Origin of the sequence: Aeromonas sp. 603079 (assembly GCF_049172135.1) — a bacterium.
GTDB classification, from domain to species: Bacteria; Pseudomonadota; Gammaproteobacteria; order Enterobacterales; family Aeromonadaceae; genus Aeromonas; species Aeromonas veronii.
In genome coordinates this window covers 1-57,252 of the sequence record NZ_JAAKPX010000027.1, presented here as the reverse complement: position 1 = coordinate 57,252, position 57,252 = coordinate 1, and the positions used below count along the sequence as shown (strand labels likewise).

General features: G+C 59.3%; 49 protein-coding genes and 1 riboswitch (1 of these 50 only partly in view). Of the genes, 20 read left to right on the top strand and 29 right to left on the bottom strand.

Annotated elements, in window-relative coordinates; genetic code table 11:
- Positions 1 to 1,915, bottom strand: the 5' portion of a protein-coding gene (locus G5287_RS18315) for an immunoglobulin-like domain-containing protein (protein WP_421231683.1). It extends 275 nt beyond the left edge of the window; only the first 1,915 of its 2,190 coding nucleotides appear in the window; its start codon is at positions 1,913 to 1,915; the stop codon falls past the left edge of the window.
- Between the two features lie 50 nt (positions 1,916 to 1,965).
- A riboswitch (cyclic di-GMP riboswitch) is annotated at positions 1,966 to 2,051 on the bottom strand.
- Between the two features lie 438 nt (positions 2,052 to 2,489).
- On the opposite strand from G5287_RS18315, the gene prlC reads away from it, so the two are divergent.
- Both prlC and G5287_RS18305 read left to right on the top strand, forming a co-directional pair.
- Positions 2,490 to 4,532, top strand: a complete 2,043-nt coding sequence (prlC, locus tag G5287_RS18310; protein WP_236348675.1) for an oligopeptidase A — start codon at positions 2,490 to 2,492, stop codon at positions 4,530 to 4,532.
- A 204-nt stretch (positions 4,533 to 4,736) separates the two neighbouring features.
- Entirely contained in the window at positions 4,737 to 7,283 is a 2,547-nt protein-coding gene (locus tag G5287_RS18305) for a putative bifunctional diguanylate cyclase/phosphodiesterase (RefSeq protein WP_421231682.1), read from the top strand.
- Positions 7,284 to 7,289: 6 nt separating this feature from the next.
- Here the strand turns inward: G5287_RS18305 and G5287_RS18300 are convergent, their stop codons facing one another.
- Complete coding sequence (locus G5287_RS18300; protein ID WP_005342407.1) at positions 7,290 to 8,030, bottom strand: substrate-binding periplasmic protein; 741 nt, start codon at positions 8,028 to 8,030, stop codon at positions 7,290 to 7,292.
- 69 nt (positions 8,031 to 8,099) lie between these two features.
- Between G5287_RS18300 and G5287_RS18295 the strand changes: the two genes are divergently transcribed.
- Positions 8,100 to 8,846, top strand: a complete 747-nt coding sequence (locus G5287_RS18295; RefSeq protein WP_421231681.1) for a class I SAM-dependent methyltransferase — start codon at positions 8,100 to 8,102, stop codon at positions 8,844 to 8,846.
- Between the two features lie 59 nt (positions 8,847 to 8,905).
- Here G5287_RS18295 and G5287_RS18290 read toward each other — a convergent pair whose 3' ends face one another.
- The 4 genes from G5287_RS18290 to rhlB form a co-directional block, all read right to left on the bottom strand.
- Positions 8,906 to 9,175: a Rho-binding antiterminator gene (locus G5287_RS18290; RefSeq protein ID WP_323913210.1), complete on the bottom strand. Its 270-nt coding sequence runs from the start codon at positions 9,173 to 9,175 to the stop codon at positions 8,906 to 8,908.
- 25 nt (positions 9,176 to 9,200) lie between these two features.
- Positions 9,201 to 10,178 carry a DUF4382 domain-containing protein gene (locus G5287_RS18285; RefSeq protein WP_266135501.1) on the bottom strand — a complete coding sequence of 326 codons (978 nt, stop codon included), beginning with the start codon at positions 10,176 to 10,178 and terminating at the stop codon, positions 9,201 to 9,203.
- Positions 10,179 to 10,373: 195 nt separating this feature from the next.
- Positions 10,374 to 11,864 (bottom strand): guanosine-5'-triphosphate,3'-diphosphate diphosphatase, encoded by a 1,491-nt coding sequence (gene gppA, locus G5287_RS18280; protein WP_227341662.1) that lies wholly within the window; start codon positions 11,862 to 11,864, stop codon positions 10,374 to 10,376.
- Between the two features lie 11 nt (positions 11,865 to 11,875).
- Positions 11,876 to 13,165 carry an ATP-dependent RNA helicase RhlB gene (gene rhlB / locus G5287_RS18275; RefSeq protein WP_005339414.1) on the bottom strand — a complete coding sequence of 430 codons (1,290 nt, stop codon included), beginning with the start codon at positions 13,163 to 13,165 and terminating at the stop codon, positions 11,876 to 11,878.
- 113 nt (positions 13,166 to 13,278) lie between these two features.
- Here rhlB and trxA point away from each other — a divergent pair, with 113 nt between their 5' ends.
- The 6 genes from trxA to G5287_RS18245 all read left to right on the top strand — a co-directional run bounded on the left by trxA (position 13,279) and on the right by G5287_RS18245 (position 19,756).
- The gene (gene trxA, locus G5287_RS18270) at positions 13,279 to 13,605 is read left to right on the top strand and encodes a thioredoxin TrxA (protein WP_005339416.1); all 327 of its coding nucleotides are present in this window, start codon (positions 13,279 to 13,281) and stop codon (positions 13,603 to 13,605) included.
- A 204-nt stretch (positions 13,606 to 13,809) separates the two neighbouring features.
- Positions 13,810 to 15,075: a transcription termination factor Rho gene (rho, locus tag G5287_RS18265; protein ID WP_005339417.1), complete on the top strand. Its 1,266-nt coding sequence runs from the start codon at positions 13,810 to 13,812 to the stop codon at positions 15,073 to 15,075.
- A 108-nt stretch (positions 15,076 to 15,183) separates the two neighbouring features.
- Positions 15,184 to 16,176 carry a hypothetical protein gene (locus tag G5287_RS18260; RefSeq protein WP_421207186.1) on the top strand — a complete coding sequence of 331 codons (993 nt, stop codon included), beginning with the start codon at positions 15,184 to 15,186 and terminating at the stop codon, positions 16,174 to 16,176.
- A gap of 33 nt (positions 16,177 to 16,209) precedes the next feature.
- Entirely contained in the window at positions 16,210 to 17,679 is a 1,470-nt protein-coding gene (ubiD, locus tag G5287_RS18255) for a 4-hydroxy-3-polyprenylbenzoate decarboxylase (protein ID WP_421231680.1), read from the top strand.
- Between the two features lie 146 nt (positions 17,680 to 17,825).
- Positions 17,826 to 18,524: an NAD(P)H-flavin reductase gene (gene fre, locus G5287_RS18250; protein ID WP_042054686.1), complete on the top strand. Its 699-nt coding sequence runs from the start codon at positions 17,826 to 17,828 to the stop codon at positions 18,522 to 18,524.
- 218 nt (positions 18,525 to 18,742) lie between these two features.
- Entirely contained in the window at positions 18,743 to 19,756 is a 1,014-nt protein-coding gene (locus tag G5287_RS18245) for a GGDEF domain-containing protein (protein WP_374996239.1), read from the top strand.
- A gap of 54 nt (positions 19,757 to 19,810) precedes the next feature.
- Here the strand turns inward: G5287_RS18245 and ubiK are convergent, their stop codons facing one another.
- Complete coding sequence (ubiK, locus tag G5287_RS18240; protein WP_005339429.1) at positions 19,811 to 20,068, bottom strand: ubiquinone biosynthesis accessory factor UbiK; 258 nt, start codon at positions 20,066 to 20,068, stop codon at positions 19,811 to 19,813.
- Positions 20,069 to 20,368: 300 nt separating this feature from the next.
- Between ubiK and G5287_RS18235 the strand changes: the two genes are divergently transcribed.
- Entirely contained in the window at positions 20,369 to 22,813 is a 2,445-nt protein-coding gene (locus G5287_RS18235; protein ID WP_421231679.1) for a VolA/Pla-1 family phospholipase, read from the top strand.
- A gap of 66 nt (positions 22,814 to 22,879) precedes the next feature.
- Here the strand turns inward: G5287_RS18235 and glpG are convergent, their stop codons facing one another.
- From glpG to G5287_RS18200, 7 genes are all read right to left on the bottom strand, one after another.
- The gene (gene glpG, locus G5287_RS18230) at positions 22,880 to 23,713 is read right to left on the bottom strand and encodes a rhomboid family intramembrane serine protease GlpG (RefSeq protein ID WP_236297786.1); all 834 of its coding nucleotides are present in this window, start codon (positions 23,711 to 23,713) and stop codon (positions 22,880 to 22,882) included.
- Positions 23,710 to 24,033: a thiosulfate sulfurtransferase GlpE gene (gene glpE, locus G5287_RS18225; RefSeq protein ID WP_005355913.1), complete on the bottom strand. Its 324-nt coding sequence runs from the start codon at positions 24,031 to 24,033 to the stop codon at positions 23,710 to 23,712. Before glpE ends, glpG begins: the two co-directional genes overlap by 4 nt.
- A 122-nt stretch (positions 24,034 to 24,155) precedes the next feature.
- On the bottom strand, positions 24,156 to 24,857 hold the full coding sequence (locus G5287_RS18220) for an ABC transporter ATP-binding protein (protein WP_236297787.1): 702 nt from the start codon (positions 24,855 to 24,857) through the stop codon (positions 24,156 to 24,158).
- Positions 24,858 to 24,867: 10 nt separating this feature from the next.
- Positions 24,868 to 25,641: a high-affinity branched-chain amino acid ABC transporter ATP-binding protein LivG gene (gene livG, locus G5287_RS18215; protein ID WP_110304531.1), complete on the bottom strand. Its 774-nt coding sequence runs from the start codon at positions 25,639 to 25,641 to the stop codon at positions 24,868 to 24,870.
- Positions 25,638 to 26,906 carry a high-affinity branched-chain amino acid ABC transporter permease LivM gene (locus G5287_RS18210; protein ID WP_162515240.1) on the bottom strand — a complete coding sequence of 423 codons (1,269 nt, stop codon included), beginning with the start codon at positions 26,904 to 26,906 and terminating at the stop codon, positions 25,638 to 25,640. Before G5287_RS18210 ends, livG begins: the two co-directional genes overlap by 4 nt.
- The gene (gene livH, locus G5287_RS18205; protein ID WP_005339439.1) at positions 26,906 to 27,832 is read right to left on the bottom strand and encodes a high-affinity branched-chain amino acid ABC transporter permease LivH; all 927 of its coding nucleotides are present in this window, start codon (positions 27,830 to 27,832) and stop codon (positions 26,906 to 26,908) included. Before livH ends, G5287_RS18210 begins: the two co-directional genes overlap by 1 nt.
- A 66-nt stretch (positions 27,833 to 27,898) precedes the next feature.
- Positions 27,899 to 29,020: a branched-chain amino acid ABC transporter substrate-binding protein gene (locus G5287_RS18200; protein ID WP_005342436.1), complete on the bottom strand. Its 1,122-nt coding sequence runs from the start codon at positions 29,018 to 29,020 to the stop codon at positions 27,899 to 27,901.
- Positions 29,021 to 29,454: 434 nt separating this feature from the next.
- On the opposite strand from G5287_RS18200, the gene G5287_RS18195 reads away from it, so the two are divergent.
- Positions 29,455 to 30,459, top strand: coding sequence for a substrate-binding domain-containing protein (locus tag G5287_RS18195; RefSeq protein WP_005355925.1), 1,005 nt, complete (start codon positions 29,455 to 29,457; stop codon positions 30,457 to 30,459).
- Between the two features lie 64 nt (positions 30,460 to 30,523).
- Here G5287_RS18195 and G5287_RS18190 read toward each other — a convergent pair whose 3' ends face one another.
- Both G5287_RS18190 and G5287_RS18185 read right to left on the bottom strand, forming a co-directional pair.
- A complete protein-coding gene (locus tag G5287_RS18190; protein WP_206692012.1) occupies positions 30,524 to 31,849 on the bottom strand; it encodes a 6-phospho-alpha-glucosidase in 1,326 nt (441 codons plus the stop codon).
- A complete protein-coding gene (locus tag G5287_RS18185; RefSeq protein ID WP_421231688.1) occupies positions 31,846 to 33,435 on the bottom strand; it encodes an alpha-glucoside-specific PTS transporter subunit IIBC in 1,590 nt (529 codons plus the stop codon). Before G5287_RS18185 ends, G5287_RS18190 begins: the two co-directional genes overlap by 4 nt.
- Positions 33,436 to 33,717: 282 nt before the next feature.
- Here G5287_RS18185 and G5287_RS18180 point away from each other — a divergent pair, with 282 nt between their 5' ends.
- Together G5287_RS18180 and G5287_RS18175 are read left to right on the top strand one after the other, a co-directional pair.
- Positions 33,718 to 34,425 (top strand): GntR family transcriptional regulator, encoded by a 708-nt coding sequence (locus G5287_RS18180; RefSeq protein WP_421231678.1) that lies wholly within the window; start codon positions 33,718 to 33,720, stop codon positions 34,423 to 34,425.
- Positions 34,426 to 34,581: 156 nt separating this feature from the next.
- Entirely contained in the window at positions 34,582 to 35,799 is a 1,218-nt protein-coding gene (locus G5287_RS18175) for a 4Fe-4S binding protein (protein ID WP_421231677.1), read from the top strand.
- Positions 35,800 to 35,923: 124 nt separating this feature from the next.
- On the opposite strand, the gene G5287_RS18170 is transcribed toward G5287_RS18175, so the two are convergent.
- The 4 genes from G5287_RS18170 to glyQ form a co-directional block, all read right to left on the bottom strand.
- Positions 35,924 to 36,688: an EAL domain-containing protein gene (locus G5287_RS18170; RefSeq protein ID WP_421231676.1), complete on the bottom strand. Its 765-nt coding sequence runs from the start codon at positions 36,686 to 36,688 to the stop codon at positions 35,924 to 35,926.
- Between the two features lie 373 nt (positions 36,689 to 37,061).
- Positions 37,062 to 37,559, bottom strand: coding sequence for a hypothetical protein (locus G5287_RS18165; protein ID WP_129504976.1), 498 nt, complete (start codon positions 37,557 to 37,559; stop codon positions 37,062 to 37,064).
- 130 nt (positions 37,560 to 37,689) lie between these two features.
- The gene (gene glyS / locus G5287_RS18160) at positions 37,690 to 39,759 is read right to left on the bottom strand and encodes a glycine--tRNA ligase subunit beta (RefSeq protein ID WP_005342445.1); all 2,070 of its coding nucleotides are present in this window, start codon (positions 39,757 to 39,759) and stop codon (positions 37,690 to 37,692) included.
- Positions 39,760 to 39,768: 9 nt separating this feature from the next.
- Positions 39,769 to 40,692 carry a glycine--tRNA ligase subunit alpha gene (glyQ, locus tag G5287_RS18155; protein WP_005339464.1) on the bottom strand — a complete coding sequence of 308 codons (924 nt, stop codon included), beginning with the start codon at positions 40,690 to 40,692 and terminating at the stop codon, positions 39,769 to 39,771.
- A 222-nt stretch (positions 40,693 to 40,914) separates the two neighbouring features.
- Between glyQ and G5287_RS18150 the strand changes: the two genes are divergently transcribed.
- Both G5287_RS18150 and G5287_RS18145 read left to right on the top strand, forming a co-directional pair.
- On the top strand, positions 40,915 to 41,487 hold the full coding sequence (locus G5287_RS18150) for a DNA-3-methyladenine glycosylase I (protein ID WP_047434822.1): 573 nt from the start codon (positions 40,915 to 40,917) through the stop codon (positions 41,485 to 41,487).
- Between the two features lie 129 nt (positions 41,488 to 41,616).
- Entirely contained in the window at positions 41,617 to 42,273 is a 657-nt protein-coding gene (locus G5287_RS18145; RefSeq protein WP_042054666.1) for an OmpA family lipoprotein, read from the top strand.
- 144 nt (positions 42,274 to 42,417) lie between these two features.
- Here the strand turns inward: G5287_RS18145 and G5287_RS18140 are convergent, their stop codons facing one another.
- The 3 genes from G5287_RS18140 to tusA are packed head-to-tail and all read right to left on the bottom strand — an operon-like array spanning position 42,418 to position 43,150.
- Positions 42,418 to 42,525, bottom strand: coding sequence for an endoribonuclease L-PSP (locus G5287_RS18140; RefSeq protein WP_010672406.1), 108 nt, complete (start codon positions 42,523 to 42,525; stop codon positions 42,418 to 42,420).
- 10 nt (positions 42,526 to 42,535) lie between these two features.
- The gene (locus tag G5287_RS18135) at positions 42,536 to 42,883 is read right to left on the bottom strand and encodes a RidA family protein (RefSeq protein ID WP_421231675.1); all 348 of its coding nucleotides are present in this window, start codon (positions 42,881 to 42,883) and stop codon (positions 42,536 to 42,538) included.
- A gap of 21 nt (positions 42,884 to 42,904) precedes the next feature.
- Positions 42,905 to 43,150 (bottom strand): sulfurtransferase TusA, encoded by a 246-nt coding sequence (gene tusA / locus G5287_RS18130; protein ID WP_005339470.1) that lies wholly within the window; start codon positions 43,148 to 43,150, stop codon positions 42,905 to 42,907.
- Between the two features lie 169 nt (positions 43,151 to 43,319).
- On the opposite strand from tusA, the gene G5287_RS18125 reads away from it, so the two are divergent.
- The gene (locus G5287_RS18125) at positions 43,320 to 43,511 is read left to right on the top strand and encodes a hypothetical protein (RefSeq protein ID WP_005339471.1); all 192 of its coding nucleotides are present in this window, start codon (positions 43,320 to 43,322) and stop codon (positions 43,509 to 43,511) included.
- Positions 43,512 to 43,586: 75 nt separating this feature from the next.
- Here G5287_RS18125 and G5287_RS18120 read toward each other — a convergent pair whose 3' ends face one another.
- The 6 genes from G5287_RS18120 to G5287_RS18095 all read right to left on the bottom strand — a co-directional run bounded on the left by G5287_RS18120 (position 43,587) and on the right by G5287_RS18095 (position 52,747).
- Positions 43,587 to 44,825 (bottom strand): ABC transporter substrate-binding protein, encoded by a 1,239-nt coding sequence (locus tag G5287_RS18120; protein ID WP_421231674.1) that lies wholly within the window; start codon positions 44,823 to 44,825, stop codon positions 43,587 to 43,589.
- A gap of 7 nt (positions 44,826 to 44,832) precedes the next feature.
- On the bottom strand, positions 44,833 to 46,275 hold the full coding sequence (locus G5287_RS18115; protein ID WP_421231673.1) for an ATP-binding protein: 1,443 nt from the start codon (positions 46,273 to 46,275) through the stop codon (positions 44,833 to 44,835).
- Entirely contained in the window at positions 46,272 to 46,994 is a 723-nt protein-coding gene (locus G5287_RS18110) for a response regulator (protein WP_005339475.1), read from the bottom strand. The genes G5287_RS18115 and G5287_RS18110 overlap by 4 nt, the downstream gene beginning before the upstream one ends.
- A gap of 278 nt (positions 46,995 to 47,272) precedes the next feature.
- Positions 47,273 to 48,436, bottom strand: coding sequence for an acetyl-CoA C-acyltransferase FadA (gene fadA, locus G5287_RS18105; protein ID WP_265328647.1), 1,164 nt, complete (start codon positions 48,434 to 48,436; stop codon positions 47,273 to 47,275).
- Positions 48,437 to 48,457: 21 nt separating this feature from the next.
- Complete coding sequence (gene fadB / locus G5287_RS18100; RefSeq protein WP_421231672.1) at positions 48,458 to 50,605, bottom strand: fatty acid oxidation complex subunit alpha FadB; 2,148 nt, start codon at positions 50,603 to 50,605, stop codon at positions 48,458 to 48,460.
- A gap of 204 nt (positions 50,606 to 50,809) precedes the next feature.
- Positions 50,810 to 52,747 carry an acetoacetate--CoA ligase gene (locus tag G5287_RS18095; protein WP_421231671.1) on the bottom strand — a complete coding sequence of 646 codons (1,938 nt, stop codon included), beginning with the start codon at positions 52,745 to 52,747 and terminating at the stop codon, positions 50,810 to 50,812.
- Positions 52,748 to 52,938: 191 nt separating this feature from the next.
- Here G5287_RS18095 and pepQ point away from each other — a divergent pair, with 191 nt between their 5' ends.
- The 4 genes from pepQ to hemG are packed head-to-tail and all read left to right on the top strand — an operon-like array spanning position 52,939 to position 56,904.
- On the top strand, positions 52,939 to 54,261 hold the full coding sequence (gene pepQ, locus G5287_RS18090) for a Xaa-Pro dipeptidase (protein WP_421231670.1): 1,323 nt from the start codon (positions 52,939 to 52,941) through the stop codon (positions 54,259 to 54,261).
- Positions 54,261 to 54,878: a YigZ family protein gene (locus G5287_RS18085; RefSeq protein ID WP_043825947.1), complete on the top strand. Its 618-nt coding sequence runs from the start codon at positions 54,261 to 54,263 to the stop codon at positions 54,876 to 54,878. The genes pepQ and G5287_RS18085 overlap by 1 nt, the downstream gene beginning before the upstream one ends.
- A 36-nt stretch (positions 54,879 to 54,914) precedes the next feature.
- Complete coding sequence (locus tag G5287_RS18080; protein WP_005339482.1) at positions 54,915 to 56,372, top strand: TrkH family potassium uptake protein; 1,458 nt, start codon at positions 54,915 to 54,917, stop codon at positions 56,370 to 56,372.
- Positions 56,373 to 56,379: 7 nt separating this feature from the next.
- Complete coding sequence (hemG, locus tag G5287_RS18075; protein ID WP_005339483.1) at positions 56,380 to 56,904, top strand: menaquinone-dependent protoporphyrinogen IX dehydrogenase; 525 nt, start codon at positions 56,380 to 56,382, stop codon at positions 56,902 to 56,904.
- Positions 56,905 to 57,252 lie beyond the last annotated feature (348 nt).

Sequence of the window (57,252 nt, the reverse complement as noted above, 5' to 3'; positions counted from 1 at the left end):
TGCCATCGGTCACATTGCTGCCCTGCAGTACCAAGGTGCTGGTGCCGTTCACCTGGCTGCTGGTGGTACCGTGGCTGTGGCTGCTCTGCTCCAGAGTCGCGGTGATCTGTACCGGGTTGGCGGTGGTCAGGTTGAAGCGGATGCTGACCTGACCGTTGACTATGGTGTACTCGCTCGCCATGGCGCTGACGGTGAAGTCGCTGCTGCCTTCGACGGGTGGCGTTGTGCCGCCGCAGTCGCTGTCGCCCTGTACGCGCCAGACGCCCCAGTCACCCGTGGTACCCGGCTCTTCGTTCTGGGTCCACCAGCCAGCCAGCCAGTTCTTGCCGTTGTGGCTGACGATGTCGCCGCCCACATAGACCTTCTTGGCATCCCAGCTGTTTTCACAGACGGCGCCCTGCTCCCTGACGGTCACGTTGCGCTGCTGGGTTACCTGCTGACCGGCGCTGTCGCTCACCTGATAGGTGAGGGTGTAGCGGCCGACCTTGCTGCTGTCGACGTTGCCGCTGACCTTGATTTGGGCGGTCAGGTCGCCATCTTCTTCATCATGGGCGCTGACGCCTGTCATCGGATCGAAAGCGGTACCCAGTTCCAGCGTGGTGTCGGTGACACCGCTGAACACCGGCTTCATGCTGTAGACCTCGATGGTACGTACCTGCTCGGTGACGTTGTTGTCGCGATCGCTCACCTTGTAGGTGAGGGGGTAGAGGCCGATGCGCTGGCTGTCTACCGAGCCTTCCACCTGGATCTGGCCAGTCAGGTCGCCATCTTCCTTGTCGTTGGCGCTGACACCTGCCAGCGGATCAAAGGCGGTACCCTGCTTGATGCGGGTATCGCTCAGGCCGCTGAACACCGGCTTGCCGTTGTCGACCGGGGGCGTGATCTCCTGATCGTGGATGAAGGGGCCGTAGCTCTTGATGAAGGATTCGTTGTAGGACTGACCGGCGGCGTTGCGGCCCATGTCCCAGTTGATGGACCAGGTCATCACGCCACGCAGCGGTTGCCCCTCGCTCTTCAGGCGGTTGAAGGCGTTGTAGAGCTTCTGCGGATCCTGCACATAGCCGGTGGCGGCGGCGTCAATGTTGGTCGGAATACCGAACACCAGCTTGTCATGGGGGATCTTGTAGAAGCCGCGGGTACCGTTGCTCAGCGAATCCGCCATGTAGTAGATGAACTCTTCTTTCAGGGCATCGTTGTTCTGGGCAATCCAGCCGATCCCATCGATGTAGATACCGTCGCCACCCTGGTTGTAGAACTGAGGGTTGATCCAGTCGTAGAACCCTTCCAGATTGCGGATATAGGGGATGTAGGCGCCAGTCTGGGTCAGATAGGGGAACTCCGGCGCCATGGTGATGAGGAAGTTTTTCCCCTGGGCGCGGTAGTGATCCTTGACCAGCCGCAGGGCCGCCGGGATCACGGTCTGGTTGTCGGCGGCAGTGATGGCGGCCTGTTCCAGGTCGATATCCAGTCCGTCGAAGCCATAGGTCTCCACCAGACGGATGATCTCGTCGGCAAAGGCCTGCTCCTGACCCTTGCGCAGCTCGATGTGTGCATCGGCACCGCCCAGCGCCAGCAGCACGGCACGGCCCTGACGGTTCAGCTCGGCAATCTGCTCGATAAACTGGCTTTCGCTCATGCCGATGGCCGGGTCGAGCTTGAAGGTGGGGATGGGATCGCTGCCATAGACCTTCATGAAGGAGACATCGACCACGTTGTATTGCGGGTTGACCTGATCGAGCTTGACGCAGGGGGCGATACCGCCCTTGTAGCCCGAGCCGTCACACCAGTTGTGCCAATAGCCGACTACTACGCCGGACTGGGGGTTGACCATCGCCTGACCGGCACTGGCGGCATATGCCATGGGGGCGCCCATGCCGAGCAGGCAGCCAAGCAGGGATAATTTGAGTTTGTTCATCGTCTCTCCGTACGGTGCAAATGGGGCGTCGATTGTGATCGGACGTCCCCGGGGGCAGCCCCGCTGTCATAGGTGTTTTCCCTTAGACCGGTGGCTTTGCGTCGCGCCCTTTCGGGTCACTTTGCCTTTTTCACCCGATTTCTGTGCAGCACAGAGAATCAAGTGACCTGCATGGCAGGTTGCCTATGATAGATGCTTGAAAATAAATTAATCAATAGTTGGTTTTGATTCTAATTAACTGAAAAATATTGATAATTTGTTACACGCCCCCACATTTTATCCGTTTCCATGATTGAGCATGACGGTACTTGGCTGGCAGCTGTGGCGCCGGTAAATGGCGGCTTTTTGCCCCTTGAAAGTAGCGATAAGAGCCAAAAAAGGCCCACAGATTCATCCTGTTACTGGCTGTTGATGGCAAAACTGCAGCAACGGCAGAGATCCGGGTCGCAATGGCTGGAAAAGTACAGGGTTGCGGCGGATTCCCGCTTGATTATTGCGTGGCTTGGCCACATGTTAGAAAGCCATACAGAGCTGCTAAAGCGGTCTGTTCAAGACCAAACAAGAGGTAACCGGGATGAATAACCCTTTGCTGACAATGGATTCGCTGCCCCCTTTCAGCCAGATCAAGCCGGAGCAGGTGCAGCCTGCCGTGATTCAGGCGATTGCTGATTGCAAGCAGAAGATCAGCGATGTGCTGGCCCAGCGTGATCCCCATACCTGGGATAGCCTGATTGCCCCGCTGGAAGAGGTAAATGACCGCCTGTCACGGATCTGGTCACCGGTCAGCCACCTCAACTCCGTACTCAACAGCGAAGCGCTGCGCGAGGCCCATGACGCCTGCCTGCCGTTGCTCTCCGAATTCCAGACCTATGTCGGTCAGCATGAAGGGCTCTATCAGGCCTATCTGGCCCTCTCCCAGAGCGATGATTTCCCGCTGCTGAGCGGCGCCCAGCGCAAGGAGATCCAGAATACCCTGCGTGACTTCCGCCTCTCCGGCATCGGTCTGCCTGCCGAGGCGCAGCAGCGTTACGGCGAGATTCAGGCCCGCCTCTCCGAGCTGGCCTCCCGTTTCAGCAACAACGTGCTGGATGCCACCCAGGGCTGGCACAAGCTGGTGGCCGATGAAGCCGAATTGGCCGGTCTGCCCGACAGCGTGCGCGCCGCTGCCCGTCAGATGGCTGAACTTAAAGGCAAAGAGGGGTGGCTGTTCACCCTGGATATCCCTTCTTACCTGCCGGTGATGATGTATGCCGACAACCGCGAGCTGCGCGCCGAGATGTATGAGGCCTTCACCACCCGCGCCTCCGATCAGGGCCCCAATGCGGGCAAGTGGGACAACTCCGCCATCATGAGCGAGCTGCTCACCCTGCGCCGCGAACTGGCTCAGTTGCTGGGCTTTGCCAACTATGCCGAGCTCTCCCTGGCCACCAAGATGGCGGACAAGACCGAACAGGTGGTGAGCTTTCTCACCGATCTGGCGGCCAAATCCCTGCCGCAAGGCAAGGCTGAGCTGGAGGAGATCCGCACCTTCGCCGCCGAACAGCACGGTCAGAGCGAGCTGGCAGCCTGGGATCTCGCCTACTACGCCGAGAAGCTCAAGCAGCACAAGTTTTCCATCTCCGATGAGCAACTGCGCCCCTATTTCCCCGCCAACAAGGTGGTGAAAGGGTTGTTCGAAGTGGTGAAGCGGGTGTTCGGCATGAAGGTGCGCGAGCGCCTCGGCATCGACACCTGGCACCCGGACGTGCGCTTCTACGACATCTTCGATGCCGACGACGAGCTGCGCGGCAGCTTCTATCTCGACCTCTACGCCCGCGAGCACAAGCAGGGCGGGGCCTGGATGGATGTCTGTCTGGGTCGTCGCTACCGTCAGGATGGCTCGCTGCAAAAGCCGGTGGCCTACCTGACCTGCAACTTCAATGGTCCGGTGGATGGCAAACCGGCGCTGTTCACCCACAACGAAGTGGTCACCCTGTTCCATGAGTTTGGCCACGGCATTCACCACATGCTGACCCGTATCGACGTTGCCGGTGTCGCCGGTATCAACGGCGTGGCCTGGGATGCAGTGGAGCTGCCGAGTCAGTTCCTCGAGAACTGGTGCTGGGAGTCCGAGGCGCTGGCCTTTATCTCCGGCCACTACGAGACCGGCGAGCCGCTGCCTGCCGATCTGCTGGAGAAGATGCTGACCGCCCGCAACTTCCAGGCGGCGATGCAGATGCTGCGTCAGCTGGAGTTCGCCCTGTTCGACTTCCGCCTCCATCAGGAGTTTGACCCGGCTAATTCGGCACAAATCCCGGCGCTGCTGGACGAGGTTCGCAGCCAGGTGGCCGTGATGACGCCGCCAGCGTTTAACCGCTTCCAGCACAGCTTCTCCCACATCTTCGCGGGCGGCTATGCGGCGGGCTACTACAGCTACAAGTGGGCCGAGGTGCTCTCTGCCGATGCCTTCTCCCGCTTCGAGGAGGAGGGGATCTTCAACCCGGCCACCGGCCAATCCTTCCTGAAGAATATTCTGGAGAAGGGGGGCTCGAAGGAGCCGATGGAGCTGTTCCGAGCCTTCCGTGGTCGTGAGCCCAAGGTGGATGCACTGCTGCGACACAGCGGGATTGCCGCATGAGGCTGATGGCCACGACTGCACAGAGCCTCAAGCAGATACATTTTTGAGCCATAGTGAGATCAAGACGTGATTTCTGCGATAAAAAGGGACCTTTTGGTCCCTTTTTTCAAGGCTTTTTAATATCTTGCTGATTGCATATTTGCACAGTCCACTGCTCTTCAGTAGAGTCGTGTTCTAACCTTCAAGGAGAGAAAGCCACTTGCCATGAGGCGAGCACTCGATTCCGTCTGTCAAATCATCTCCAGTCTGGCTCACTCGAGCGGTCAGGGATATTTCGATACCTTTGTGAGTGAAATCGCCGCTGCTGTGATGGCTGATGTCGTCCTGATCGCCAGCAGGGAATCAAATGCTACCCACCTGACGGTTCAGACCGCTTATCCCTCCTCTCTTGACACCGATACCCTGACGCTGCCACTGACTGACTCTCCCGATGCCATTACCTGGCAGGAGGGGGAAGCCTGGTTTAGCGATCGTCTGCTCCAGCTCTTTGCCAACGTTCCCCTTGCGCAGGAATGGCAACCTCAGGCTTATGCCGGGATCGCCCTCAGGAATGCAGATGGCGAGACCATAGGTATCTGCGCTCTGCTTTACCGTCAGCCACAGGCCAATATGGGCAAGGTGATGGGGCTGCTTCGGTTGCTGGCTCCGTTGGCGGGTCGTGAGCTGGCGCTGATGCTGCAACGACAGCTGCCCCCCCCTATGCCTGAACCGTCCCATGCATTGCAGAGCATGCTGTTCCAGGCTCCGGTGGGGATCGGCAAACTGGATCTGGCTGGCCGTATCCTCTGGGCCAACCCGGCCATCGAGCAGATGCTTGGCTATCCCCTCGACGAGTTGCTACAGCGATCCATCTCCGACATCAACCATCCTGAGGATTGGCAGGGCAGCCTCGTCTGCTACGAAGAGATCCGCCGTGGTGAGCGCAGCAGTTTTACCCGGGAGAAGCGCTACTTCTGCAAGGGGGGTCAGATCCTGTGGGGCCGGGTAACCGTCACCCTGATCCGTGACGAGCAGCAGCAACCTGACTACCTGATGGTTTTGCTGGAGAATATCGATCCTCTCAAGCGCCATGCGGAGCAGCTCAAACTCTCTCACCGTGTCTATGACAATCTCTCCGAGGCGATCCTGGTCTGTGATGCCGATAGCCGCATCATCTCGGTCAATCCGGCCTTCGAGCAGATCACCGGCTACAGCAGTGACGAGGTGCGAGGCCAGCGCCCCAGCCTGCTCAAGTCGGGGCTGCACGATCAGACCTTCTATGCCGACATGTACCATGCGCTGGAGCGGGTGGGGGTATGGCGTGGTGAGGTGTGGAACAAGCGCAAGAATGGCAAGCTCTATCCACAGCAGTTGATGATTAGCACCCTGCGGGAAGGGGGCAGGATCAGCCAGTACATCGCTATCTTCAGCGACCTCTCCCAAACCAAACTGGCCGAGCAGAAGATCGCCACACAGGCCAACTATGACAACCTCACCAGCCTGCCCAACCGCTGGCTGTTCAGTCGCTGTCTCAGCCGCTTCTGCGAGCGGGGCGAGCGCTTCGCCCTGATGGTGCTCGACCTCAACAACTTCAAGGCGGTCAACAACAGCATGGATCACCATGCCGGTGACGCCCTGTTGCGGGAGGTGTCGGACCGGCTGGTGAGCCGGGTGCGCACCGAGGACCTGGTGGCCCGCATCGGTGGTGACGAGTTCGCCTTTCTGGTGCCAGGCATCGTCACCCGTCGTCAGGCCGAGGTGTTTGCCAAGCAGGTTATCGGTAGCTTTACCCGTCCCTTTATGCTGGCCAACCAGCATCTCTATGTTACGGCAACCGTGGGGATGACCCTCTGCCCCGTCGATGGTAGCGAGAGTGACGAGCTGCTGCGAAACGCCGAACAAGCGTTGTTTGCCGCCAAGCGGCAGGGGCGGTTGATCGGTACCTACTGCTCCTCAATGCGGGAAGAGGTGCGTCAGCGCCACCAGATGCAACAGGATCTGGCGGAGGCGATCAAGCTGGAGCAGTTAACCATGGCCTACCAGCCGATCTGGGACAACCGCAGCGGTCGGGTCGCCAAGCTTGAGGCGCTGGTGCGCTGGTATCACCCCCAGTGGGGACAGGTATCGCCAGCCGAGTTTATCCCGCTGGCGGAAGAGGCGGGGTTGATTCAGGGGCTGGGTGCGCTGGTGTTGTGGCAATCATGCCGGGATCTGGCGCGGTTGCAGCAGTCCGGCTTCCCTGATCTGCAGATGTCGATTAACCGCTCCACCATGGAGTTCCAGACTATCGACCCTGAGGCGAGCGAGTGGCTCAAGGTGATCCAGCACTTCGGGCTCGATCCTGCCGACATCGTCATCGAAATCACCGAATCTCTGCTGATGGAGAGCAGTGATCAGCACCGGGTACGGATCGATGCCCTGCGCGAGGCGGGTTGCAAGCTGGCTATCGATGATTTCGGTACCGGCTACTCTGCCCTCAACTATCTGCGCTCTTTCCCAGTGGATCTGGTCAAGATCGACCGCTCTTTTGTGCGCCATATCCCCTTCAACGAGCAGGATCGGATGCTGCTGGACGGCATCATCAACATAGTGCACAACCTCGGTATGCAGGTGGTGATTGAGGGGGTAGAGACCCGCGAGCAGCTCAATTTCCTCTGCCAGAAGGGATGTGCCTTCACCCAGGGTTATCTGCTCAGCCGCCCGCTGGCCTATGACGATCTCACCGAATATCTGCAGCTCAATGACAAGGGGATGTTTCTGCAGATCAGTTAGGTGTGCTTACTCCTTCGATGTCATCTGTTCCTGCTTTGCTTGCAGTGTCCGGTAATCCTCGCCGAGATAGCGCAGGTAGATGCGATCCAGGACTCCCTCGTCCAGCATCTGTTGCAATGCCTTGTTGTAGGCAGGCAACAGGTCTGCTTTCTGCTTGCCAAAACAGAGGTAGAGCGGTGTCGAGTCGATAAAGGGGGTGAGGGGGCGGATCTTTACGTCCTGCTCCCTGGAGAGGATGGGGGCCGAGAAGTAGTCGAGGATGATGAGGTCAACCCGGCTCTTCTCTAGCAACAGCAGCAACTGCTTGTCTGAATGGGCCTTGATGGGGTCCCATCCGGTGAAGTTCCTGATCTTGTCGGTATAGTCATAGCCCCTGACCATCCCTACTTTCAGCCCCTTGGCCATCTCCCACGAGAAGGTCTGTAACGGACTGTCGGTACGCACATAGGCGGCCAGCGGGTAGAAGGCTGTGGCAAGGTCAGAGTGGTAGCAGCCGGGCAGGGGGGCATTGTCGAGAATGCCATCCGCCAGCTGGGTGCTGACATACTGTTCGCAGCGTCCCCAGGGCAGTTCGAGCAGGGTGAGGGTCATATCGAGGCGTCTGGTTGCTTCCTGATGGATCTCCACTGATATCCCTTCCATCAGTTTGCCTTGTTCGGCGTAGGAGAAGGGAGGCCAGTCTACACCGCATACCTTGAGACTGGTGCTGCTCTGGGCGGCAAGCAACAGGGCTATCAGCAGCTGCATGGGATTCTCCGGGATATGAGGGGGTTGTGGTACACTCGCTTCACTGAACTTAGAACGCATCCAGAGACCATGCAAATCCTCCTCGAAGACCCCGCCAAGGCCGCGCAGGCAGACGCGCTGGCCAGCCAGCTTGGCCAAATCGACCTTCCCCTGTTTGCTCTGGTGTTTACTCCGGAGCGGCTGGAGTTGCGCAAGCTGGATGAACCCAAGCTGGGTGCCGTCTATGTGGATTTCGTGGCGGGGACGGTGGCGCATCGCCGCAAATTTGGTGGAGGTCGTGGCCAGTCCATCGCCAAGGCAGTGGGGCTCAAGGCCGGTGCCACACCGACCGTGGTGGATGCCACTGCCGGTCTGGGGCGCGATGCCTTCGTGCTCGCGTCCCTCGGTTGCAAGGTGACCCTGATCGAGCGCAGCCCTGTGGTGGCAGCTCTGTTGCAGGACGGGCTGGCACGGGCGGCGCAAGATCCCGAGATTGGCCCCTGGGTGCGCGAGCGGATGCAACTGCTGCACGGGCCTGCCGTGGACAATCTGCTGGCGCTGCCGGAGCGGCCCGAGGTGATCTACCTCGACCCCATGTTCCCTCACAAGCAGAAGTCGGCGTTGGTGAAAAAAGAGATGCGGGTATTCCAGTCGCTGGTGGGACCGGATCTTGATGCCGATGCCCTGCTGCCGGCGGCGCTGAAGATGGCACAAAAGCGGGTAGTGGTGAAGCGACCGGACTATGCTGGCTGGCTCAATGAGCACAAACCCAGCATGGCTATCGAGACCAAGAGCAACCGCTTTGACGTCTATGTGATGGCGGCGCTGGCGGGATAACGCCGCACGCGAGGGGTAAAAGAAGAGGGCCAACCCGATGGGGTTGGCCCTCTTGCCATCTATTGGCCGTCGGCTGGGGCCGGCGGGGTAAAGCGGATCAGTTTTTCCTCCCCCTGCCAGCTGAGCACCATGGTGACCAGCTCCGCCAGACTGAGCCGTTCGCCACTGTGCAGCAGCAGGTACTCGATCCCTTCTCTGGCCTCGATGGTGCGGATCTTGTCCGCCCACTGGCGGCCATCCCGGTCGGTGAGGGTGACTGGCAACTGCCAGCTGGCGGCGATCTCCAGCCAGTCGTAGAGATCGCAACTGATGGGTTGGTAGGTGTTCATGTGCGGGTTGCCCTCTTGTCGCCGGTTACTGGAAATTGATGATGGTGGCGGGCGCCACCACCGCCTGGGCTTTCTGCACCTGTTCCAGTTGCAGCGGGTCGCCAGCCAGCGCCGGATCGTCCTCGTGGCCATTGCAGACCAGCGCCAGATCGTAGCTACCGAGATTAACAAATCCCAACTCGTAACCAAAGCCGCCACCGCTTTGCGGCAACACGGGCGCGCTGGCATAGAAACCGTTGTCGCTGTCCGCCATGTCGGGGTAGTTGTCGTCACTTCTGGGTTGGTAGAAGTAGACGAAAGCCTTGTCGGTCAGCAGGCCGCCACACAAGCCAGCTGCTACCGTGCCCCTGACGATGGTGACCTGGGTGTTATTCACCAGCCGCACCCCTCTGGGCTTGAGCTTGTAGTACTGCTCGTGGCCGGGCAGCACCATGGCCTGGCGCAGGTCGAACTCGGTGGTGAAGGCGCTGAGGCCGTTTGCTGCGATGGTGAAGGCATCCAGCTTGAGCTCGCTGCTTGGCACTTCCAGCGGCTTGATCCCCCCATCATCCCGTTTGACGTAGGAGTAGGGGGTGCCATTCAGAAATTGGTTGCTGACCTCCCGTCCATCCAGTATCCGCAACCTCATCTGGCTGTAGTCACCGGGCATCACGCTCTGACCGGACAGCAGGGGGCGACTGGCGGATCCTTGATAACTCAGCAGGTCGATGTAGGTGAACTGCGGCCGGTCTGCACTGTCGAGCGGTATCGTCTCGCCGCTCGGGGTGCAGCCATCGTCCTGGGCCGAGGTGAGAAAACTGGCGGTGGTCCAGATCTGTTCGTTGCCGGCGACGGGGTGGATGCTGATGTTGGCGACGGCGATGCAGACCTTGCTGACCGCATCCACCGGGGCGTCGGAGAAGGCCAGCGAGAGCTGGGCTGGTTGTGGTTGGCTATTGCTGTCGCCACCACCGCCGCAGGCGGTGAGCAGGGTGGTCAGTCCGATCAGAGTCAAGGATTTCATGGCGTCCATTCCGGTTGGTTATGAAGACACCCCAACTCTAGTCGAACGTTGGTCATGAAGGGGAGGCTGGGCCCAGACGCAAGGGCGGGATCTGCCCGTCAGCCCAATAACATCAAGGTGCAGGCCTGAGTAGCACCAGTGTTGGCAGCGAAAGAGATTTTCGGAACGCCGGGGCACTGATTGGGCGTGGCCCAATCAGGCTTCCAGCAGGCGGGTGGGCCAGCCCATCTTCTGCTGGCGCTCTACCTCGAGGCGCAGCTCGCTGGCGCGCAGGTAGTGCTCGTCCAGCCACCCCTTGGGCAGGGTCAGGGTCAGTGACTCCTCTTCTGCCTGCAGGGTGAAGCTGGGCACTGTGCCCTGGGTACGGCGCATGCAGAGGATCAGCGCGATGCGCAGGATACGGGCCAGCCGGATCGCCTGACGACCGGTGACGGCACCCTGTTTCTCCAGTGGTTCCAGCTTGAATTCGTCCCGCTGGTTGAACAGCAGGGCCGACAACAGCTTCTTTTGCGCGGGAGTAAAGCCCGGCATGTCGATGTTGTCGATGATGTAGGCGGCGTGTTGCGGCGCCTTCTTGTATTCGATACAGAGGCCGATCTCATGCAGCAGGGCGGCATAACGCAAAATCGGGCGACCGTAGCGTTTGGAGAGTCGCCAGGCCGGTTGCAGCTGGTTGAACGCCTCGACGGCGGTATCGCGCACCCGTTCGGCGTGCTCTTTATCCAGCTGATAGCGGCTGATCAGGCTGTCGGCGGTGCGATCCCGGGCATCACAGTCGTGATTGTTGCCAAGCAGACCGTAGATCAGTCCTTCGCGCAGGGCGCCACCCGCCAGCGTCATGCTCTCGATATCGAGGGTTTCGAAGATGGCGATCAGGATGGCAAGGCCGGAGGGGAACACGGTCAGCCGTTCGGCCGCCAGCCCTTCCAGTTGCAGCCGGTCGAGCTTGCCGCAGGCGATGGCCTGACCCATCAGCTCCTGCAACTTCGGCAGGGTGACCCGCTCGCTCTTCCCTTGCGCCAGCATGATCTCTTGCAGCGCCTGTACCGTGCCGGAGGCGCCGACGCAGGTGCGCCAGCCGAGGGCGCGGTAATCTTCCGCCACCTTCTCCAGCACCGTCTTGGCGGCGGCAATCGCCTGCTCGAAACGGGCTTCGGAGAGCTCGCCATCACCGAAGTGATTGTTGAGCCAGGTGACGCAGCCCATGTGCAGGCTGTTGAGCAGTTTTGCTTCGCTATGTTCGCCGATCACCAGTTCGGTACTGGCGCCGCCGATGTCGATCACCAGCCGGTTGCCTTCCCCGGCAGAGGTCCAGGAGACCCCTTCATAGATGGTCTTGGCCTCTTCCTCGCCCGAGATGATCTCGATGCTGTGGTTGAGCACCCGTTCCGCTTCGCTGAGGAACTCGTCGACGTTGGTGGCCAGCCGCAGGGTGGCGGTGCCCACCACCCGGATATTGTCGGCCGGAATGTCCTGCAATTGTTCGGAGAAGAGACGCAAACAGTCCCAGCCCCGCTCCATGGCGGCACGGCTGAGACGAAATTCCGGATCAAGCCCTGCTGCGAGGCGAACCTTGCGCTTTACCTTGGCGACGGTGCGCAGGGCACCGGCGACCTCGCGCACCACCAGCATATGAAAGCTGTTGGAGCCGAGGTCGATGGCGGCATAGAGAGGCGAGTTGTGCAACGGGCCTGTCCTTAGCTCTTGCGCGGCGGACGACGACGGTTGTTGCTGTTGCCACCGCCCTGACGATCCCGCATGTTGCGGTTCACCGGCTGACGGTTGCGGAACACCCGTTTCGGCGGGGTCACGTCATCCAGCAGCGCTTCGCGATCATATTTGCTGACCGGAATTGCGTGGTGGATGTACTCCTCGATGGCCGGCAGGTTGAAGGCATAGTCTTCACAGGCCAGGCTGATTGAGTGACCGCTCTTGCCGGCACGACCGGTACGACCGATGCGGTGTACATAGTCTTCAGCGTCGTCGGGCAGGTCATAGTTGAAGACGTGGGTCACGTCAGGGATGTGCAGACCACGGGCGGCCACGTCGGTGGCGACCAGAATATCGAGCGCACCCTTGGTGAAATCCTCGAGGATCTTCATCCGTTTCTTCTGCGGCACATCACCGGTCAGCAGACCGACGCGGTGGCCGTCATTCTCCAGCCAGGCATGGACGTCTTCACAGACATGCTTGGTGTTGGCGAAGACGATGGCTTTTTCCGGCCACTCCTCTTCCATCAGGGAGAGCAGCAGCAACATCTTGTCTTCATTGGAGGGGTAGAACAGCTCCTCCTTGATCCGCACGCCGGTCATCTGCTCCGGCTCGACCTGCACATGTTCCGGGTGGTTCATGTGTTCGTATGCCAACTCCTGCACACGCAGGGAGAGGGTGGCGGAGAACAGCATGCTCAGACGCTCGGTCGCGGGCGGCATGCGGCGGAACAGGAAGCGGATGTCCTTGATGAAGCCCAGATCGAACATGCGATCTGCTTCGTCCAGTACCACGACCTGAATGTTGCTCAGATCGATGACCTTGGACTTGAAGTAGTCGATGATGCGGCCTGTGGTGCCGATCAGGATGTCGACGCCCTGCTCCAGCACGGCCAGCTGCTTGTCGTAACCTTCGCCGCCGTAGGCGAGGCCGAGTTTCAGGCCGGTAGAAGCGGCGATGCTGTCGGCATCGTTATAGATCTGTACTGCCAGTTCCCGGGTGGGTGCCATGATGATGGCTCTGGGTTGGTTAACCAGACGGGGCTTGGTCAGCGGGTGAGTCAGCAAATAGTTGAATGTCGCGGCCAGGAAGGCAATGGTCTTGCCGGTTCCTGTCTGGGCCTGACCGGCGAGGTCATGGCCCTCTACCAGCAGTGGCAGGGAGAGTGCCTGGATGGGGGTGCAATAGTGAAATCCCTTTGATTCCAGACCAGCCAGAACTTCGGGTTCGAGGCCCATTTGGGCGAATTTGTCGGTCGTTAAGTGTGTTTTGCTCATGGCGGTAGGTTATCAGGTTAGGCTTGCAATAATAAACAGGATCATTTCAAATAGGGCAACTATTGCCTTTGTTGATATGTCAATAAAGCCTTAATTACTGACTGGAGTTGGAGATGAGTGACAAGATTGTTCAGCTGAGCGATGCCAGCTTCGAGGCAGATGTAATCAAAGCCGATGGCGCCGTTCTGGTCGACTTCTGGGCCGAGTGGTGTGGTCCGTGCAAGATGATTGCCCCGATCCTGGAAGAAGTTGCCCAAGAGTACGAAGGTCGCGTGACCGTAGCCAAACTGAACATCGACCATAACTCTGATACTCCGCCGAAGTACGGCATTCGTGGTATCCCGACCCTCTTGCTGTTCAAGAATGGCGAAGTGGCAGCGACCAAGGTCGGTGCACTGTCCAAGACTCAGCTGAAAGAGTTCCTGGACGGCAACCTGTAATAATTAAAGAGGAGCGCATTGCAATAATGCGCTCCTTCTGTTTTATCACCTAGACGCTCATCCCGATTGGTGCTAGTTTATCGCTCGTTTGCTAACCTTTTTGCCTGACTCTTTGCTAACCACAGCCTGGCAATCAAATCCGATCAGCATCAATCCAGCAGACTGTCTCCTCATTTCAATCCTTGCTTACAGACTTTCACCACTATGAATCTGACTGAATTAAAGAACACTCCTGTGTCCGAGCTGGTCAAGCTTGGCGAATCCATGGGGTTGGAAAATCTGGCTCGGGCGCACAAGAAAGACATCATTTTTGCCATCCTCAAGGCGCACGCCAAGGGTGGCGAGGATATCTTTGGCGACGGTGTGCTGGAAATCCTGACCGATGGTTTCGGCTTTCTGCGCAGTGCAGACGGCTCCTATCTGGCAGGCCCTGACGATATCTACGTCTCCCCGAGCCAGATCCGCCGTTTCAACCTGCGTACCGGCGATACCATCTCCGGCAAGATCCGGCCACCGAAAGAGGGCGAACGCTACTTCGCACTGCTCAAGGTCAATGAGGTCAATTACGACCGTCCGGAAAACTCCCGCAACAAGATCCTGTTTGAAAACCTTACCCCCCTGCATGCCAACGAACGTCTGCGTATGGAACGGGGTAATGGCTCTACCGAAGATATCACCGCCCGTGTACTGGACCTGGCTTCCCCCATCGGTAAAGGCCAGCGTGGCCTGATCGTGGCGCCGCCCAAGGCCGGTAAGACCATGCTGCTGCAGAACATCGCCCAGAGCATCGCCTACAACCACCCGGACTGTGAACTGATCGTTCTGCTGATCGACGAGCGTCCGGAAGAGGTGACCGAGATGCAGCGTATGGTGAAAGGTGAAGTGATCGCTTCCACCTTTGACGAACCTGCTTCCCGTCACGTTCAGGTTGCCGAGATGGTGATCGAGAAGGCCAAGCGTCTGGTCGAGCACAAGAAAGATGTGGTGATCCTGCTGGACTCCATCACCCGTCTGGCCCGCGCCTACAACACCGTCATCCCGTCATCCGGCAAGGTACTGACCGGTGGTGTGGATGCCAACGCCCTGCACCGTCCGAAGCGCTTCTTCGGCGCCGCGCGTAATGTGGAAGAGGGCGGCAGCCTGACCATCATCGCCACCGCGCTGATCGATACCGGTTCCAAGATGGACGAGGTTATCTACGAAGAGTTCAAAGGTACCGGCAACATGGAACTGCACCTCTCGCGCAAGATTGCCGAGAAGCGCGTTTACCCGGCCATCGACATCACCCGCTCAGGCACCCGTAAGGAAGAGCTGCTCACCTCAGGTGACGAGCTGCAGAAGATGTGGATCCTGCGCAAGATTGTCCACCCGATGGGCGAGATCGACGGTATCGAATTCCTCATCGACAAGCTGGCGATGACCAAGACCAACGACGAGTTCTTCGACGCCATGCGGCGCCAGCAGAAGTAAGTCCGGTCAGAAAATGACGAAACCGCGGCCCTGGTCGCGGTTTTTGTTTATCTGTTTTCCGGTTGCCCTAGTAGTATGAGATCCCGATGTCGCATGGATGGAGACGTCATGAAGCCTGTTGTCTGGTTATTGCTGGGATTGCTGAGTGCAATGCCAGTCTGTGCGCAGAGTGCTCCGGCTACGGTGACAGCCGAGACGCTGCAGACGCATCGGCACTATCTGGCGAGCCGTCTGCAGCAAGGACAATTTGCCGCCATCGACTCTCTGCTGGCGACCCTGAGCCGCGAGCAGCGGGAGTTCCTGCTGTTGCAGCTGCTGCGGGATATTCCGGTTACCGCTCCTGCGTCCCCCGCGTTGCAACGCTGGGTCGAGGCACAGGCCGACAAGGCTCCAGAGTGGCTGCAGGAGCAGCAGGTAGACGGTTTTCTGGTGCAGCAACCTGTCTACGATTTTGCCGCGCAGGCCCGTCAGTTGCTGGGCGAATGGCAACTGCACTCATTGGTGCAGCGTTATCAGCAGCAACTTGCCCAGGGCAACTTCCAGCTAAAGTCCATCTACTACAGCAGTAACCCCGATATTGCCATGCAGCAGCAAGCTCTGTTGCTGGCCCTCGACGCCTTGCCGCAATCGATCTGGATGCGGGAGGCGCAAGCGCTGGCCAGCCGGAATATCTATCTGCCCGACAATCAGCTGTTGCTCCATCTGCTGCTGCGCACAGGTGAACCGGCGCTCTATGGCATGTTGTGGCGGCGGCCGGCAGATCAGGATGCGCTGCGCGCACTCGCCACCATCAACCGCTTCCATCATGGCAATACGGCCAGCTCCCTGCTGATTGCCGCCAGCGGCAATCCCGGTTTGAGAGAGCCGGCCCTGCGCCAGCTGAGCGCCCTCTCTCCTTTGCCGCCACAAGCCCAGAAATACCTGCTGGCCGAGCTCTCCAACCGCCAATACGGGGCGCTGGTGGCCGGTCTATTGATGGAGGTGGATGAACCCCAGTTGCTCTCCGGCCTTGCCAGACGCCTCGGCCAGCGTGATCTCCCCCCCGCAGCACCGAGTCTGCTGCCTGATTCGGGTACACCCGATGGGCAGCCAGGGTTATAATGCGTGACCTCCTGAACCCGGTTGGGAACTTGCATGAAATACAAGGATTTGCGTGATTTCATCGCGCAGCTGGAACAAAACGGACAACTCAAGCGCATCACCCGCGAGATAGACCCCTATCTGGAGATGACCGAGATCAGCGATCGCACCCTGCGTGCGGGTGGCCCGGCTCTGCTGTTCGAAAATCCCAAAGGCTACACCATGCCGGTGCTGACCAATTTGTTCGGCACCCCGGATCGGGTTGCCATGGGCATGGGGCAGCCCGATGTGGGCGCTCTGCGTCAGGTCGGGGTCTGGCTCTCCTATCTCAAGGAGCCCGAGCCGCCCAAGGGATTCAAGGAGCTGATGGAGAAGCTGCCGATCTTCAAGCAGGTGCTCAACATGCCGACCAAGCGCCTCTCTTCCGCCCCCTGCCAGCAGGTGGTGCAGGAGGGAGATGCGGTCGGTCTCGACCAGATCCCGATCCAGCACTGCTGGCCCGGCGATGTGGCGCCGCTGGTCACCTGGGGCCTCACCATCACCCGCGGCCCCTACAAGAAGCGCCAGAACCTCGGCATCTATCGCCAGCAGAAGATCGCCAAAAACAAGCTGATCATGCGCTGGCTGGATCATCGTGGCGGTGCCATCGATTTTCGCGAGTGGCAGGAGGCCCACCCGGGCGAGCGATTCCCGGTGGTGGTGGCACTCGGTGCCGATCCGGCGACCATTCTCGGCGCGGTGACGCCGGTGCCGGATACTCTCTCCGAATATGCCTTTGCCGGTCTGCTGCGCGGCAGCCGTACCGAGGTGATCAAGGCCATCAGCTGCGATCTGGAGGTGCCCGCCAGCGCCGAGATCGTGCTGGAAGGCTATCTGGAGCCGGGTGAGATGGCGCCGGAAGGGCCCTATGGCGACCACACCGGTTACTACAACGAGGTGGACGAGTTCCCGGTCTTTACCATCACCCACATCACCAAGCGGCGCGATGCCATCTATCACAGCACCTACACCGGCCGTCCGCCCGATGAACCGGCGGTACTGGGTCTGGCGCTGAACGAGGTGTTCGTGCCGCTGCTGCAGAAGCAGTTCCCCGAGATTGTGGACTTCTATCTGCCGCCGGAGGGGTGCTCCTACCGGATGGCGGTGGTGACCATCAAGAAGCGTTACCCGGGCCACGCTAAGAGGGTGATGCTGGGAGTCTGGTCCTTCCTGCGCCAGTTTATGTACACCAAGTTCGTGGTGGTGTGTGACGATGACGTCAACGCCCGCGACTGGAAGGATGTGATCTGGGCCATCACCACCCGGATGGACCCGGCACGGGACACCACCTTGATCGAGCATACGCCGATCGACTATCTGGACTTCGCCTCGCCGGTCTCCGGCCTCGGCTCCAAAATGGGGCTGGATGCCACCAACAAGTGGCCGGGCGAGACCAATCGGGAGTGGGGTCAGCCCATAGTTCAGGATGAGGCGGTGAAGCAGAAGGTCGATGCCATCTGGGATGAGCTCAATATCCTCGGATGAGGCAAACATGACAGCTTTGCTGCAAAAAGTGATGCGATCCGCATTGATTTGAGTATTCTCGACTGACGGGGCCAGGGCTGCTGGTCGTCACTCCATAGTGAAACAATGAGCGAAGCGGGCCGAGCGAGCCCGCCACAAGGACAAGAATGCAACGTATCAAATGCCGCGTAGAGGAACTGCGCGAATATGTCGACACCATCTGGCATGTGGCTCTGACGCCGCAGCAAGCGATCAGCTTCAAGCCGGGCCAGTATCTGCTGGTGGTGATGAGCGATTCGGACAAGCGCCCCTTCTCCATCGCCAACTCGCCGACCCGCCCGGGCGTGCTGGAGCTGCAAATTGGTGCCACTCCCGAGAACGCCTATGCCGGTCAGGTGCTGGCCCGCATGCGCGAGCAGGGGGAGATCGAGGTCGAATTGCCGGCTGGCAAGGCGTTCCTGCGCGATGAGTCTCCCCGTCCGCTGATCCTGATGGCGGGCGGCACCGGCTTCTCTTACGCCCGCTCCATTCTGGAATATCTGATCGACACAGGCAGCAAGCGCCCGGTGTTCTTCTACTGGGGGGTGCGTCAGGCTCACTGGCTCTACGAACTGGAGCAGATGCAGCAGTGGGAGCGTGACTATGCGCCGCTCACCTTTATCCCGGTGGTGCAGGAGCCGGATGCTGACTGGACCGGCAAGAGCGGACTGGTGCACAAGGCGATCATGGATGACTTCGTCAGCCTCCACGACTACGACATCTATGTCGCCGGTCGCTTCGAGATGGCGGGGGCCGCGCGTGAGGAGTTCAAGATCCTCGGCGCCGAGCCGGAGCGCATCTTCGGTGACGCCTACGAATTTATCTGACGGGATCCCCGCTTGGATGACGCAGCCCCCGGTTTTGCCGGGGGCTTTTGTTTTTGTGGCTGCCGCAGTACCTGATCGTACCGAATGGTTGGATTATCGCGGCGTTATCCCATTATTTTTCAATATATTGGCTATGAATGGCTACTAATCTGGCTTGGCTGGTGGCATCTTTGTTTGGATTGACAAGAGTATCCATAGAGCAAGCACAAGGAGGCGCAGTGTTAAGCAAAGAGGCAAGGGGGCAGCCCGGGTATGATCGGGAGGCACCCTGCGCGACTGAGCTGGCCGCCATGCCGGAACCCTCCTCCGGTGGTGATGCGTTTGCCCGTTTGCAGGCTGATATCGCCGCGCTAAAGCATGACAATGGTCTGTTGCAGGAGAAGCTCAATGCCGCCCTCGATGGCACCGGCATTTGCCTCTGGCAGGGCACCATTCCCACCGGTGAGCTGCGGGTCTTCAATCTGCAGAACTTTCAGGCCGGTGACATGGCCCCTCATTTCGATCAGTGGAGCGCCAAGCTCCATCCCGACGATCGCGCCCATGCCATGGGCAGCTACTTTGCCCACCTTGAGAGGAAAACGCCCTTCTACGAAGCTGAATACCGCACCATCAGCCCGGGCGGGGAGATCACCTGGCTGTGGGATCGTGGTCGCGTCGTGGAGTGGGATGATGAGGGCAGGCCATTGCGGATCATGGGCTCCCATATCGATATCACCCAGCGCAAGGCTTATGAGCAGCGGCTGGCAGAGCGTGCCAACTGCGATGCGCTCACCGGCCTGCTCAACCGGCAGGGATTTGGCAAGGCGTTCGCTCTACAGCCGCCACAAGGGACGGGGGCACTGCTCTTTATCGATCTGGATGACTTCAAGGGGATCAATGACCAGTTGGGCCACGCTTGTGGTGATCAGGTACTGCAGCAGATGGCGGAGTGGTTGCGTCTCATTATGCCGGGTTCTGCCCTGTGCGGCCGTTACGGCGGTGACGAGTTTGTGGTTTATCTGCATCGTGATGTATCAAACCATGCTCTGGCTCATCTGGCCGATGCCCTGATCTGCCGGATGCATGGTTACGTGCCCAAACCCGGTTGCCCGCAGCGGGTGGGGCTGAGTATCGGCATCGCCCTGTGGGAGGAGCAACCATTGAGCTTCCGACAGGCATTGGAGGTGGCCGACCGGGCCATGTACGAGGCCAAGGCGCGCGGCAAGCGGGCCTGGTATCTGCTTCAGGTGTGATGCTTTTTACAGGTTCAATACAAAGCAAAAACCCCAGCTGAGCTGGGGTTTTCGTTATTCGCCTTTGGCGCCGAGCTGCTGCTCGAGCTGAGCCAGCTTGCTTTCGAGGGCGGCCAGTTTTTCCCGGGTACGCAGCAGCACCTTGGTCTGCACGTCGAACTCTTCACGGCTGACCAGATCCAGCTTGCCCAGCTGCGCTTGCAGTACCTGACGCATCTTCTTCTCGGCCTCTTCACCCATGCTGCGAATGCCGGGTGGCAGGGAGTTGTGCACCTGCTTGGCGATCTCTTCCAGTTTCTTCGGGTCGATCATGATGTCCTCCTTAAGCGTTGGCGGACATTCTACCGACAATTCCCTCACTTTGCCGAGATCGCGGCGGCTTTTTAGTCGTGATGGTGCCCGCTGGCTGGTCGGGTCTGGTTAATCACTCACTGTTGTTACCCTTGCGCCCCTTTGTTGACGTAAAACCTTGATTCTCTCCACAAACCTGAGCAGAAGATGACCAACATGAGTCTCGTTGGTTGTTGGTTTTATGTTAACGTCTTGCAGTCGCGGTCGTGATGGCCTCGTTGGCTGGTGATGGATAACAACCCTATAAAAAGAGAATAAAAAATGAAGAAGAAGCTAATTTATGCAGCTGTTGTCAGCGCTCTGCTGAGCGGATGTGGTGGAGATGACAACAAGGGAGATACTACCAGCTCCCTGGACTATGCCCTGAGTGGAGCCAATGGACTTCGCCCGAGTGTGCTGGCCCCCCGCGCCAGCGATGGTACCCTGAAGTTTTCGACAGAAACTGCTGATCTGTCGAACCCGGTATCTGCCCTCTCCACCCTTGATGGCTGGTCAACCACCCAACCCGTCCAGCTGGTACCGGCGACCGTGACCGGTGTCTCTGTGCCGGCCCCGGCGGCCAGCGAGTATGTCTCTGCCGTTGCGCCCCTCTACCTGCTGGAGCTGGTACTGGATCCGGTGACTCAGCGACCCGTTGGAGTGAAGAACAATAAGCCTCTGACCTATGGCACTGACTTTGTGGTGAGTGATGGTGGCGGCAAACTCAATCTGGTTCCGCTCAAGCCGCTCAATCCCTCTTCCTACTACATGATCGTGGCGACCGACTCCCTCAAGGACAGTCGTGGTACGCCGCTCAAGGCCGGCGGTGATTACAGCAACTTCAAATCGACGGCTGGTGCAACCGCGCAGGAGCAGACCATCAGCAGCCTGATTGTGCTGCAGGAAGCGTTGTTCAAGGCCGCTACCGGGATTACCGGCGATCGGGTAATTTTCTCCGACTGGTTTGCCACCCAATCTGGCGCCGATGTGCTGCTGGCTGTGAAGGGAGCTGCGGCCACCGTGTTGCAGAGCCCGACCCTGGATGCCGCATCGTTGTGGAAGCAGGACGCCAAAGGCAACACCAGCCTGCCGGGGACCTATACGATTGATGCGCTCAATGGCGGGGTGGATTTTCTGACCCAGCTGGCGAACGAGCCATTCTTGCCGCAGAAAGATCGTGATGCGATTGCTGCCGCTGTGGCGGCTAATGGCACCCTAAATGGAGTCGCAGCGGTAACCAAGGTTTATACCGGCACCGTCAAACTCCCTTACTTCCTCTCAACCCCGGCGATAGCCGGCTCCTGGGACAAGGCCAAGACCCAATCTTGGCATGGCGCCATTCCCAGCCTCTATGCCATCGCCAATGCGTTGAAAGCGGGTGATACCGAGGTGATCGGTGGGCTGGTCGGGGCGGGTGTGGACCCAGTACTGCTGGGTGAGCTGATCGCCGATCCGAGCCGTCAGGCCGATCTGCTGAGGGAGGCGAGCAAGCTGATCGGGGTGACCCTCACCTCGGGTGGCAAGCCGCTGGATGCCGAGCGCAATATCGGTCGTTTCAACCCGCTGCCGACCCTGACCGAAGTACAATCTGTACCGCTGCGGATCTTTGCCCCCACCACTGACCTCAGCACTGTCACCGATGTGATCATCTATCAGCACGGGGTCACCTCCATCAAGGAGAACGCCTATGCGCTGGCGCTGAGCCAGATAGGTGCCGGGTTAGACCCATCAGTGAACAAGGTGGTTGCTGTGGTGGTGATCGATCACCCGCTGCACGGTGAGCGTGGCTATGCCCTGAGCGGCAGCATGGATACCGTCACCACCTCCGAGAACCCGACTCCCTATCTGAATTTGGGTTATCTGACGGTGGCGCGGGACAACCTGAAACAGAGCGTGGCCGATCTGCTTGGCCTTCGCCTGGCTGTCGGTCTGGCCAATGCCAAGGGGCTGGGTGGCCAATTGGGTGGTGCTGGTCTAAAGGTGCATTTCCTCGGTCACTCACTCGGTGCCATTACCGGGGCCAATCTGCTGGCTGTCGCCAACCAGACCACCGGCAGTGCTCAGGCTGATGCCCTGTTCAAGTTCGATACCGGCGGTCTTGCGATGCCGGGTGGCGGCATCGCCCCGCTGCTGCTCAACTCGCCGAGCTTCGGGCCGACCATCAAGATGAGCGTGCTCACCTCGGGCAGTCCTGAGTTGAAGGCCGGGTTTGAGGCTTATGCTCCCGGTTGCCAGACGGCGGTGCCGACCTGTTTCGTGAACGAGTTCCTGCCCAGTCTGGATGCGGCTACTCAGGCGGGGGCTGCGAGCACCTTGCAGAGCTATACCTTTGCCGCCCAGTCAGTGCTGGACTCTGCGGACCCGATCAATCTGGGCAGTGGCGTCGCCAAGAGCTTCCCGCTGTTCGCCACCGAAATTGTTGGTGATGGGGCGCTCAGCTTACCGGATCAGGTGATCCCCAACAGCATCGCCTCCGCGCCTTTGGGTGGTACCGAGCCGCTGTTCCGGGTACTGGGTTTGCAAGAGCTGAAGGGTTCCGGCGTGCTCCCGGCGGGTCACCATGCTGCGCGCTTCCTGAAAGGGGGCCATAGCTCGCTGCTGGCCCCTGACGAGAACTTTGATCCGACTGGCGCGGTCACCACCGAGAGCCAGACCCAGTTCGCCAGCTTCTTTATGAGTGGCGGTGCGGCGGTCAAGGTGACTGACGACACCCTGCTCAAGCAGTAACTGCGCAGACCATAAGCAAACGCCGCCCTTCGGGGCGGCTTTCTCGTTTCTGCAACTGCTGAATAATCAGGTCGGCTGGTGGTTGCGATCCAGCCAGCCTTGCAGCAGGCCGGCCAGCAGACCGGTCAGGTGGGCGATGTTGGCGGTGCTGGTTCCGAGCATGTCGAAGAAGCCGAGCACCATCCAGAACAGCATAAAGCCCATCAGCGCCGGTGGCAGAGTCAGGCCACAGGCCGGTTGCAGCTTGCTGCGCAGCCAGCAGTAGCCGAGCAGGGCATAGACCACGCCGGAGAGGCCGCCAAACAGCGGGCCGCTGGCGAAGAACTCGGCGATATTGGGCAGGGCGGCGCCCACCAGCAGCAGGATCAGCAGCTTGCCGCTGCCGAGGCGCTGTTCGATCTGGCCGCCGAGATACCACCACCAGAGCAAGTTGAACACCAGATGGAGCACCGAGAAGTGGATCAGGGCGGGGGTGAAATAACGCCATGCCTGCCAGTCGGTGAACTGGGCCAGCGTCGGGTGGAATGCCAGTTCATCGTAGATGGGCAGGCCGATGGCCTCGATCCCGTAGATGGCGAGACAGGCGATGATAACCACCAGCGTCAGTGGCCCCGCCTGATGGAGGAAATCGGTGATGGGGTCCGTCATCCCCTTGCTGTAGTCGATGCGAGCATCGGCGCGGCCGGATTGCCAGGAGGCTTCCATATAGCGCGGGTGGCCCGGCTCGGCCAGAAAGCGCTTCACCTCCAGCTGGGCCTGAGCGAGGCGTTGCTCGTCCGCCAGCCAGATGGTGACCCCCAGCTCGGACTGGGTCAGCTCGCAGGAGATCCCTAGCGTCGCCAGATAGTCCACCAGCGCCTGCGCCATGCGGGCGTTGTCGAGCACCAGCAGCTGGATCATGCCTCGCCTGCCTCGATGGGAAACTCCCTGCGCCACGCCTCGAAGCCGCCATCCAGACTGTAGACCTCGTCATAACCCTGTTGCAGCAGGTATTGGGCCGCCCCTTGACTGCTGTTGCCGTGATAGCACATCACGATGACCGGGGTATCGAAATCCACTTCATTCATAAAGCGCACCAGGGTGCCATTGGTGAGGTGGAAGGCGCCGACCGCGTGGGCCGCTTCAAAGGATTGCGGGTCGCGAATATCCACCAGACGGGCTTCACCCGCGCTCAGTTTCTGGTGGGCATCATGGGCATTGATATGGGCAAACTGGTCCATCGGGATGTCCTGCGAATAGGTTGATTACGGGCCAGTGTACCGCAAGCTTGGGCGCAAACTAACCCCACAAAAGATAAGGGAGCCAGCGGCTCCCTTGTTGATATGGCATGCGGGTCAGTGGGTTAACCGCCCAGATAGGCCTGCCGCACTGCCGGGTTGGCCAGCAGGGCGGCGCCCGTGTCTTGCAGCACCACGTGGCCGTTCTCCAGCACATAACCGCGGTCGGCCAGCTTGAGCGCCTGGTTGGCGTTCTGCTCCACCAGAAAGATGGTCATCCCCTTCTGGCGCAACTGCTCAATGGTGTCGAAGATCTGCTGGATGACGATGGGGGCCAGCCCCAGCGAGGGTTCATCCAGCAGCAGCAGGCGTGGTTTGCTCATCAGGGCACGGCCGATGGCCAGCATCTGCTGCTCGCCGCCGGACATGGTGCCCGCCCGTTGTTGCAAGCGTTCGTGCAGGCGCGGGAACAGGGTGAACACCTGATCCAGCAGGCCATGCTGCTCGGCCTTGTCGACGAAGAAGGCGCCCATCAGCAGGTTCTCCTCCACCGTCAGGCGGGCGAAGATGCGGCGCCCCTCCGGCACCACGGCGATATCCTTGCGCATAATGCGGGCGGTGGTGAGGGAGCTGATCTGTTCCCCCTCAAACCAGATGGAGCCGCTGCTGGGCTTGGGTTCACCGCAGAGGGTCATCAGCAGGGTGGTCTTGCCCGCGCCGTTGGCGCCGATCAGGGTGACGATTTCACCCTCTTTCACCTCGACGCTGATATCGTGCAGCGCCTGAATTTTGCCGTAGTGGGTCGATACGTTGCGAAGTTCTAACATCTTTTTGTCCTTACGACTCGCCCAGATAGGCCTTGATCACTGCCGGATTGTTGCGGATTTCGTCCGGCTTGCCGTGGGCCAGCGGGGTGCCCTGACTGACTACGAAGATGCGGTTGGAGATACCCATCACCAGCTTCATATCGTGTTCGATCAGCAGCACCGAGACCCCGAATTCGTCTCGCAGGCTCATGATGAGCTCGTCCAGCTCGTCGGTCTCCTTCGGGTTGAGACCGGCGGCCGGTTCGTCCAGCATCAGCAGCTCGGGACGGGTCGCCATGCAGCGGGCGATCTCGAGGCGGCGCTGCTGACCGTAGGCCAGATTACCGGCGGCGCGGTTGGCAAGATCCTTGAGGCCCACTTTATCCAGCCAGAAGGCGGCCCGCTCCAGCCCCTCCTGCTCGGCACGGCGGAAGGCCGGGGTCTTGAACAGGCCGGCGATAAAGCTGGTGTTGAGGTGCTGGTGCTGGGCAACCAGCAGGTTCTCCACCGCCGTCATCTCCTTGAACAGCCGCACGTGCTGGAAGGTACGCACAATCCCCTTGCGTGCGATGAGGTGGCCGGGCAGCCCCTGGATTTCCTCACCCTTGTAACGGATGGTGCCGCCGCTCGGACAGTAGAAACCGGTCAGGCAGTTGAAGATGGTGGTCTTGCCCGCGCCGTTGGGGCCGATGATGGAGATCACCTCACCCTTGTCGATATCCAGCTTGACCCCGTTGACGGCCAGCAGGCCCCCGAAGCGCATCGATAGATCAGAAACTTCCAATAACTTCTGATGTGTACTCATTTCTTCAACTCCAGATGCGGACGGGTCATTGGCAGCAATCCCTGTGGCCGCCAGATCATCATGAACACCATCAAGAGGCCGAACATCAGCATGCGGTACTCGTTGAATTCGCGGGCCAGCTCCGGCAGTACCGTCATCACGATGGCAGCCAGCACCACCCCGATCTGCGAGCCCATGCCACCCAGCACTACGATGGCAAGCACGATGGCCGACTCGATAAAGACGAAGGATTCCGGGCTGATAAAGCCCTGCCGCGAGGCAAAGAAACTCCCCGCGAAGCCCGCGAAGGTAGCGCCTATGGTGAAGGCGGTCAGCTTGATGATGGTAGGGTTGAGCCCCAGCGATTTGCAGGCGATCTCGTCTTCCCGCAGCGCTTCCCAGGCGCGGCCCAGCGGCATGCGCAGCAGGCGGTTGATGACGAACAGGGTCACCACCACCAGCACCAGCGCCATCAGGTAGAGGAAGATCACCTTGTGGTTGGCGTTGTAGGTAATGCCGAAGAAGTTGTGGAAGGTATCAAAGCCCCCATCCTTGACGGTGCGGTTGAACTCCAACCCCCCCAGCGTCGGCTTGGGGATGCCGGAGATCCCGTTCGGGCCGCCGGTCAGGGTGGTCATGTTGTTGAGCAGGATGCGGATGATCTCGCCAAAACCCAGGGTGACGATGGCCAGATAGTCCCCCCGCAGCCGTAGCACCGGGAAACCGAGCAGGAAGCCGAAGGTAGCGGCCATCAGCCCGGCGATGGGCAGGCACTCCCAGAAGCTCAGCCCGAAGTAGGTGTTGAGCAGAGCATAGCTGTAGGCGCCGACCGCATAGAAGCCGACATAGCCGAGATCGAGCAGGCCGGCGAGGCCGACTACCACGTTCAGCCCCAGCCCCAGCATGATGTAAATCAGGGTGAGGGTGGCGAGATCGATGGCGCCGCGAGAGGCCATAAAGGGCCAGCTCACCGCGAACAGCAGCACCAGCACGGCGGTGAGGTTATAGAGCTTGGGCGCCTCTTCCGGGCTCGGCAGCACCAGCTTGGTAAAGCCGACCGAGAAGCCGCTGATGGAGGCCTGAAACAGCTTGGCGATCTGGCCGCGCAGCATCTGGAACCAGAAAACGAGGGTGGCGCCCCCCAGTAGCCAGGCCAGCGACACATCGAGGCGGCTCACTACCTGCAGGCTGGCGCCATCGGTCTCCAGCTTGAAGCCGAGCAGCCAGAAAGATAGCACCAGCAACACCAGGCTGGCGATACAGGCGTGGATAAATTGATGTTTCATCACACTTTCTCCACTTCCGGACGACCCAGGATGCCAGTCGGCATAAAGAGCAGCACAAAAATGAGCAGGGCAAACGCCATCACATCTTTGTACTCGGTGCTGAGATAACCGGCGGTGAGCGCTTCAACCACGCCGAGCAGCAGGCCGCCCAGTACGGCGCCCGGAATGCTGCCGATACCGCCCAGCACTGCGGCAGTGAAGGCCTTCAGACCGGCCATAAAGCCGAGGTAGGGGTTGATGACGCCGTAATACATGCCGAGCAGCACCCCGGCGACGGCGGCCAGCGCGGCCCCCAGCACGAAGGTGATGGAGATGACCACGTGGGTGTCGATGCCCAGCAGGTTGGCCATCTTGATATCTTCCGAACAGGCGCGGCAGGCGCGGCCCATGCGGGAGCGGCCGATGAACTGGGTCAGCGCCAGCATGGTGATGAAAGTCACCACGAAAATGATCAGCTGCATATAAGAGAGGCTGGCCTGAAAACCATCCTCCCCCCCCAGGGTCCAGCCACCGGAGATCAGGCTGGGCATGGCGATATCCCGCGAGCCCTGAGCCATCCGCATCATGTTCTGCAAGAAGATCGACATGCCGATGGCGGAGATGAGAGGGATCAGCCGGTTGCCACCGCGCAGTGGCCGGTAGGCGACCCGCTCGATGCTCCAGCCATAGGTGCCGGTGATGATAATACTGACCAGGAAGGCGCCCCCCAGCAGTAGAAAGGTGCTGTCGATGCCCATCATCATGAGCCCCGCCATCACCATAAAAGCGACATAGGAGCCGATCATGTACACCTCGCCGTGGGCGAAGTTGATCATGCCGATGATGCCATAGACCATGGTGTAGCCAATGGCGATCAACGCATAGGTGCTGCCTATGGTTAATCCGTTCAGCAGTTGCTGAACGAGATAAAGGAGGTGTTCGGACATACTGCGTTCCCTGTACTTGCCCGCAAAGAGAGGAGGGGGTGAGCGTACTCACCCCCGATCGGCAGATTATTTGACTTGGCTGGAAGTACCGTCAGCGTGCCACTGGAACACACCAAATTCGAAGCCTTTCAGGTCACCGTTAGGTGCCCAGGTCAGGGGGCCCATCACGGTATCGATCGGTGCGGCCTTGATGGCGGCGGCAACGGCGGCCGGGTCATCTTCACCCGCCTTGGCGATACCGGCAGCCAGGCTCTGCACCGCGGCATAGGTGGTCCAGACGAACGGGCCGGAGGAGTCCTGACCCTTGGCCTTGAACGCTGCGACCAGCGGGGCGTTGGCAGGTACCAGATCGTATTTGTTCGGCAGGGTCACCAGCAGGCCTTCGGAAGCCGGGCCGCCGATGGCGGAGATATCCTTGTTACCCACCCCTTCCGGGCCCATGAACTTGGCTTTCAGCCCCTTCTCGCCAGCCTGACGCAGGATCAGGCCCAGCTCAGGGTGATAGCCGCCGTAGTAGACGAAATCGACGTTCTCTTTCTGCAGCTTGGCGATCAGGGCGGAGAAGTCCTTGTCACCGGCGGTGATCCCTTCATAGGCCACCACCTTCACGCCAGCCTTGTCGAGTGCGGCTTTGACGCTGGAGGCGATCCCTTCACCGTACTGCTTCTTGTCGTGGATAACGGCGACGCGCTGGGGTTTGACCTGCTCGATGATGTACTTGGCGGCAGTCGGGCCCTGATCGCTATCCAGACCGATGGTGCGCAGGGTCAGCTGGTAACCGCGTTCGGTGATCTTGGGGTTGGTGGAGGCGGGGGTAACCATCAGGATCCCCTCGTCTTCATAGATGTCGGAGGCGGGCAGGGTGTTGTCGGAGCAGAGGTGACCGACCACGAACTTGACGCCATCATTTACCACCTTGTTGGCGATGGCTACCGCCTGCTTGGGATCACAGGCATCGTCATAGATGACGGCTTCGATCTGCTTGCCATTGATGCCGCCAGCCTTGTTGATCTGCTCGACCGCCATCTTGCCGCCGGTGAACTGCATGTCCCCGTACTGGGCAACCGGGCCGGTGAGCGGGCCTGCGATACCTATCTTGATGGTGTCTGCCGCGTGTGCGATGGAGATCGATCCAAACAGAGCCAAAGAAACCGCTGCGCTTACTGTAATTTTGCTCAACTTATGCATTGATTCGTCCCTTAATCAGTGGATTGTTTCATTTACGAGTGCCATTCCGGATCGACATCCCGTGCATCCGGCTATAGGTATGGTTCTATCATTCCTCACGGGGCAATAACAAGCTGTTAAAGATACTAACCATAGGGGGTGGGGTGGGCTTATTTTGAAATAAATGACCTGTCATTTGTGTTTAATTGGAATTTAGTATCGATTCTTAGCCTTAACATCTTGGTAACCAGAGGTGCTTATGATGAAGCACAGAGGATTAGTCTGGTGATATTTTACTCTGATGGTGCTCCCATTTTGACCATTAATCGTTTGCGCAAACAGAAATGAGCGCCTAAATTAGCCGGCATTGACAATTCCGTGGCAGAGCCCGTTAAAACCAAGCCTTTATTCGGGAAATCTGCTAATGTTCCGCCTTTGACAGTCAGGAGACAGAGATGGCCACTATCAAGGATGTCGCCTCGCGCGCAGGCGTATCCATCTCCACCGTCTCACATGTGCTCAACCACACTCGGCGGGTCAGCGAAGACGCGACCCAGAAAGTGATTGAGGCGGTGGCAGAACTCAACTACGCGCCCAACTCGGTAGCGCGCAGTCTTAAGATAAATTCGACCAAGACCATTGGCATGCTGGTGACCACCAGCGTAAACCCCTTCTTCGCGGAAGTGGTGCAAGGGGTTGAAGCGTACTGCTTCGAACAGGGCTACAGCCTGATCCTCTGCAACACCGAAAACCAGCCGCCTCGCCAACAGCATTACCTGAGAATGCTGATGGAAAAACGGGTGGATGGTCTGCTGGTATTGGGGACCGATATCGACACTCCGTTGCGCGACATGCTGCGCATCCACAAGAACGTGCCGCAGGTGGTACTGGATTGGGGGACGGAGTGCGATTTCGCCAACGTCATCAACGACAACGCCCGCATCGGCGCCCGCATGGCCGTACGCCATCTGCTGGAGCTGGGGCACCGCGACATCGTCTGCATCACTGGCCAGCTCTCCAAGCCGACCACCCAGCAGCGACTGGATGGGGTACGTGATGCGCTGGGCGAACACGGTCTGACCCTCAAAGATGAACAGGTCTTTGAAGGGGACTACGAGAGCCAGAGCGGCTTCGATGCCATGCAGCGCATCTTGGCCCTGCAGCCTCGTCCGACTGCGGTCTTTGCCTTCGACGATCCCATGGCGATCGGCGCGATTTGCGCTGCCTGGGAAGCGGGAGTCAAGGTGCCGGACGATATCTCCATCATCGGCTACGACGATGTGGAGATGGCGCGCTTCTCCAGCCCGCCGCTGACCACCATCCGTCACCCGAAGGCCGAACTGGGCCAGCTGGCGGTGAAGCATCTGGTCAGCCGGATCCGCAACAAGGAGCTGGAAGTGGAATCGATGACGGTACAGCCCGAGCTGATCGTCCGTCGCTCGGTCAAACCGCTGCGTTAATCCGCACCCGTTGCCAACACGAAAAACCCCCTCTGTCACGAGGGGGTTTTTGTTTATGGGCGGTTTATTTCAGTTCCGGCCAGTAGGCTTTGTTGGCCTCTATCAAGTCATCGAGAATGGACTTGGCCACCGATGCACTGGGCACTGTCTTGGAGAGGGTGATGGCTTGCCACAGTTTTTGGTAAGAGTGCTCAACCCAGGCTTCGACCACCAGTTTCTCGACCGCGACCTGCTGGCCCATCATGCCCTGCTGGAACAGCGGGATGCTGCCCACCTGCAGCGGCTCAGGTCCGCTGCTGCCGACCAGGCAGGGGATCTCGACCATGGCTTCCGGGTCAAAGTTGGGGATGGCGCCGCGATTGGGAACGATCAGCAACATCCGCTCCTGGGTGTTGAAGGCAATGGCGGTTGCCAGGTCAACGATATAGGAGGCGTGTTCATCGATCTCCAGCTCGCCCGCTGCTGAATTGCCTGCCTTGACGATGTCGGTACAGGCGGTGAAGACCTGCTTCTCGCGGTGCTCCATCACCTCGTTGGCGCGGGTGTGTTCCGGGTTGGAGTGGGCCACCACATAGTCCGGGTAGAGGTAGTACTTCAGATAGGTGTTGGGCAGGGTATCCGGGTCGAGCGCCCATACATCCTTTGCCTTGGCGAAGGTATCGTTCCAGCTTGCTTCGGCATGGCTGGCGCTATTGGGCACATAGCCGTGGCGGGCGACGTGCTCCTTGATCTTCGGCATCAGGTCGTTGCCTTCCAGATCCTCGATGCGGGTCCACCAGCCAAAGTGGTTGAGGCCGTAGTAGCGTACCCGCATCTCTTTGCGGGATTTGAGACCGGCAATCTGGGCCATGCGCCCCTCGATCCCGATCGGCATGTCGCAGATGTTGAGGATTTTGGCGTTGGGACGCAGGCGACGGGTCGCTTCGGCCACAATGGCGGCCGGGTTGGAGTAGTTGAGCATCCAGGCATTGGGTGAGTACTGCTCCATATAGTCGACCAGCTCCAGCACTCCGCCGATGGAGCGCATGCCATAGGCGATACCACCCGGGCCGCAGGTCTCCTGACCGACCACGCCATGACGCAGCGGGATCTTCTCGTCCAGCTCGCGCATCGGATATTTGCCAACCCGGATATGGGCCATGACGAAATCTACATCGCTAAACGCTGCTTTGGGGTCGGTGCCATAGCTGAAGGCGATCTCGGGAGCCTTCTCTTTCAGCAGGATTTTGCAGGCTTCGGCGATGATCTCCTGACGGGCACCATCGTTGTCGTAGAATTTGATCTCCTTGAGCGGGAAGCGATGTTGATTTTCCAGCAACATCAGAACGATACCAGGAGTAAAAGTGCTGCCACCACCGGCAATGACTACAGAGAATTTTTTCATGATCATGACTCCATTACTAAAGACGATTGTTGATGACTGTTGTTCATAATCGATTCCATATTTTCACGTACCTGAGGTACATGCAGACCGATAATTACCTGGATACTATCGCCATGGCGGACGACACCATGGGCCCCTAATTTAATAAACTCCTCATCTGCAGCGGCTAGTTTTCTGTTAACCAGCGATATTCTTAAGCGGGTGGCACAATTATTCAGACTGCGTATATTTTTGACTCCACCAAGCGCTTCGATAATTTGTGTTGCACTATCACTGCCACGCTGGTTTTTGGCTGCCTGATAATCTGACTTGGAATAAAGCTTTATTTCACTGTCTTCCCGGCCCGGTGTTTTAAGATTGAGTCTGATAATCAGCGCGCGGAATATCAGGAACCAGATTCCGGTAAAGACCAACCCGATAGCGATCTGGGTGAACATCATTCCCGCATGGTTGTGGAACATAGGTATCCAGTTCTGCGGCAGGAACTGGTCGAGCAGACCTCCACCCATGTTGCCGACCACACCAAACAGGTACATCACAGTCGACATGGTGGCTGCCAGCAGGGCGTGGATGGCAAACAGCAGCGGCGAGATGAAGAGGAAGGTGAACTCCAGCGGCTCGGTGATACCGACCAGAATGGCGGTCAGGGTGGCCGGGATCAGCAGGCCTGCTACCTTGGCCTTGTTCTCTTTGGCTGCCGTGGCATAGATGGCCAGAGCAATCCCCATGGCACCGAAAATCTTCGAGTTGCCGTGCAGGGCAAAGCCACCCTGAGGGAACTGTTCAATCAGCGGGCGAGTGCTCTGGCTGAACTCCAGCATGTGCTGTGCCCAATAGAGCTGAATGCCCCCCTCTACTGCCGCTGGACCGAAGATGAAGGGGCCGTAGATAAAGTGATGCAGGCCGGTCGGGATCAAAATCCGCTCGAGGAAGGTATATACCCACACCCCGACCGGACCCGAGACCAGCATGAAATTCTGCAGGGAGGCGATGCCCATCTGTACTTTTGGCCAGCCAAGCAGGGTCAGCCAGGCGCAGGGGATCATCACGAAGAAGGCGACAATGGTGACAAAGGAGCTGCCCTGAAAGATGCCGAGAAAGACCGGCAGTTGGCGATCAAACAGACGGTTGTGCAGTGCCGTCACGATGCCGGAGATGACGATGGCCCCTATGATGCTGGTATCCAGGGTCTTGATCCCCGCTACCATGGCGAGGCCACTTTCCCCCCCCACATCCTGACTGAAGTCGACCCCGAAATAACTGCCCCAGGTCATGCCCATGGCGTTGATAAAATAGTTCCAGGTCATGAAGCTGACCAATACAGCCAGACAGGCTCTGGCTTGCGCCTTATTTGCCAGACCGATTGGCAGGCCAATCGCAAATATAAGCGGCATATTCCTGAATACTGTCCAGCCACCTTCTTCAATAATATGGATGATCTGGAAGAATAATCCTTGTGGGTTTGCCAGTGATTCACCGACAAACATCGGGTTTTTCAGCATAATTGCAATGCCTACTACCATACCTGCAAAAGGAAAAAGCAGTACAGGAGTGAACATTGCTCCGCCAAAACGTTGAATTTGACTGAGCATATATTGTCCCTTGGTTGAAATAGCTAATCGAATCCTTGCCGGTGTTGCCAGATGCAAATTAGCAACGATAAAAAGAGACCTCATGAAATATCTTGGAATAATGTGATCTGACGCATGCAGTTATTTAGACAAAGATGTCTAACTTTTGCGATATTGTTGTACCTCTTGGTTTTGTGATGTTCTTGCAGCTTTAGTTTGAATTTAAGTTATTGTTTTTATGCAATTTATCCACTTGCTTAAGAATAAGATGGTTGGCGTTGTGACCACAGGAGATGTCTAGCAGTGATCTATAAATCGGTGGCTGATCGACTCAGGATCAGGGTAAACGGTGCCGAGTGTCGGGTGGGAGATGTGTTGCCGGGCGAAAAAGCGCTGGCAGAACAGTATGGCGTCTCCCGCATGACCATCCGCAGAGCGGTAGATATGTTGATCGAGTGGGGATTGGTCGAGCGGCGCCACGGCAGCGGCACCTATGTGACGAAAAAGGATGTTCAGCATGAGACCAAAGGTCTGAGCGGGTTTACCGAACTGATGCGCGAGCAGGGGCGCACTTTGACCAGCCAGGTGTTGGAATTTCGCACCATGCCCGCGCCACCGGCCATCGCCAGTCAGCTGAGGGTTAAGGTGAATGAACCCGTCTATTACTCAAGCCGGATCCGCTCGGTGGATGGTCGGGCTCTGCTGCTGGAAGAGAGCTATATGCCGGTCAGACTGTTTCGCAATCTGTCGGTCGCCCATCTGGAAGGGTCCAAATTCGACTACATCGAACGGGAGTGCGGCATCGCGATTGCGGGCAACTATGAGTGCTTCAGTGCCGTGCTGGCGGATCGGGCTACTGCCGAGCTGCTCCATATCGAGCAGGGGGCCCCTATCCTGCGGCTCACCTCACTCTCATACAGCGAGAGCGGAGAGTTCCTCAACTACTCCATCATGTTCCGTAATGCCAACGACTATCACGTTGACTACCACCTCCACCGTGCCCGCGGCTAGTGCCTGGCTGATGAGGCAGCGTGTCGTTGAAAGAGGGGAGAGCCTGCGAGGGAGGCATTGGCCATAACTCCTCCCTCGGCCCATGCAGATCAAAATAATCAACTCAAATGTTAGTTATCCTTGCTGCCGGATCCGGATGTAGGCAGTGGGGGATGCATGAGCGTGATTGAAGCGATAACCATGGTGGCCGGTATGGTTTATCTGGTGTTGTTGGCGTGGCAGGTGCGCACCGGCTGGCCGGGGCGTCTTGCGCTCGGCCTGCTGGGGCTGGTCTGGTTGCTGGCGGCCGACAGCCTGCTCTGGCTCGCACTGGGGACGGTCACCGCCGTGCTTGCCCTCCGGCATCAGAGGCGGCCGCTGCCCGTGTTCGGGGCGATCGACAGTCAGCAGTTGCGGGCAGGCACTCGCCATCTGCTGCTGCTCTGCTGGGGGCTGGTCACAGTGCAATACAGCCTGCATATCTGGCAGTTGGGACAGGGGATGAGCCCCTGGCTGGTGCGCCCGGACGTGGTGGATGCCTTCCTGCCCATCGCCGGTGGCCTCGGGCTGCGGGCCTGGTTCGCGCAGGGGTTGGTGGATCCCCACCATCCGGCGGCCACCGTCACCGTACTGGTACTCTCCCTGTCGGCCCTGCTGCTGGGGCGGGCGTTCTGTGCCTGGTTCTGTCCGCTCGGGCTGGTGGGGGAATGGCTACATGGCCTGCGCCACCGGTTGCTGCCGGGGGAGTGGAGCCCGCCGCGCTGGCTGGATCTTGCCCTGCGTACCCAGAAATTTCTGGTGCTCGGCTTTCTGCTCTTCATCATCCTGCTGGCGGTGCCGGCTGCTGCCCTGCCCGGCTACTTCACCAGCCCCTACCATCAGGCGGCGGATATGAAGATGGGGGCCTTCTTCTTCAACCTGACCCTGATCTCGGGTCTGTGCCTCGGCTGGGTGTTGCTGCTTACCGCGACCTTTCGTCAGGGATTCTGCCGCTACCTCTGCCCCTATGGCGCTTGGCTCGCCCTGCTGGGGCTACTGACGCCGCTGCGCATTCGCCGTGACCCGGCCCGCTGCCTGCGAAGCCAGGGTCATGACTGTGACAAGTGCAGCCGGGCCTGTCCATCGCGCATTGCGGTGCACCAGCTTATTGCGGTACGCAGCCTGGAGTGCACCGGCTGCCTGAGCTGCGTGGCCGCCTGCCCCAAGCGGGTCGAGGCCCTGCACCTTGGCAGCAAGGTGAAGCGGCTTGCACCAAGCCGTTTGCTGGGGCTGCTCTGCCTGTTGCTGCTGGTGCTGCCGTTGCTCGCGTATGGCCTGCTGGAGATCTGGGTTAGCCAGACGCCGCTGGCGATACGGGCTCACCTGCTGCAACTGTTGCCACAGCTGACCCATTAACCGGGGAGGGTGACTGTGTGACCATGGCGCAAGGTCATAGGGTATGCACATGGACACCCTCGGGTGTCCGTTTTCATATTCGGGTGGGAGTGGGCTGAGGGGGAGGCAGTGCAGACCGACTGGCTTATAAGCTGGCGAAATCCACCTCGGGCAGGGTTTCGAAGCCGGGGCGGGCGAACAGGTAGCCCTGCATCAGACTGATGCCCATCTCCCGCAGACAGGCCATCTCTTCGCGGGTCTCGACCCCCTCCGCCAGCGGGGTGATCTGCAACTCGGCAAACAGGGCCAGACAGTGGCGCACTATGGCTTGCCGGGTCGGGTCATGGTCGATGCCGCGCAGCAGGTGCATATCGAGCTTGACGATGTTGGGGTGAAAATCGGCCAGCAGGTTGAGGCCCGAGTAACCGGCGCCAAAGTCATCGATCGCCGTCTTGAAGCCAAGCGCCTGATAGTGATCGACGATACCGCGAAGATGCAGGCTATCCTGCACCTGCTCCACCTCGGTCAGCTCGAACATGATCTGCTCGATGGGGAAGTGGTGCTCGCGGGCCGCCTGCAGGGTGGTGCGGATGCAGCGCTCCGGGCGGTAGACCGCATTGGGCAGAAAGTTGATGCTCAGCATCCCCTTCATCCCGAGCCGTGCCGCCAGCGCGATGGCCTTGATCCGGCACAGCTGATCGAAGCGGTAGCGGTTGTCGTCGTTGACCCGGGCAATCACGCTCTGCGCCGGCTCGTTGTTGAGCCCCCGTACCAGCGCCTCGTAGCCGAAGATGGTGCGCTTGCTGCAATCGACGATGGGCTGAAAGGCCATGGTGAAGTCGAAGTCGAGATCTGCTTTCTCCTGACACAGCTGGCAGATGGCGGGGGACGGGGCGGCAGGTATATCCATGACTCTCCTCTCGGGGCGTGGCGGCGCTGGGGACTGTCTCAAATGATAACAGCTGAGCACCCCCCTGTAGGTTCGATTAGCGCAGCGTAATCGGACGATCGAGAGGCTTTGATTACGGTTGTTGCCGTGAAACAGGATCAGCCAGCTGGAGGGGGAAGTGCGGCTGGCCGTTATGGCGGGCGACTCCATTTACGCGAAAGTCCGATTACGCCTGACGGTTAATCGAACCTACGGTTTGGATGAGGCAAGAGCCCCCATTTTCGTCGATCGATATAGTGTAAAAAGATACCGATTTGAGGCAGGGGGCAGGTGATAACTAGATCTGTACAAACTGTACAAACTGTGCAATCTGTATAAAAACTAATTTTAATATTTACTGTGGAATAAACTTATTGTTTTGCTCATCAAATTTAAACTTATATGTAACTTTTTCTCGTGGATGGTGTTGGGTATCATTATCACCATAAGCAAGACCAGAAATGGTTACCATGCCTTGGTCATTTTTCATTTCTGTTACCTGCACGAGATTGGTATAAGGTAATTTATAACTAGTGTCAACAACAGGTGTGTTCCTAAAGCCATTAATTGCAACCACGGTTAGTTGTGGTAGCCGAGTTCCATTCCCACCATTACATCCCATATCACCAGCCCAATAAACTAACCATTTCGAGCCTACATCATCTTCTACAGAGTAACCTTCTGATAATCTTACCGCACTATATTGTTTTAACTCACCAGGCTCCCCTTCGCCACCTACTTGGCAAGCGACAGTCTCACTGTAGTCTCTTACTAAACGGGATATTGTGGCGTCATCAGCTGCAAATGAAGAGTTGATTAAAAATAAAGTGGTGGTAATTAATATTTTATTCATAGTGTTCCATCCATGGGGTGATTAACCTAGTTATTTCAAATAACGCTTATATCGTAATATGTTTTTGTATCTTGCTATATAAAAACGGCGCCTTACGACGCCGTTTTTTGATCTGGTTAGCAAACTCTAATCACTGCAGCAGCGAGATATCCGCCACTTGCAGGAACAGGTTGCGCAGGTTGTTCAGCAGTGCCAGACGGTTGGCCTTGAGGGCCTCGTCGTCGGCCATCACCATGACTTCGTTGAAGAAGGTATCGACCGGCTCGCGCAGGGCGGCCAGACGGGTGAGGGCAGCCTGATAGTCACCGGCGGCGAACAGCGGGGCCAGTTCGGCTTGCAGTTCGGCAACCTGGGTGGCTAGCGCCTTCTCGGCGGCATCGACCAGCAGTTCCGGTTTGACGGCAGTCGGCAATTCGCCTTCGACCTTGGCCAGAATATTGCTCACGCGCTTGTTGGCGGCAGCCAGTGCCAGGGCGGCATCCAGCGTGCGGAAGTGGCTGACGGCCTTGACGCGACGATCGAAGTCGAGCGGACGGGTCGGGCGGCGGGCCAGTACGGCCAGCACCACGTCGGCACCGATGCCTTCGTCCTGATAGGCGGCGCGGAAGCGGCCCAGCATAAAGTCGACCACGTCGGTGACGACGGTTTTGTTGGTCAGCTTGTCGCCGTAGACGCGTACCGCTTCTTCAACCAGTTCAACCAGATCCAGATCCAGCTGCTTCTCGGTCATGATGCGCAGGGCACCGATGGCGGCGCGACGCAGGGCGAACGGGTCCTTGTCACCCTTCGGCAGCATGCCGATGCCGAAGATACCGGCCAGAGTGTCGAACTTGTCGGCCAGCGCGACGGCGCAGGCAACCAGACCGGACGGCAGGGCATCACCGGCAAAGCGCGGCATGTACTGCTCGTTGAGGGCCACGGCCACCGCTTCGTCTTCGCCATCGTGACGGGCGTAGTGCATCCCCATGACACCCTGGGTGTCGGTGAACTCGCCGACCATGTTGGTCATCAGGTCACACTTGGAGAGCAGACCGGCACGCTTGGCCTGAGCCACGTCGGCGCCGATGCGCTCGGCGATAAAGCCGGCGACGGTCTCGATACGCTCGACCTTGGCCTTGACGGTGCCCAGCTGTTGCTGGAACAGCACGGTTTCAAGGCGCGGCAGGCGGGAGGCCAGGGTCTGCTTGAGGTCGGTCTTGAAGAAGAACTCGGCGTCAGAGAGACGGGGGCGAACCACCTTCTCGTTGCCGCTGATGATCTGGCTCGGGTCTTTGGACTCGATGTTGGTGACGAAGATGAACTTCGGCAGCAGCTTGCCGTTCTTGTCGTAGACCGGGAAGTACTTCTGGTCACCCTTCATGGTGTGCACCAGCGCTTCAGCCGGAACGGCCAGGAACTTCTCTTCGAAGTTGGCGGTCAGCACCACAGGCCACTCGACCAGTGCGGTCACTTCTTCCAGCAGGGCGTCGTCCAGATCGGCCACGCCACCGAAGGCGGCAGCGGCCGCTTCGACGTCAGCCTTGATCTTGGCCTTGCGCGCCATGAAGTCGGCAATCACCATGCCGCGCTCCTGCAGGATCTGCGGGTACTGGCTGGCGTTGTCGATGGTGAATTCGCTCTCGCCCATAAAGCGGTGGCCGCGGATGGTGCGGGCAGAGTCGATACCCAGAATGTGGGCGGGAACCAGCTCGCCATCCAGCAGCAGGGTCACGGTGAAGACCGGACGCACGAACTGGATGGTCTTGTCGCCCCAGCGCATCATTTTCGGGATCGGCAGTTTGGCCAGTGCGGAGGCGACCAGTTCGCCCAGCAATTCTTTGGCCGGACGGCCTTCAACCTTGGCGGTGTGAACCAGCCACTCGCCCTTGTCAGTGACCAGACGCTCGGCCTGCTCAACGGTGATGCCGTTGCCACGGGCCCAGCCTTCGGCAGCCTTGGTCGGCTTGCCTTCGGCATCGAACGCCTGCGCTACGGCCGGGCCGCGCTTCTCGACGCTCTTGCTCGGCTGTTCGCCGGCCAGCTCGCTTACCTTCAGCGCCAGACGGCGCGGTGAGGCAAACCACTCGACGTCGCCAAAGGCCAGATCGGCCTTGGTCAGTTCGGCTTTGAAGTTGTCGGCAAAGGCTTCGGCCAGGGAGCGCAGGGCTTTGGGCGGCAGCTCAGCAGTACCGATCTCTACCAGAAATGTATGTTGTGCCATGTCCGTTCCTTAACCTTGCTTGTTCTCACTGCGCTGACACATAGGGAAGCCCAGCGCTTCGCGGGAGGCGTAGTATGCCTCTGCCACGGCCTTGGTCAGGGTGCGAATGCGCAGGATGTAGCGCTGACGCTCGGTGACCGAGATGGCCTTGCGGGCATCCAGCAGGTTGAAGGAGTGAGCGGCTTTGAGGATGCGCTCGTAGGCAGGCAGCGGCAGCGGTTTTTCCAGTGCCAGCAGATTTTGGGCTTCCTTCTCGTACTGCTCGAAGCAGTGGAACAGGAACTCCACATCGGCGTGTTCGAAGTTGTAGGTGGATTGCTCCACTTCGTTCTGGTGGAACACGTCGCCGTAGGTGGTCTTGCCCAGCGGGCCGTCAGACCAGACCAGATCGTAGACGCTGTCCACGCCCTGAATGTACATGGCCAGACGCTCGAGACCGTAGGTGATCTCGCCGGTGACCGGCTTGCACTCGAGGCCGCCAACTTGCTGGAAGTAGGTGAACTGGGTCACTTCCATGCCGTTCAGCCACACTTCCCAACCCAGACCCCAGGCACCCAGCGTCGGGTTTTCCCAGTTGTCTTCCACGAAGCGGATGTCGTGGATTTCAGGATCCATGCCCAGCTCTTTCAGGGAGCCCAGATAGAGTTCCTGAATGTTGTCGGGGGAAGGCTTGATGATCACCTGGAACTGGTAGTAGTGCTGCAGGCGGTTCGGGTTTTCACCGTAGCGGCCGTCGGTCGGACGGCGGGACGGTTGCACGTAAGCGCAGGCGATGGGCTCCGGGCCCAGGGCACGCAGACAGGTCATGGGGTGGGAAGTACCGGCACCCACTTCCATATCCAGCGGCTGAATGATGGTACAGCCCTGGCGGGACCAATAGTCCTGCAGCTGCAGGATCAGGCCCTGAAAGGTTTTGACATCGAATTTTTGCATAATTTTTTTCGCGCGAAGTGAAAATCAGAGCAAGATTTGCTGAATGTGAACCGAGGGAGTATACCGTCTGGCATGGTCGGATAATAGGCGAAATTGCAGCGGATTCGCGGGATGGTACTGCGCCTTGGCTGGTCGGGCGGGATGACCGGTATATGATGTGAGCAGTGCCGCCTGTAGAGTGGGCAGGGTCGGGTAAACCGCTGAAATGACGAGGGAGAGGAAATGGAACTGCGCTGCGCCTGGGTGACCAAAGACCCGGAATACATTGAATACCATGACAAACAGTGGGGCAGGCCGGTCTATGACTCGCGCGAGCTGTTTGCCAAGCTCTGCCTCGACGGCCAGCAGGCGGGGCTGTCGTGGATCACCATCCTCAAGCGCACCGAAAGCTATTACCGCGCCTATGCGGACTTTGATCCGGTGCAGATTGCCCGCTTCGACGAGCAGGATGTAGAGCGGTTGATGCAGGACAGCGGCATTATCCGCAACCGGCTCAAGGTGCAGTCGATCATCAGAAATGCCCGCGCTTATCTGGCGTTGCAGGAGCAGGGGATCGACTTCGCCGACTACCTGTGGGGCTTTGTTGGCGGCGCCCCCATCGTCAACCAGCGGCAGGGCAATGGCGATATTCCTGCGACCTCACCGGAGTCGGATGCCATGTCGAAAGCACTCAAGAAGCTCGGCTTCAACTTTGTCGGCAGCACCATCTGTTACGCCTTTATGCAGGCGGTGGGGATGGTGAACGATCATCTGGTCAGCTGTCCTTGCCACGCCGAGTGTCAGTTACCGCGCTGACAACCCGCCGATTGCCCAAAAAAACACCACTCTCGCCATCTGTTCAGGCTTGCGTCAGACAATGGCGTGCCAGCGCGTTACAATCCGGCCCCCGGCATGGTGCCGGATTGTTTTAACAGAGGTTTTTTCATGCGAGCCAAGATCCTGGTGCCTGCTCTGGCACTGACCGTTGCCCTGAGCGGCTGTACCACCAACCCCTACACAGGTGAATCCCAGACCTCCAAAGGTGCCTGGGGCGCGCTGGCTGGCGCCGCTGCCGGTGCGGCCGTAGGTGCGCTCTCTTCCAGCAAGGGTGACCGCAAGAAGGGCATCCTGACCGGCGTTGCTGCTGGCGCGGCGCTGGGTGGCGGTATCGGCTACTACATGGACGTGCAGGAAGCCAAGCTGCGCGAGAAGCTGCAGGGCACCGGCGTCAGCGTGACCCGCAATGGCAATGAGCTGATCCTCAACATGCCGAACAACGTCACCTTCGACAGCTCCAGCTCCCAGCTGAAAGCGGCCGGTGCCAACACCCTCTCCGGCGTGGCCATGGTGGTTGCCGAGTTCGACAAGACCCGCCTGAACGTGGTCGGTCACACCGACAGCACAGGTTCCCGCGAGCTGAACATGAAGCTCTCCCGCGATCGTGCCGATGCCGTTGCCGCCCAGCTGATTGGTCAGGGCGTAGCAGGTAGCCGCATCTCCACCACCGGCGTGGGCCCGGATCAGCCGGTTGCTACCAACAGCACCGCCGCTGGCAAAGCCCAGAACCGTCGCGTGACCATTACCCTGACCCCGACCGCCTAAGTCGTTCAGGTTTCGGTAACGAAAAGGCCCCGCCAGTGATGGCGGGGCCTTTCTATTGGCGCCGTTGCGAGCAATGGCGCCTTGTTGTTTGCTCCCTTCTCACCTCGTGGGAGAAGGGGCGGGGATGAGGGGGATAAGCGCCTCTTAGACCGCCGCTGTCAGCTGCACTTCGACCTTGTAGCCTTCGTGGGCCAGACGGGCTTGTACACAGGCGCGAACCGGCGCGGTGTCGGCATCAGGGGAGCCAGGCATCCCGCTGCGTTTAGACAGCCGCAGTCAGCTGCACTTCCACCTTGTAGCCTTCGTGGGCCAGACGGGCTTGTACGCAGGCGCGCACGGGGGCGGTGCCTGCCGGGATCCAGGCATCCCACTGCTCGTTGAAGGTCGCGATGTCCTGAATGTCTTTGAGATAGATATTGGCCATCAGGATCTTGTCGACGCCGGAGCCGTTGGCTTCCAGCAGGCCCTGCAGGCTTGCCAGCACTTCGCGGGTCTGCTGGTGGATGTCGGCCTCTTCGCTGACGGGCACTTCCACCACGTAGAGGGTGCCATTGTGGATGACCACGTCTGACCAACGCTGGGTGGTGCCGATTCGGGTAATGGTTGTCATGGAGTGCTCCGGTGCGTGGGCTTATTGACCCTTGCGGATCAGATAGCGGTAGGGGGCCTGCTCTGTCTCGCTGGCGACCAGGGTGTGATCCATAAAGCGGCAGAAACTGGGGATGTCGCGGGTGGTTGAAGGATCGTCGGCACTGACCAGCAGGGTCTCGCCATCCGCCATCAGCCGCACTTTCTTGCGAACCATCATAACGGGTTCCGGGCAACGAAGCCCGATTGCGTCCAACTCATGAGTTGCACCGCAGAATAAATCACTCATCTATTATCAACCTTCAACCTATTCGGCTGCCAATAATACTCAGGGCTAAAAAATAATCAAACAAACGACCAATTCACCAGCATATGTAACCGAAATGTTATTCGACCCTATCCAGCTTGCGCCGGACGAGTAATATAAAAATTGAACCATATTCAACAAGGAGGTGAATATGCAGGTCTCCTACGGCAGATTACAAGCCTATGCAGGCATGGGGTTTTTGTCCTTCGCCATGATAGTGATGGGCAGCCCGATCGGGAATACTGGTACCTGGTTCGGCTCCATGGTGATGGTCGGGTTGGGGCTCTGGATCGAGCTCAGCGATTACTATGACGAGGATGAGGACGAGAACGATCAATCCTGAATCGGATGACGATTCAACAACAAAGGCGGAGCAATTCCGCCTTTGTCATTTCTGCCGTTTGGCAATGTGCCCGGATCAGCGGGTCGAGCGCATCGCCCGCTCCAGATGCAGCGCCGTCTGCTCCGGGTTGGCCTTGGGGTCGTTGAAGAAGTTGCTCAGCACATCGAGGATCGCCTGCCGCATATTGGTCGGCGTCGCCATCCCTTCCGCCATGCTGGGCAGCAGGTTGTCCTGCTTTTCCGCCAGCAGGAAGTCCTGATAGGAATGGACGGCGCAGCGGTCGAACTTGCTCATGTCGGGATTGGTCAGAGCCGGGATCGACCCCTTCACCCGATTGAACTCCTCCTGGAATTGTGGCGTCATCAGCAACTGGGCCAGATCCCCCTGCGCCTGCAGCTGGGCCGGATCCCGCTGTTTGAACATGGCGATGGAGTCAAGGTTGTAGCTGAACAGTCCGGCGCTGCCCGGGCTCGGCAGACAGGCGATATCCTCACCCGGCCGGTAGTTACCGGCACTCAGTTCACCCTTCACCCAGTCGCCCATTACCTGCATGGCGGCGCCACCGCTCTCCAGCAGGTTGGTGGCCTGATGCCACTTCAGACCGGCGTATTTTTGCGGGACGTAGGCACGCAGCTGCTGGAAACGGGTCAACACCCGCACCATGTCGGGGCCGGTCAGGGTGGCGCTGTCCTGCTCGAGGAACGCCTTGCGATAGAATTCTTTACCGCCCTCACCGAGCGCCACTGTTTCAAACAACACCGCCAGCTGCCAGGGCTCGTTGCCGATGGCGAGCGGGGTGATGCCCCGTTTTTTAAGCTGGTCGGCGACGGTGACAAACTGGGCCCAGTCGGTGGGCGGAGTCAGCTTGTTGCGCTCGAACACCTTGCGGTTGAGCCACAACCAGTTGACCCGATGGATGCCGGTGGGCACCGCCATCAGGGCGCCGTTCTGGCTGAGGGTGGCCCGCACCATAGGCGGCATCTGGCTGTACCAGCCGAGGTGCTCAGCCATGGGGGTGAGGTCGCGCAAAAAGCCGAGCCCGGCCCACTCCTTGAGCTCATACCCCTTGAGGTGGGCCGCCTCTGGCGGGTTGGCGGCCAGCGCCCGGCTTTTCAGCACCGTCATGGCGCTCTTGCCGCCACCGCCCTGTACCGCGAAGTCATTCCACTGGTTGCCCTTGGCGATCCACTCAGATTTGAGCACTTCGACCGCCTGCGCTTCGCCGCCGGAGGTCCACCAGTGCAGCACCTCCACCTGGGAGGCACAGACAGAACCGGAGAGCAGGGCGAGCAGGGGGAGAGGGAACCACTTCATGAGAAGACTACCTTGGCAGTGAGAGGGTGGCCTGCAGGCCACCTTGCGGACGATTTTCCAGCACCAGATCGCCGCCGTGGGCGTGGGCGATATTGCGGGCGATGCCGAGCCCGAGACCGGTGCCGGCCTGATCCGTGCTGAGTCGGTAATAGGGCTCGAAGATGCGCTCGAACTGGTCATCCGGCAGGCCGGGGCCCTCATCCATGATGAACAGGATCAGCATCTCCTCGTCATCCATGATGATGATGCGTACCCGCTGGCCATATTTGATGCCGTTGTCCACCAGATTGCCGATGCAGCGTTTGAGCGCCAGCAGCTTGCCGCGATAGGGCCACTTGCAGTGGCCTTCGATGGTCAGCCGCTCGTCGTGCAGGTTCATCGACTCCGCCATCTGCTCAAGCAGGGCGTTGATGTCGATCTCCTCGATATTCTCGTGAATGTCGGTCTCTTTGACCGTCTGCAGCGCTCCTTTCACCATCAGCTCCAGCTCGTCGAGATCCTTGTTGAACTTGGCGATCTGTACCTCGTCATCGAGCAGTTCGACCCGCAGTCGCAGTCGGGTGATGGGGGTCTTGAGATCGTGGGAGATGGAGCTGAACAGCCGTTCCCGATCATCGATATAACGGCGAATGCGGTGCTGCATGATGTTGAAGGCGCGGGTGGCCGCCACGATTTCCGACGCCCCTTCCTCTTTGAGCGAAGGCTGGTCGATATCCTTGCCCAGATTGACCGCCGCCTTGGCGAGACGTCGCAGCGGGCGGGTCTGCCAGCGCACCAGCATAAAGGTGAAGAAGCAGAGGAACACCGTCATCAGGGCGATGAAACGCACCTGGTTGCTCGGCATCACGGTATCGTCGAGGGTCATGTAGGGGGCGGGCAGCAGGGCCGCCAGATAGAGCCACTCCCCCTTTTCGATCTCGATCTGGGTCACCAGCACCGGCGGATTGAGCGGCTCCAGCGACAGGGTGTAGCGGGCCCAGGAGGAGGGGAGATCCGCCAGCAGGGTGTCGTTATTGAAGACGTGGAGGTCATCGGGTCGGGAGAAGTCCACCTTGATCGCCATGGCGTCGGAGAGCTTGCGGGTCAGCACTCCCTGCACCTCCTCCAGCACCTGCGTCTTGCGTTCGCTGTCGGGGATGGCGTTGATGTGGATTTCCTCTTCGTTGAGCGAGACGAAGAAGCGGCTGCCCCCCATGTTGCGCAGTTGGTCCAGCGCGATATGGCGATATTGCAGCGGCAGGGATTTGAAGAAGTTGACGGTGGAGGCGGCAGACATGGCGAGGTTGCGGGTGGTGCTGAGCATCCCCTCCAGTTCCCGCTTCTGGATCTGCTGCATCCAGATGCCGGTCAGAATGGTCTGGGAGAGCAGGATAGCCAGCAACAACAGCAGGATCATCCGTGACAACAGGGATCGGGGCACCAGCGCCCCCCAGGACCACTTGTTGCTCATGGCAGCTCGTGCACCTCGGCAATCAGCATGTAGCCACTGCCGCGAATGGTCTTGATGATGCGCGGGCTCTTGCCGTTGTCGCCCAGCTTCTGGCGCAGACGGCTGATCTGTACGTCGATGCCGCGCTCCATCGGCAGGCTTTCGCGGCCGCGGGTGGCATCCGAGATGGTGTCCCGATCCAGCACCACGCCGGGCTGTTGCAGGAACATGCCGAGCAGCATGGCGTCGCTGCCGGAGAGATCCAGCAGGCTGCCATCATCATGGGTCAGCTGGTGGCTCAGGGTGTCGAGGGTCCACTCGGCAAAACGCAGGCGGCGGCTCGGCTCTTTCTCTTTTTCCGGCTGGCGGAATTCGGCGCGGCGTAGCAGTGCCTTGATGCGGGCCTGCAGTTCACGGGGGCTGAACGGCTTGGCGATATAGTCGTCGGCGCCGAGTTCGAGGCCGATCACCCGATCCGCTTCGTCGGAGGCGGCGGTCAGCATGATGATGGGCACCTGGGAGTCACGACGGATCTGCTGGCAGAGGGTAAAACCGTCCTCGCCGGGCATCATGATGTCCAGAATAATCAGGTCCGGGCTGTGCTGGGCGAGTTGCTGACGCATCTCGTTGCCCTCCGCCGCCGTCAATACCTGAAAGCCCGCCCGGGTCAGGTACTCATTGAGCAGCTCGCGGATCTCTTGGTCGTCATCGACGATCAGCAGTTGTTTGCTCATTGACATATGTATGTGCATCCACCCATTTTTTTGTGCAGATTGAACCTGTCGGGGGAGTAAAAAGCAAGCAAGCCCCCTATCTAATGTGAGGTTTAAGGCAATAACAGCCTATTGATAAGATTAAAACGAAAAAAGGCCGACCCAAACGGGACGGCCAACAGACAGCTTCTGACCACTGACGAGCACCCCGTGTGGCGATCGTCACAGACTTGAAAAGGGGCCAGTCAGACTGGCCCCGAAAAGGGACAACTCTCAGTAGTGCATCCCGTCGATCCGGCTGGTTATCACACCCGTTCAAACACGGTGGCGATGCCCTGACCCAGACCGATACACATGGTGGCAACCCCCAGGGTGGCATCCTTCTCCTCCATCAGATTGATGAGGGTGGTGGAGATGCGGGCACCGGAGCAGCCGAGCGGGTGGCCCAGCGCAATGGCGCCGCCGTTCAGGTTCACCTTCTCGTCCACCTGATCCTGCAGACCCAGATCCTTCACGCAGGGCAGGGACTGGGCGGCAAACGCCTCGTTCAGCTCGAACAGGTCGATATCACCGACAGTCAGACCGGCACGCTTGAGCGCCTTCTGGGTGGCCGGTACCGGGCCGTAACCCATGATGGCGGCGTCACAGCCGGCAATGGCCATGGCACGTACCCTGGCGCGCGGCGTGAGGCCGAGGGCCTTGGCACGATCCGCGCTCATCACCAGCATGGCGGCGGCGCCATCGGACAGGGCCGAGGAGCTGCCGGCGGTGACGGTGCCGTTGACCGGATCAAACACCGGGCGCAGCTGGCTCAGGGTTTCGACCGTGGTCTCCGAGCGGATCACCTCGTCGTAGTCGTAGAAGAAGCGCGCGCCGCTGGCGTCATGGCCTTCCAGCCCGACGATCTCCTTGGCAAAACGCCCTTCCACGGTGGCCGCGTGGGCGCGACGGTGGGAGCGGGCGGCAAACTCGTCCTGCTGCTGGCGGCTGATGCCGTGCAGCTTGCCGAGCATCTCGGCGGTCAGCCCCATCATGCCGGAGGCTTTTGCCACCGACTTGGCCATGCCGGGGTGGAAGTCGACGCCGTGGCTCATCGGTACGTGACCCATGTGCTCGACGCCGCCGATGATGAAGATATCCCCGTCACCCACCTGAATGGCACGAGAGGCATCATGCAGCGCCTGCATACTGGAGCCGCACAGGCGGTTGACGGTAACCGCCCCCACCTGCTTGGGAATACCGGCCAGCAGCGCTGCGTTGCGGGCGATGTTGAAGCCCTGCTCCAGGGTCTGCTGCACGCAGCCCCAGTAGATATCCTCGATCTCGTTCGGGTCGAGGTTGGGGTTGCGCAGCAGGATGGATTTCATCAGGTGCGCGGACAGATCTTCTGCACGCACGTTGCGGAAGGCGCCGCCCTTGGACCGGCCCATCGGGGTCCGGATACAGTCGACAATGACTACGTCTTTCATGAATGGATCTCCTTTCCGCAATCAGTAGAAGGTTTTGCCCTGGGCGGCCATCTCGCGCAGCTTGTCGCTGACGCGGTAGAGCGGGCCCAAGTCGGCATACTGGTCGGCCATGGCCACGTAGCGATCCAGACCGATAGTGTCCAGATAGCGGAACACGCCGCCGCGGAAGGGAGGGAAGCCCAGACCGTAGACCAGTGCGATGTCGGCTTCGGCTGGCGTGGCGACAATGCCCTCTTCCAGACAGAGCACCACCTCGTTGATCATCGGGATCATCATGCGAGCGATGATGGCGTCCTTGTCGAAATCCTGTTTCGGCTTGGCGATGGGGGCCAGCAGCTCGTAAGCAGTGGCATCGGCCACCTTCTTCGGCTTGCCCTTCTTGTCCTGCTCGTAGGCGTAGAAGCCCTTGCCGTTCTTCTGACCGAAGCGGTTCACTTCGTACATCACGTCGATGGCGGTGCGACCTTCCTTGCTCATGCGTGCCGGGAAGCCCTGCGCCATCACGTCACCGGCATGGTGACCGGTGTCGATACCGACTACATCCAGCAGGTAAGCGGGGCCCATGGGCCAGCCGAACTCTTTCTCCATCACCTTGTCGACGGCGGCGAAGTCGGCGCCATCGGCGACCAGCTTGTTGAAGCCGAAGAAGTAGGGGAACAGCACCCGGTTGACGAAGAAGCCCGGGCAATCGTTGACCACCACAGGGGACTTGCCCATGGCGGCGGCATAGGCCACCACACGGTTGATGGTTTCATCGGATGTCTGCTCGCCGCGGATGATTTCCACCAATGGCATGCGGTGCACCGGGTTGAAGAAGTGCATGCCGCAGAAGTTCTGCGGGCGCTTCAGCCCCTTGGCCAGCAGGGAGATGGGAATGGTGGAGGTGTTGCTGGCGAGCACGGCGTCTTCGCCAATGATTCCTTCCACTTCGCCCAGTACGGCGGCTTTCACTTTCGGGTTCTCGACCACGGCTTCGACCACCACATCCACGTGCTTGACGTTGTCATAGCTGAGGGTCGGAGTGATGGCGGAGAGCACCTGGCCCATCTTGATGCCATCGATGCGGCCCTTCTCGAGCTGGCCATTGAGCAGCTTGGTGGCTTCGCCCATGCCAAGTGCCAGCGCCTTCTCGTTGATATCCTTCATCACCGCCGGAATGCCCTTGCTGGCAGACTGGTAGGCGATGCCGCCGCCCATGATGCCGGCACCCAGTACGGCGGCGTGGCCAGTGGCCTTGCTTGCCTGCTTGGCCGCCTTCTTGGCCAGCGCCTTGATGTGCTGATCGTTGAGGAAGATACCGACCAGTGCCTTGGCCACGTCGGTCTTGGCCAGCTTGATGAAGCCCTGCGCCTCGGCCACCAGAGCCTCGTCACGGCCCATACCTGCGGCGGCCTCGACGGTTTTCACCGCAGTCATCGGTGCCGGATAGTGTTTGCCCGCCACGGCGGCAACCATGCCGGCGGCGGTGGTGAAGCTCATCATGGCTTCCAGTTTGGAGAGGCGCAGCGGCGCTTTTTTGGCGGCGCGACGGCTCTGCCAGTCCAGCTTGCCCGCTATGGCGTCCTTGATCATCTGCAGCGCAGCGCTCTGCAGCGCCTCGGGGGCGACCACGGCATCGATGGCTCCCACCTTGAGGGCGTCATCTGCACGGTAATCCTTGCCGGTGGTGATCCACTCCAGCGCGTTGTCAGCGCCGATCACCCGCGGCAGACGGACAGTGCCGCCAAAGCCCGGCATGATGCCGAGTTTGGTTTCGGGCAAGCCAATCTTGGCGCTGGTGTCAGCCAGACGGAAGTCGGTGGAGAGAATGGTCTCGCAGCCGCCGCCCAGAGCGTGGCCCTTGATGGCAGAGAGGGTCGGAACCGGCAGATCTTCGATGGCATTGAAGATGTCGTTGGCCTTTTTCAGCCAGCCGAGCAGATCGTCTTGCGGCAGATCGAACAGTTCCAGGAATTCGGTAATGTCGGCACCGACGATAAAGGCGTCTTTGCCGGAAGTGAGGATCAGACCTTTTAGTTCACGTTCTTGTTGTAATGCGGCGATCGCTTCGCTCAGGGAGAGCAGGGTAGCGCGATCCAGCTTGTTGACTGAACCCGGGGCATCAAACCTCAGCTCGGCAATGCCGTTTTCGAGGTAGCTGACCGACAGGGTTTCGCCTTGGTAGATCATGAGAGTGTCTCCTTGTTCCCACTCAGTGGGGAGTGGTGCTCCTTTATCCCCAGCAGGGGGCGAGGCTCACTATTGATCCAAAAGGAGACATTTTCAACACCTATTTAAAACATTTGTTTAACAGTTATCGAGTAAAAGCTCCTCATCACAAAACGGGCAAAAGAGAGGCGCCTTGCGGCGCCTCAGATGAATGTGAGTTTGTTATCAACTGGCCAGTTCCGGCCGGTTGCGATACTGGTTCAGCACCTCGGGATCGGCGAGGGCATGGGTATTGTTGACCGGCCGGTTGTGTACCACTTCGCGCACCGCCAGTTCGACAATCTTGCCGGACTTGGTGCGGGGGATGGCATCCACCTGCAGGATGCGGGCCGGTACATGGCGGGCGGTGCAGTGCTGTTTTATCTGCTGGCGGATCCGCTCGCGCAGCGGCTCGTCCAGCTTGCAGCCCGCCTTGAGCTTGACGAACAGCACCACCCGCTCGTCCTGCTGCCACTGCTGGCCGATGACGATGCTCTCCTCCACTTCGTCCAGCTGCTCGACATAGCGGTAGATCTCGCTGGTGCCGATGCGCACGCCGCCCGGGTTGAGGGTGGCGTCGGAGCGGCCGTAGAACAGAATGCCGCCGGTCGGGGTCAGCTCGATCCAGTCGCCGTGACACCAGATGTTGTCGAACCGCTCGAAGTAGGCGGCGTGGTACTTGTCGCCGTTCTCGTCACCCCAGAAGTAGATGGGCTGGGCCGGGAACGGCTTGGTGCAGACCAGCTCGCCCTTCTCCCCCTGCACCGGCTGACCCGCTTCGTTGAATACCTGCACCGCGAGGCCGAGGCCACGCCCTTGGCTCTCGCCGCGATAGACTGGGCTGAGTGGATTGCCGATGACGAAGCAGGAGCAGATGTCGGTGCCGCCTGAGATGGAGCTCAGTTGTACATCTGTTTTGATCTGTTGATAGACGTAGTCAAACCCCTCCGGCGACAACACAGATCCGGTGCTGCAGATCAGCCGCAAGTGTGGCAAGTCATGAGTGTTGACGGGGGCATAGCCTTGTTTGTGCAACGCATCGAGATACTTGGCCGAGGTGCCGAACAGGACGACCTCTTCGTCGCGGGCGAGATCCCACAGCACGTTGCCATCCGGGTAAAATGGCGATCCGTCATAGAGCACCAGGGTGGCGCCGGAGGCGAGCGCGCTTACCAGCCAGTTCCACATCATCCAGCCGCAGGTGGTGAAGTAGAAGATCCGCTCCCCCGGTTTGATGTCGCAGTGCAGCTGGTGTTCTTTCAGGTGTTGCAGCAGGGTGCCGCCGATGCCGTGCACGATGCACTTGGGTTTGCCGGTGGTGCCGGATGAATAGAGGATATAGAGCGGGTCATTGAAGGCCATCGGCTCGAACTGGAGGCTGGCGTCCGGCTGGCTCGCCAGCACTTGCTGCCAGTCGTGACCAAGCTGCAGCGGGTTGCCGAGCAGGGGGATCATCACCGTCTGCTCTATGCTGCCGATCTGGCTGACGACCCCTGCCACTTTGTCCTGAATGTCGATAGCTTTGCCGTTGTAGCGATAGCCATCCACCGCAAACAGCACCCGCGGCCGGGTCTGGCCGAAGCGCTCCACCACACTGGCCTCGCCAAAGTCGGGGCTGGTGGAAGTCCAGATCGCCCCGAGACTGGTGGTTGCCAGCATGGCAACCACAGTTTCCGGAATATTGGGCAGGTAGCCGGCGACCACATCGCCACGACCAATCCCCTGATGACGCAGCCACTGCGCCAGCCGGGCAACCTGTTCCCCCAGTTCACCCCAACTCAGAGTGCGACTTGGGCTACCTTCGATGCGGGAGATGATGGCCGGGCTCTCGTCCTGACGGCGCAGCAGGTTTTCGGCGAAGTTGAGGCGGCTGTCGGGGAACCAGCGGGTGCGCTGCATATCCTGACGGTTTTCCGCCACTATGTTGCCGAGCTCGCCCTTGACGCCGCAGTGCTGCCATACCAGCGGCCAGAAACGGGTGGTCTTCTCCACCGACCATTGATAAAGCTGCGGGTAATTCTGCAACTGCAAGCCGTGGAAACGGTTCACCTCCGCCATAAAACGGTAGAGGTTGGATTGCTGCATCCCGAGCGGATCCGGTTGCCACAGGCAGAGGTTGTCCATGAGTAATCCCTGACTTCATGTATCTACCGGCAGTGTATTGAATTGTTTTTGATTTGTTAATGATTGGTTTTGTGTTGATAACAAACACGTTTGTAACGTATGCGTTACCTCACGAAGCGGCAGCTTGACGGGTCGAGCCGCCAAGCGCTTGATGTTATGCTGCAATCACATTCACCTCGGAGCAGGACGCCATGAGCAGCTACAGCCAACTTTTTGCCCAGCACCTCGATACCTTGCAGCAGCGCACCCGTGACATTCTGCAACAACAGGGGCTCAGCGGACTGGCCATCCACTCCGGCCAGACCCACCGCATCTTCCTCGATGATCAGGATTACCCGTTCAAGGTAAACCCCCACTTCAAGGCCTGGTTGCCGGTGCTGGACAATCCCCACTGCTGGCTGCTGGTGGACGGGGTGAACAAACCGGTATTGCTGTTCTACCGCCCGGTGGATTTCTGGCACAAAGTGGCGGATCTGCCCAACGCCTTCTGGGTCGAGTTCTTCGATATCCGTTTCCTGACCCGGCCGGAACAGGTGGCCGACCATCTTCCTGCCAACAAGCAGGAGTGGGCCTATCTGGGCGGTCATCTGGAAGTGGCCGAGCTGCTGGGGCTGACCCAGCCCAATCCGGAGGCGGTACTCAACTACCTGCACTATCACCGCGCCTACAAGACCCCCTATGAGCTGGAGTGTCTGCGCGAGGCGAACCGGATTGGGGTACGCGGCCATATCGCCGCCAAGGACTCCTTTATGGCGGGGGCGAGCGAGTTCGAGATCAATCTGGCCTACATGAAAGCGGTCGGGCAGGGGGCCAATGAGGCGCCCTACGGCAATATCGTCGCTATCAACCGCAATGCGGCCATCCTTCACTACACCCATTTGTCCGCCGTGCGGGTGCCCGATGCGGAACGTCACTCCTTCCTGATCGATGCCGGCGTCGATTTTCATGGTTATGCCTCCGACATCACCCGCACCTGGGCGTGGCGGCGTGGCGACTTTGCCGATCTGATTGCTGCCCTCGACGAGCAGCAGCAGGAGATCATCAAGGAGATCAAACCGGGACGCCGCTACAGCGAGCTGCACCTGCAGATGCATCATAAGCTGGCGCGCCTGCTGCAAACCACCGAGCTGGTGGATATGTCGGTAGACGAGATGATCCACACCGGGGTGACCAACGTCTTCTTCCCCCACGGCCTCGGCCACTTCCTCGGTTTGCAGGTACACGATGCGGGCGGTTTCATGCAGGATGAGCGCGGCACCCATCTGGCGGCGCCCGAGCTGTTCCCCTATCTGCGCTGCACCCGGGTGATGGAGGTGGGTCAGGTGTTCACCATCGAGCCGGGGCTCTACTTCATCGACAGTTTGCTGGAGCCGCTGCGTCAGGGCGAACAGGGTAAACGGGTCAACTGGAACAAGGTGGAGGCGTTGCGACCATTTGGCGGCATCCGCATCGAAGACAACATAGTGCTGCACGCCAACGGGGTGGAGAACATGACCAGACAAGCAGGACTCTGATGGCGGCAGCGTACTCCATTCCGGCTGCCCCGCTGGAGTTGACCGAAGAGATAAAGAAGAGTCGCTTCATAACCCTGATCGCCCACACCCCGACCGTCGAGGCGGCCAAGGGGTGGGTCAACGAGATCAAACGCCAACATCCGGCCGCGCGCCACCACTGCTGGGCCTTTGTGGCGGGCGCGCCGCAAGATAGCCAGGTTTATGGCTTCAGCGATGATGGCGAACCGTCCGGTACCGCGGGCAAGCCGATTCTGGCCCAGCTAATGGGTTCGGGGATCGGTGAAATCTGTGCCGTGGTGGTGCGTTACTACGGCGGCATCCAGCTTGGCACCGGTGGACTGGTCAAAGCCTATGGGGGCGGTGTCGGTGCCGCTCTCAAGCAATTGCCAACCCTGCTCAAGGTGCCGCGCACTCCCTCTCTCATTCACTGCGATTACGGTGACATGGGGACGGTCGAGTCGCTGATCAGCAGCCATAATGGCGAATTGCTGGCGGCGGATTACGGTCAGCAGGTCACCTTGCAGGTGGCGTGGGAGTCCTCGGTTTGGGCTCAGGTGGACCGTGAATTGACCGACCGGACTCATGGGCGGGTATCCCTCAGCCCCTTAGATGGCTAGAATCCATCGCTCTTTAATTGGGGAAAGGGAGCTGTAATGCACATTCTGAGCATTATTCGCATTGTTGGCCTGCTGGTTGCGCTGTTCAGCTCGACCATGCTGTTGCCTGCACTGGTGGCCTTTGGCTATCGGGATGGTGGTGGTGCCGAGTTCGTCAGCTCTTTTCTGATCGCCCTGCTGCTCGGCGTGGTGCTCTGGTTTCCCAATCGCTACCACAAGAAGGAGATGCGCTCGAAAGAGGGCTTTCTGATTGTGGTGCTGTTCTGGACCGTGTTGGGCAGTGTGGGGGCGGTGCCCTTCATCATGAGCGATGTGCCGGATATGTCGGTCTCGGAGGCCTTCTTCGAATCTTTTTCCGGCCTGACCACCACTGGCGCAACGGTACTGACCGGGCTCGATAATCTGCCCAAGGCGTTCCTGTTCTACCGCCAGCTGCTGCAGTGGCTGGGGGGGATGGGGATCATCGTACTGGCGGTGGCCATTCTGCCACTGCTGGGTATCGGGGGCATGCAGCTCTATCGCGCCGAGATCCCGGGGCCGGTGAAGGATACCAAGGTGACGCCGCGCATCGCCGAAACGGCCAAGGCGCTCTGGTTCATCTATCTGCTGCTGACCGCACTCTGTGCGCTGGCCTATTGGCTCGCTGGAATGACGCTGTTCGATGCAGTGTGCCATTCGTTCTCGACTCTGTCGGTCGGTGGCTTCTCCACTCACGATGCCAGCATCGGATTCTTCAACAGTCCGGTCATCAACCTGATTACCGTGGTGTTCCTGCTGCTGGCCAGCGTGAACTTTGCGCTCCACTTTACCGTTTTCTCTCACCGCCCGGTGCGGCTCGGTCGCTACCTCTATGATTCGGAGCTCAAGGTGTTCCTGGCCATTCAGGCGACCCTGGTGATGATCTGCTTTGTCGCCTTGCTGACCCACGGACACTACGCCACCTGGCAAGAGGCGCTCAACCACGGTCTTTTCCAGGCGGTCTCTCTGGGTACCACCACCGGCTATAGCACCACGACCTATGCCGACTGGCCCTCGTTCCTGCCCATGCTGCTGATGTTCTCAGCATTTATCGGCTGTTGTGCGGGTAGTACTGGCGGCGGCATCAAGGTGATGCGTTTTATGATCCTGTTCATGCAGGGGATGCGCGAGTTGAAGCGGTTGGTTCACCCCAGAGCCATTTATACCTTGAAGCTGGGGAATCGGGCGGTGCCCGAGCGCATCGTCGAGGCGGTGTGGGGCTACTTCGCCACCTATATTATTCTCTTCTTTATGTTCATGTTGCTTTTGCTGATGACGGGACTGAACGAAGTGACCGCATTCACCGCTGTGGCTGCGGCTTTCACCAACGTAGGCCCGGGTTTGGGAGAGGTATCAGCCAACTTCGGCAATATCTCGCCGGCGGCCCAGTGGGTACTGGTGTTGGCTATGTTGTTTGGTCGATTGGAAATTTTTACGCTTCTGGTACTGTTTACTCCTGCATTCTGGCGTAGTTGAGGTTGTTATGGACAAGATTCTGGTGCTTTATTCCTCTCGGGATGGCCAAACCCGCAAAATAGTCGATGTCATGCTGGAGCAGATGCCGGGATGCGAAGTGGTGATGCATGACCTGCATACCTTGCCGATGTGCAACCTCAGCAAGTATGCCAAGGTCTTGATCGGCGCCTCCATTCGTTATGGCAACTTCCACCCCAGCTTGTTCAGCTTTATTCACGCTCATCAGGAGCAGCTGGAGGTGGCCAATGCGGCCTTCTTCTGTGTCAACCTGACGGCCCGCAAGCCAGAGAAGCAGACGCCGCAAACCAATGCTTATATGAAGAAGTTCCTGCGCCTCTCCCCCTGGAAGCCGAAAACCCTGGGGGTGTTTGCCGGTGCGCTGCAATATTCCCGCTATAACTGGTGGCAGACGCGCATCATCCAGCTGATCATGAAGATTACCGGTGGCAGTACAGACACCAGTAAGGACATTGAATTTACCGATTGGGAAAAGGTGCGCAGCTTTGCACGCGAATTCTGGTCAAAAAGGTAGCTGTGTGATGTGAATTAAGGTTTTTTTGCCCGAAACAGCCCCGCCGATGCGGGGCTTTTGTTTAATAAAACAACGGTTAAACCTGAAAGTTGTAAAAAATGCCATTTTTTGCAGTTTTCCTCTTGTCATCCCGGCGCGGCTCCCTATAATGCGCCCCTACCAGCACGGCGGAACACGCCGGACTGATGAGCCAGCTTCCTAGCGAAGTGGGCGCCGAAAGAAAAGCGAAAACAACCGCTTGACTTTCGAAGTGAGAAGCGTAATATGCGCCTCCTCAACGCGACAAGCGTGACGCTCTTTAACAATTTGAATCAAGCAATCTGTGTGGGCACTCACAGCATCGAACAT

Excerpts from the sequence above, each read along its gene's own strand:
- G5287_RS18260 (WP_421207186.1), top strand. The coding sequence starts at position 15,184 with ATGAAGCCTGTTGTCTGGTTATTGCTGGGATTGCTGAGTGCAATGCCA.
- G5287_RS18195 (WP_005355925.1), top strand. The coding sequence starts at position 29,455 with ATGGCCACTATCAAGGATGTCGCCTCGCGCGCAGGCGTATCCATCTCC.
- G5287_RS18150 (WP_047434822.1), top strand. The coding sequence starts at position 40,915 with ATGGAACTGCGCTGCGCCTGGGTGACCAAAGACCCGGAATACATTGAA.
- G5287_RS18120 (WP_421231674.1), bottom strand. The coding sequence starts at position 44,825 with ATGAAGTGGTTCCCTCTCCCCCTGCTCGCCCTGCTCTCCGGTTCTGTC.
- rhlB (WP_005339414.1), bottom strand. The coding sequence starts at position 13,165 with ATGAGCAAAACACACTTAACGACCGACAAATTCGCCCAAATGGGCCTC.
- rho (WP_005339417.1), top strand. The coding sequence starts at position 13,810 with ATGAATCTGACTGAATTAAAGAACACTCCTGTGTCCGAGCTGGTCAAG.
- fadA (WP_265328647.1), bottom strand. The coding sequence starts at position 48,436 with ATGAAAGACGTAGTCATTGTCGACTGTATCCGGACCCCGATGGGCCGG.
- fre (WP_042054686.1), top strand. The coding sequence starts at position 17,826 with ATGCAACGTATCAAATGCCGCGTAGAGGAACTGCGCGAATATGTCGAC.
- G5287_RS18210 (WP_162515240.1), bottom strand. The coding sequence starts at position 26,906 with ATGAAACATCAATTTATCCACGCCTGTATCGCCAGCCTGGTGTTGCTG.
- G5287_RS18080 (WP_005339482.1), top strand. The coding sequence starts at position 54,915 with ATGCACATTCTGAGCATTATTCGCATTGTTGGCCTGCTGGTTGCGCTG.
- pepQ (WP_421231670.1), top strand. The coding sequence starts at position 52,939 with ATGAGCAGCTACAGCCAACTTTTTGCCCAGCACCTCGATACCTTGCAG.
- G5287_RS18290 (WP_323913210.1), bottom strand. The coding sequence starts at position 9,175 with ATGAACACCTACCAACCCATCAGTTGCGATCTCTACGACTGGCTGGAG.
- prlC (WP_236348675.1), top strand. The coding sequence starts at position 2,490 with ATGAATAACCCTTTGCTGACAATGGATTCGCTGCCCCCTTTCAGCCAG.
- livG (WP_110304531.1), bottom strand. The coding sequence starts at position 25,641 with ATGAGTACACATCAGAAGTTATTGGAAGTTTCTGATCTATCGATGCGC.
- G5287_RS18220 (WP_236297787.1), bottom strand. The coding sequence starts at position 24,857 with ATGTTAGAACTTCGCAACGTATCGACCCACTACGGCAAAATTCAGGCG.
- G5287_RS18140 (WP_010672406.1), bottom strand. The coding sequence starts at position 42,525 with ATGCCTGGCTCCCCTGATGCCGACACCGCGCCGGTTCGCGCCTGTGTA.
- tusA (WP_005339470.1), bottom strand. The coding sequence starts at position 43,150 with ATGAGTGATTTATTCTGCGGTGCAACTCATGAGTTGGACGCAATCGGG.
- G5287_RS18110 (WP_005339475.1), bottom strand. The coding sequence starts at position 46,994 with ATGTCAATGAGCAAACAACTGCTGATCGTCGATGACGACCAAGAGATC.
- glpG (WP_236297786.1), bottom strand. The coding sequence starts at position 23,713 with ATGATCCAGCTGCTGGTGCTCGACAACGCCCGCATGGCGCAGGCGCTG.
- G5287_RS18190 (WP_206692012.1), bottom strand. The coding sequence starts at position 31,849 with ATGATCATGAAAAAATTCTCTGTAGTCATTGCCGGTGGTGGCAGCACT.
- G5287_RS18115 (WP_421231673.1), bottom strand. The coding sequence starts at position 46,275 with ATGAGCAACAAGTGGTCCTGGGGGGCGCTGGTGCCCCGATCCCTGTTG.
- G5287_RS18095 (WP_421231671.1), bottom strand. The coding sequence starts at position 52,747 with ATGGACAACCTCTGCCTGTGGCAACCGGATCCGCTCGGGATGCAGCAA.
- glyQ (WP_005339464.1), bottom strand. The coding sequence starts at position 40,692 with ATGCAAAAATTCGATGTCAAAACCTTTCAGGGCCTGATCCTGCAGCTG.
- G5287_RS18305 (WP_421231682.1), top strand. The coding sequence starts at position 4,737 with ATGAGGCGAGCACTCGATTCCGTCTGTCAAATCATCTCCAGTCTGGCT.
- G5287_RS18200 (WP_005342436.1), bottom strand. The coding sequence starts at position 29,020 with ATGCATAAGTTGAGCAAAATTACAGTAAGCGCAGCGGTTTCTTTGGCT.
- fadB (WP_421231672.1), bottom strand. The coding sequence starts at position 50,605 with ATGATCTACCAAGGCGAAACCCTGTCGGTCAGCTACCTCGAAAACGGC.
- G5287_RS18145 (WP_042054666.1), top strand. The coding sequence starts at position 41,617 with ATGCGAGCCAAGATCCTGGTGCCTGCTCTGGCACTGACCGTTGCCCTG.
- G5287_RS18175 (WP_421231677.1), top strand. The coding sequence starts at position 34,582 with ATGAGCGTGATTGAAGCGATAACCATGGTGGCCGGTATGGTTTATCTG.
- G5287_RS18185 (WP_421231688.1), bottom strand. The coding sequence starts at position 33,435 with ATGCTCAGTCAAATTCAACGTTTTGGCGGAGCAATGTTCACTCCTGTA.
- G5287_RS18300 (WP_005342407.1), bottom strand. The coding sequence starts at position 8,030 with ATGCAGCTGCTGATAGCCCTGTTGCTTGCCGCCCAGAGCAGCACCAGT.
- ubiK (WP_005339429.1), bottom strand. The coding sequence starts at position 20,068 with ATGATCGACCCGAAGAAACTGGAAGAGATCGCCAAGCAGGTGCACAAC.
- livH (WP_005339439.1), bottom strand. The coding sequence starts at position 27,832 with ATGTCCGAACACCTCCTTTATCTCGTTCAGCAACTGCTGAACGGATTA.
- G5287_RS18165 (WP_129504976.1), bottom strand. The coding sequence starts at position 37,559 with ATGAATAAAATATTAATTACCACCACTTTATTTTTAATCAACTCTTCA.
- G5287_RS18085 (WP_043825947.1), top strand. The coding sequence starts at position 54,261 with ATGGCGGCAGCGTACTCCATTCCGGCTGCCCCGCTGGAGTTGACCGAA.
- G5287_RS18170 (WP_421231676.1), bottom strand. The coding sequence starts at position 36,688 with ATGGATATACCTGCCGCCCCGTCCCCCGCCATCTGCCAGCTGTGTCAG.
- hemG (WP_005339483.1), top strand. The coding sequence starts at position 56,380 with ATGGACAAGATTCTGGTGCTTTATTCCTCTCGGGATGGCCAAACCCGC.
- glyS (WP_005342445.1), bottom strand. The coding sequence starts at position 39,759 with ATGGCACAACATACATTTCTGGTAGAGATCGGTACTGCTGAGCTGCCG.
- G5287_RS18135 (WP_421231675.1), bottom strand. The coding sequence starts at position 42,883 with ATGACAACCATTACCCGAATCGGCACCACCCAGCGTTGGTCAGACGTG.
- G5287_RS18295 (WP_421231681.1), top strand. The coding sequence starts at position 8,100 with ATGCAAATCCTCCTCGAAGACCCCGCCAAGGCCGCGCAGGCAGACGCG.
- G5287_RS18125 (WP_005339471.1), top strand. The coding sequence starts at position 43,320 with ATGCAGGTCTCCTACGGCAGATTACAAGCCTATGCAGGCATGGGGTTT.
- glpE (WP_005355913.1), bottom strand. The coding sequence starts at position 24,033 with ATGGACCAGTTTGCCCATATCAATGCCCATGATGCCCACCAGAAACTG.
- G5287_RS18285 (WP_266135501.1), bottom strand. The coding sequence starts at position 10,178 with ATGAAATCCTTGACTCTGATCGGACTGACCACCCTGCTCACCGCCTGC.
- trxA (WP_005339416.1), top strand. The coding sequence starts at position 13,279 with ATGAGTGACAAGATTGTTCAGCTGAGCGATGCCAGCTTCGAGGCAGAT.
- ubiD (WP_421231680.1), top strand. The coding sequence starts at position 16,210 with ATGAAATACAAGGATTTGCGTGATTTCATCGCGCAGCTGGAACAAAAC.
- G5287_RS18235 (WP_421231679.1), top strand. The coding sequence starts at position 20,369 with ATGAAGAAGAAGCTAATTTATGCAGCTGTTGTCAGCGCTCTGCTGAGC.